The organism is Massilia sp. LXY-6 (assembly GCF_051233485.1).
Lineage (GTDB): Bacteria > Pseudomonadota > Gammaproteobacteria > Burkholderiales > Burkholderiaceae_D > Telluria.
This window is the reverse complement of record NZ_JBKFGF010000029.1, coordinates 1-56,952: the sequence shown is the minus strand read 5'-3', so window position 1 is coordinate 56,952 and position 56,952 is coordinate 1. Positions and strand designations below refer to the sequence as shown.

Here is a 56,952-nt window from a genome sequence, read left to right as displayed (position 1 = left end):
CGAGCTGGCGCGTCACAACTGCCTGGCGATCAGCAGCGAAGGCAGCCAGCGCGGCTGGGCTTTCCAGGAGAACGGACGGGTCGTGACGCTGAAGGTGGGCGGCAATATGGTCTGCAACGACGGTGCCGTCCTGCACGAGTGGGCGCTGGCGGGACGCGGCCTGGCCTGGCGCTCGATGTGGGAAGTGGGACCGGAAATCGCGGCGGGCCGGCTGGTGCCCGTGCTGGAGCAGTATGCGGCGCCCGGCAACGATATCCATGCGGTATTCGCGCAGCGCCGTCACCTGCCACTGCGGATCCGCGCTTTCGTCGATTTCCTGCGGCACACTTACTCCCAGCCAGATTATTGGCGGAACAGCACAGGAAGCTGAAAAAAATTCGCCGGAACTGATGAGTTGCAAATGGATGGGCAAAAAAAATCCCCGGACATGCCGAGGATTTTTTGCTGAAATTCAGCGCCTATCTAGGGCTGGAAGCCCATGAAGATATTACAGCGGCTGAATGTTCGAAGCTTGCTTGCCCTTCGGACCCGAGGTCACGTCGAACGAAACACGCTGATTCTCTTGCAGCGACTTGAAGCCTTGGGATTGGATCGCCGAGAAGTGAGCGAACAGATCTTCGCCGCCCTCATCCGGGGTGATGAAGCCGAAACCCTTGGAGTCATTGAACCATTTTACGATGCCAGTTGCCATTACTATTTCCTATTTCAGTTGAAGTGGACTTTCGTCCGTTTACGATCGTTTGAAGAAGCAAGAAACAAATGACAGACTAACTGCACTGCTACCTCGAATCCAACGATCCCTAATTATACCGAATAAACCAAAAAATACACGGTTTTCGCGAAATAAAAACACAAAACCCGTAATAATTCCAAACATCAACTTTTACGGGCCTTATTCGCGTCGGCAGTACGCAAAATATAGGTCATCGACATCTAGCAAGTTTGTTCTAAATCAAACGACTCCCGGACAGTCTTTTTGTCCGGAATCTACTTGACGGATTCTTCAGTAGGATAGGCAAGCTTCGGATCGTGCAGGGCCCAGGCCACGAAACCATCCAGCTCGGCCAGCCAGGCATCCCATTCCCCGGGAGCGACGGCGTCGAAGGTCATCAGGACCCGCAGGCGCTGTTCGATGTTGCGCGCCTGTTGGCCGAGGATGCGAAAACCGAAGGTGGCGGCCGATCCTGCCAGCGTGTGCAGGACGGCGTGCAATTCGCGGATCAGTTCGGTCTGCGGCTGCTTCGTATCGAAAGCGTTGCGCGCTGCCGACACCCGTCCGAGCGTCTGCGGCAAGGCTACCGCGAACTTGTCGTTGAATTCAGCCAGGCGTTCGAAGAATTCCGCATCGACCGCGCCGTTCATTTTCTGTTCGTTGCCCGCCTGCATACGATTATTTGGTGCCGAAGATGCGGTCGCCGGCATCGCCCAGACCCGGGATGATGTAGGCGTGCTCGTTCAGGTGGCTGTCCAGCGAGGCGACGTACAGCTTGACGTTCGGGTGCGCCTTGTGGAACACCTCCACGCCTTCCGGCGCCGCCACCAGGGCCAGGAAGATGATCTGGTCGTCCGGCACGCCGCGCTTCTTCAGCACGTCGACGGCGTAGACCGCCGAGTTGCCGGTCGCCACCATCGGGTCGCACAGGATGAAGGTGCGCTCGTTGGTGTCCGGCAGGCGCACCAGGTATTCGACCGGCTGGTGGGTTGCCGGATCGCGGAACACGCCGATGTGGCCGACCCGGGCCGACGGCACCAGTTCGAGCAGGCCGTCGCTCATGCCGACGCCGGCGCGCAGGATCGGGACGATGGCCAGCTTCTTGCCGGCGATGACCGGGGCGTCGATCGTCATCAGCGGGGTTTCGATCTCGCGGGTCGTCAGCGGCAGGTCGCGCGTGATTTCGTAACCCATCAGCAAGGTGATCTCCCTGAGCAGCTCGCGGAAGGTCCGCGTCGAGGTGCCGCGGTCGCGCATGTGCGACAGCTTGTGCTGGATCAGGGGATGGTTCAGGATGAACAGGCTGGGGAAACGCGGATCTTGTTTCATTGTCGGAACTCTATATAAATGCGGCCAGCCGTAGCTGAAAGAGCAGCATTATCCCAGCCGCAGGATTATTTGTCCCTACCTTGTTGAAGAAATTTCCAGGGCGCGCGCCAGGATCGCGGCGGCGTCGACCCCGTCCGGCAGCCGGCCGAATGCGCCGCCGACCTCGACGGCAATGCGCGACGCCACGAAGGCGTCGGACACGACACCCGGCGCATGCCGCAGCAGCAATCCGGCCTGGACCCCGACCACCAGCCGCTCGGCCAGGCGCCGCGCGCCGAATTCGGAAGTGGCCGCCGAACCTGCCCCTGCGCCGAGCTCGTCCAGCAGCTGCGCGCACCAGGCGTCGAAGCGGGCATCGATCCCGGCCGCCAGGCCCAGCTCCTGCGCCAGCGCGGCGCGTGCCTCGGGCGCCTTGCCGAAGGCGCGCAGCACGTCCAGGCACATCACGTTGCCGGAACCTTCCCAGATCGAGTTGACAGGAAACTCGCGGTACAGGCGCGCCAGCGGGCTGTCCTCGACATAGCCGTTGCCCCCCATGACTTCCATCGCCTCGCCGCCGAAAGCCGGTCCGCGCTTGCACAGCCAGTACTTGCCGGCCGGGGTCAGGATGCGACCCAGCAGCACCTGCACGGGATCGTCCTGCTCGTCGTAACAGCGCGCAAGCCGCAGCGCGAATGCGGTCGCGGCTTCCGATTCCAATGCCAGGTCGGCCAGCACGTTCTGCATCAGCGGCTGCTCGGCCAGCGGGCGGCCGAAGGCGCTGCGCCCGCGCGCATGGTGCAGCGCGTGGCACAGGGCGGCGCGCATGATGCCGGCGGTCCCGATCACGCAGTCGAGCCGGGTATGGCTGCCCATTTCGAGGATGGTCGGGATGCCGCGCCCCTCCTTCCCGATCAGCCAGCCGACGGCGTCGCAGAACTCGACCTCGGACGAGGCGTTCGAGCGGTTGCCCAGCTTGTTCTTCAGGCGCTGCACGCGGATCGCGTTGCGGCTGCCGTCCGGCAGGAACCTGGGTACGAAGAAGCAGCTGAGGCCTGCACTGCCCTCGGTATCGGTCTGGGCCAGCACCAGGTGGGCGTCGCACTGCGGCGCCGAGAAAAACCATTTGTGCCCCACGATCACGAATGCGCCCTCGCCTTCCTCGCCGAAGCGCGCCTTGGCCTGCGCCGGATCGAGCGGCGCGGCGTGCGTGGTATTGGCGCGCACGTCGGTGCCGCCCTGCTTTTCCGTCATGCCCATGCCGACCAGGGCGCCGCGCTTTTCCGAGACCGGCAGCGAACGCGGGTCGTAATCGCGCGACAGGATCTTCGGCAGCCAGCGCGCGGCGAGCGCGGGGTTCTGGCGCAGCGCCGGCACCGAGGCATAGGTCATCGTGACCGGGCATTGGGAGCCGTTCTCGACCTGGCCGAACATCAGGTAGGCGGCGGCGCGCGCAACCTGGGCGCCGGGCCGCCGCCGGCCCTCGCCCCCCTCCCACGGCAGCGAGTGCGCGCCGTTTTCGATCAAGAGGGTCATCAGGCGATGCCAGGCTGGATGGAACTCGACCTCGTCGATGCGGCGGCCCGCGCGGTCGAAGTTGACCAGGCGCGGCGTGAACTCGTTGGCCAGGCGCGCCAGGTCCAGCACTTCGCTGGTCCCGAGCTGCGCGCCGAGCGCATCCAGCATCCCGGCGGCCCAGCCGGCGCCTTCGCGCTCCAGCCCCGCGCGCAGCGCGGGATCGCAGCGGAACAGGTTGACGTCGCCGAACGGCGCCGCCTGGTTGAATACCTCGTGCGTATCGAATCGGTTCATGCCCGCGTCTCCTGGTTGGCGGTCGAGTGTTGCACTTAAGCGTCGCCCAATGGAAGGAAATGTTTCCTATTTGCACTATATCGGCGACAATGCCTCGGCTCGGCGGCCGCATTGGGTTATCGACAAGGCAACAAGGCTAGCTTAAAGCCTTATGCCGGGCAAGCACGGCCTGTTTTAAAGGAGAGCTGCGGGGCGTCAAGGGGCGACTAAACACGGGGCTGGCTTGTGTTTTTTAATGCTTCAAAGAATCTTTCGGTGATACATTGCCCGATGATTTGGTACACTCGTACGGTTCCATCGGAATCCCTGGTTCCGGCCAAGATAAGAAAGCAACTATTTTAATAATGCGCCCCGGTTCACCAGCAGCAGCGAACGAGGATCCGCGCCATGCGACGCCGGGCCACGCACTGGATGCGCTCATGGAAGCGGTCGGCGACATCGCGTTCCGGATCGACCCGTCCGGCCTGATCCGCCACGTCAGCCAGCGCACCCTGCGCCTGCTGCCCAGCCCGGGCGAACTGCGCGGCACCCCCCTGCCGGCCCTTGCCCTCGACATCGACCAGCCCGCGCTGCGCAACGCCATCGTCGACGCCACCGCGCGCGCCGAGCCGGTGCTGATCGAAGCCAGGTTCCGCGCCGCCGACAAGGATACCTGGTTCGAGCTGCGCGTCAGCCTCCTCGACGGTGGCCCGGAGCTGCTGGCGATCGGGCGCGACATGTCGGCCCAGCGCGCCACCGAGCAGCGCCTGCGCCACATGGCGACCCACGACGCCCTCACCGAGCTGCCGAACCGCCTGCTGCTGTCCGACCGCATCCGCATGGTGATCGCCAACGCGCGCCGTTCCGGCCAGGGCTTTTCGGTGGCGACCATCGGCCTGGACGGCTTCAAGAAGGTCAACGACGGCCTCGGCCACCCGGTCGGCGACGCCGTACTGCGCATGGCCGCGGGCCGGCTGCGCAAGACCCTGCGCGACAGCGACACCCTGGCCCGCGTCGGCGGCGACGAATTCGTCGCGGTCCTGCCGGGCACCTTCAACGAAGACCAGGTCAAGCTTGTCACCGGACGCCTGCTGGCCGCCCTGCAGTCACCGTTCGAGATCGACACCCACACCGTCTACCTGGGCGCCTCGATCGGGGTCGCGGTCTATCCCGAGCATGCCGAGGACGAGGTGCGCCTGGTGGCGCTGGCCGACAGCGCGATGGGCCGCGCCAAGGAAACCGGCGGCGCCCGCGCAATGGTCTACAGCACCCGCAAGCCGGGTGCCGCCGCCGGCCCGGCGCAGCACGATATCTCGCTCGAGGCGGCGATGTTCCAGGCGGTGCGCGAAGGCGAGTTCATGCTGTACTACCAGCCGATCGTGAGCAGCCGCACGCGCCGCATCGAAGGCTTCGAGACCCTGATGCGCTGGAAGCACCCTACCCTCGGCATGGTGCCGCCGGTGCGCTTCATCCCGATCGCCGAGACGAACGGCCTGATCAACATGCTGGGCGCCTGGGCGCTGAAGTCGGCGCTGGTGCAGCTGCGCCAGTTCGAGGACGTGGCCCGGCGCGACCTCTACATCTCGGTCAACATCAGCCCGCGCCAGTTCCGCAACGACCGTTTCCTGTCGGTGCTGGACGATGCCCTGGCCTTCTCCGGCACCCCCGGCGACAAGCTGGTGCTCGAGATCACCGAGGGCACCCTGATGGTCGATCCGGCGCACGCCGAAAGCATCCTCGGCAAGATGGCCGAGCGCCGCGCCCGCATCGCCATCGACGATTTCGGCACCGGCTATTCCTCGCTGGCCTACCTGAAGCGTTTCCCGATTTCCGTACTGAAGATCGACCGCGCCTTCATCAAGGACCTGCCCGGCTCCGCCAAGGATGCGGCGATCTGCAACGCCGTGCTCGACCTGGCCAAGCACCTCGACCTGTCGGTGGTGGCGGAAGGCGTCGAGACCGAAGAACAACTCACCTACGTGGAATCGCGCGGCTGCGACTACGTGCAGGGCTACCTGACCGGCAAGCCGATGTCGGCGCACGTGGCGCTGGCCGCGCTGAAGGAAGACTTGTACACCGAGCTGCTGCCGGACGACCTGCGGGCGGGCAAATCATGAACCAGACACTTCACACCGAGCGCTCGCCGAAAGCCGACGCCACCCTTGCCCTGTTGTGGGAACGGATCCGCAGGCGCGGCGACATGCCCGGCTTCACACGCGCCATCAACGCCATCCTGGCCTCGATGCGCGGCGAGGACGAGCGCGACTTCTCGATGACCCAGACCGTGCTGTCCGACCCCGTGCTGACCCAGAAGGTCCTGCGGCTGGCGAACAGCGGCATGTACTCGGCCTTCGGCCAGCGCATCAACACCGTGTCGAAGGCCGTGCTGGTGCTGGGCACCGAGGCGATCGGGCACCTGGCCTTGGGCCTGAAGCTGATCGAGGAACTGAGCAAGTCCACGCCGGACTCGCTGCAGGCCCACATCGAGATGGAAAAGGCGGTGCTGGCAGGGATGGTGGCCCAGCAGGTCGCGTCCAAGGCCGACATCCGCGATCCCGAGGAAGCGGTGGTCTGCTCGATCCTGCATTCGCTGGGCCGGATGATGGTGACCTTCTACCTGCCGGAGCGCTGGGCGCTGCTGCAACCGGCCGCCGCCGAACACTGCGAGGACGCCGCCGCGCTCGACCAGCTCGGCCTGACCCTCGAGCAGGTGGGGCGCGCCACCGCCGAGCACTGGGGCCTGCCGCGCAACCTGATCGCCGGCATGCGCCGGGTCGAACCGGGCGAACGCGGCGAGGCCTTCGGCCACGACGACTGGCTGGCGGCGCTGGGCACCATGTCCTCGCAGTGCGCCGAATCGCTGTGGCATGGCGACGAGAATGCGGCCGAGCAGGTCGCGCAGCTGGCCTCCAGCTTCGCGCCGCTGCTGGGCATCGAGGCGGACCACATCGTCGGCGCCATCGAGCAGGCCAGGGTCGAAGCGGCCGCCGACCTGTCGATCGCGCCGCTGGCGAATCCACCCGAGAAGCGGGCGCGCGCCGCCGCCGCGACCCGCATGCGCGACGCCGGCAACAAGATCCTGATCGGCGGCGTGGCCGAGATGCGCGACGCCGTCGCCGGCGCCACTCCGGGCCAGATGATGTCGATGGCGATCGAGACCGCCTACCACGGGCTGTCGTTCACGCGCGCTTTCGGCTTCCTGCGCAGCCGCCGCGACGGCAAGTACAGCGCCAAGATCGGCCTGGGTGACGGCGCCAAGAACCTGCAGCCGAACCTGGTGTTCGACGACGCCTACGAACCGAACGTGTTCTTCGCCGCCCTCGGCAGCGACCGCGTGATCTTCATCGAGAACGCGCGCGACCCGAAATTCGCCAGCAAGCTGCCGGGCTGGTGGAAAGGCACGCTCGGCTCGGCGCGCTGCTTCGTGATCATCCCGCTGTGCACGCACGGCGAGCCGGTCGGCTTCATCTACGGCGACTGGGACGACCGCTTCCCGTCGGTGTACCTGAGCCAGACCGAGTTCTCGCTGCTGAACGACATGCGCGCGCTGGTGGTGCGCTCGGTCGAGCGCAGGCAGCAGCTGGAAGCGGTGGCGGCGCGCGCATGACCGTCGCCCCCGCGCAGGCGGGGGACCAAGCCTCTTAGATCCGCGGCGTCCTCACCCGCACATCCCCGCACTGTGCCCGATGCATCAGTGCATGGTCGATCAGCACCAGCGCCAGCATGGCTTCGGCGATCGGCGTGGCGCGGATGCCGACGCAGGGGTCGTGGCGGCCGAAGGTTTCGACGGTGGCGGGATTGCCGTCCTTGTCGATCGAACGGCGCGGGATGCGGATCGACGAGGTCGGCTTGATCGCGATCGACACCGTGATGTCCTGGCCGGTCGAGATCCCGCCCAGCACGCCGCCGGCGTTGTTGCCGACGAAGCCTTGCGGGGTCAGCTCGTCGCCATGCTCGGAGCCCTTCTGGGCGACGGAATCGAAGCCGGCGCCGATCTCCACGCCCTTCACCGCATTAATCCCCATCATGGCGTAGGCAATGTCGGCGTCGAGCTTGTCGTAGATCGGCTGGCCCAGGCCTACCGGCACGTTCTTCGCCACCACGTCGATGCGCGCGCCGATCGAGTCGCCGGCGCGGCGCAGCTCGTCCATCGCGGTTTCCATGCGGGCGATCAGGTCGGCGTCGGAAGTCGCGGCGAAGAAGGGATTCGCATGCACGTGCTCCCACGACTGGAAGGGCACCGGAATGTCGCCGAGCTGGGACATGCAACCCATGAATTCGGTGCCGTAATGCGCGCGCAGCCATTTCTTGGCGATCGCGCCGGCGCCGACCACCGGGGCGGTCAGGCGTGCCGAGGAACGGCCGCCGCCGCGCGGGTCGCGCACGCCGTACTTGTGCCAGTAGGTGTAGTCGGCGTGGCCGGGACGGAAGGTATCGGCGATGTTGCCGTAATCCTTGCTGCGCTGGTCTTCGTTCGGGATCAGCAGCGCGATCGGGGTGCCGGTGGTGACGCCTTCGTAAACACCGGACAGGATCTGCACACGGTCGGCTTCCTGGCGCTGGGTCACGTGGCGCGAGGTGCCGGGCTTGCGGCGGTCCAGCTCAGGCTGGATATCAGCCTCGGACAAGGCCAGCCCTGGCGGGCAGCCATCGATGACGCAGCCGATGGCCGGGCCATGGGATTCGCCGAAAGTGGTGACGGAAAACAGCTTGCCAAATGTATTGCCGGACATGGATGCGTGCAAGTCGAGTAAACGGAATAGACGATTCTACCAGCAGGCGCGCGCCTTCGGTGGGCAGCGGCCCCGGAACAACGCATTCAATGTTGCCATAAAGAATTTTTTTCCTGTCCAATCGGCAACTCAGATATACTGGGTTTTATTCATCCGAGCAAACTGGAGACACAGCAATGCCCGCACCGACGACGCCCACGGGCCCCGCGCAGGACGACGAACTGGTCTTCGTCGACGAGGCGCCGGCAGCCCCCGGCGGCGCGGATGAAGGTGCCGGCCAGCGCGGCGGCGCATGGCGGGTATTGATCGTCGACGACGACGCCGACGTCCATTCGACGACCACGTTTGCGCTCGGCAGCCTCGAAGTGCACGGCCGCAGTCTCGAGTTCCTGCACGCCCACTCGGCCGCCCAGGCCAGGGCCCTGCTGGACCGCGAAGGCGACATCGCGGTGGTCCTGCTCGACGTCGTGATGGAGGAAGCGGACGCCGGCCTGCACCTGGTGCGGCACATCCGCGAGACCCTGCGGCTGCACGACCTGCGCATCATCCTGCGCACCGGCCAGCCCGGCTACGCGCCCGAGGTGGATGCCATCCGCGGCTACGACATCAACGACTACCGCACCAAGTCCGAACTCACGCGCACCAAGCTGTACACCACGGTGGCCTCGGCGATCCGCGCCTACGAACAGATCCGCGCGCTGGAAGCCAGCCGCCGGGGCCTGGCCGAGGTGGTGCGTGCCAACACCGAGCTGATGGCACTGCGCTCGATATCCGGGATGGCCGACGGCATCCTGCGCGAAGCGGCCCGCCTGATCGGCCAGCCGGCGTCCGGCCTGATGTGCTCCTGCCTGGGCGGCATGCAGGCCGTGGCCTGGCAGGTGCTGGCCGCCGGCGGCGCCTGCGCGGCGCTGGCGCCGACCGGCATGCTGGCCTCGACCGGCGACGGCGCCGCCGCCGCGATCCGGCAGACGCTATCGGAAAGGCGCCACCTGTTCGGCGAGCGCCACCTGACCCTGTACTTCGGCGGCAAGGCCCATTGCGACTTCGCCGCCTGGATCGAACTCGAGCGGCCACTCGACCCGCTGCGCCGCGGCCTGCTCGAACTGTTCGCCTCGAACATCGCGGTCGGCCTCGACAACGTCGCCCTGCTGACCGACCTGCAGCGCGCCGCCTTCTACGACCCGCTGACCGGCCTGCCGAACCGCACCCGCCTGGTCGAGCTGATCGACGCCGGCCTGGCCCAGGGCGACGCCCGCCTCGACGAGGTGCTGTGCCTGGTCGACCTCGACCACTTCGCCGAAATCAACGATGCCCTCGGCCACCAGTTCGGCGACACCCTGCTGGTCGCGGTCGCGCAGCGCCTGCGCGCCCTGCTCCATCCGCGCCTGCAGCTGGCGCGCATCGGCAGCGACATCTTCTGCGTGCTGGGCGAGACCGCCGAGGTCGATCCGGAAGCGATCCGCGCGCTGTTCGCGGCGCCGTTCTCGATCGAGGGCCAGGACCTGCAGGTCTCCAGCACCCTCGGCCTGGTGCGCCTGCTCGAACACGACGGCAGCGGCGCCGACGCCCTGAAGGACGCCGACATCGCCCTCAAGCGCGCCAAGAGCCGGCAGCGCGGCGGCCACTTCTATTTTTCGCGCGGGATGGGCGTCGAGATCCGCGAACGGGTGCGCCTGATGCACGCGCTGCGCAGCGGCTTCGCGCGCGGCGAACTGTTCCTGGCCTACCAGCCGCAGGTCGAACTGGGCGCGCATCGCCCGTTCGGCGCCGAAGCGCTGCTGCGCTGGCGCACCGAGGACGGGCGCCTGGTCCCCCCGGACCGCTTTATCCCGATCGCGGAATATTCGGGCCTGATCATCGAGATCGGCGAATGGGTGCTGCGCCAGGCCTGCGCGGAACTGATGCGCCTGCGCGCCGCCGGCTACCTGGAGTTCACGATGTCGGTCAACGTCTCGCAGGTGCAGTTCCGCCATCCGGGCTTCCTCGACATGCTGCGCCGCGCCCTGGCGGACACCGGCGCACCGCCGGAGCGGGTCGAACTGGAGATCACGGAATCGATGGCGATGGAAGAGCCGGACCTGCTGATCGAGCGCCTGGCGGCGATCAAGCGCACCGGCGTCTCGATCGCGATCGACGACTTCGGCACCGGCTTCTCGTCGCTGTCCTACCTGCAGCGCCTGCAGGTCGACCGCCTGAAGATCGACCGCGCCTTCGTCACCGAGATCACGGGCTCGGCGCGCGGCAGCAGCATTGCCGAGATGGTGATCGAGCTGGGACGCAGCCTGGGCCTGTCGATCGTCGCCGAAGGCGTGGAAGACGAGCGCCAGGCGCAGATCCTGCAGGCGCTCGGCTGCCCGCTGGCGCAGGGCTTCCTGTTCTCGCGGCCGCTGGCGCCGGAAGCTTTGCTGGCGTGGCTGGGGGCGGACGCTCTCACCCGCGCCGCCTGAACCGCCGTTGCCGCGCAGTTACACAGGGTGGGCGCGGCCGGCGTAGGCACCAGGCGCCCACGCGGAAGCCTCAGTCCTCGGCGGCTTGCTCAGCCGGCCAGTCCCGGATATACGCCTTCAGCATGCGGTTCTCGAAACTCTGCGCTTCCAGCACCGCCTTGGCCACGTCGTAGAACGAGATCACGCCCAGCAGGGTGCGGGCGTTCATCACCGGCAGGTAGCGCGCATGCTTTTCCAGCATGATGCGGCGCACCTCGTTGACTTCGGTGTCCGGGGTGACCGTGATCGGGCTGTCGTCCATGTGCTTGCGCACGTTGCCGGCGGCGGCCACGCTGCCGTAGGTATTCACGGCCTGGATCACTTCGCGGAAGGTCAGCATGCCGACCAAGTCGCCGTATTCCATCACCACCAGCGAACCGATATCGCGCTCCGCCATCGTCGCGGCCGCGTCGCCCAGCGGCGTGTCCGGAGACACCGTGTAGAGGATATCGCCCTTCACCTGCAGGATTTCAGATACTTTCATAGTGGTCACCATGTCGTGGGTACGTGGTACGGGAGCGCTGGGAACGAGAGAACTGGACACTGGATTTGGAGGTTCTGAGACCTTGTTTAACACATAATGCCGACTCTAGCCTATGCCTCTCAAAAAAGCCAGACTTGCGCGCCAACAAACTGCTGTCGTTACGCCCTTGCCTGATGGTAGGATCCCACTTGTCTACACAACCACGATGGATGAAGCGATCATGAACGGACCCAGGTATCCCGGCTTCGACACCCTCTCCCTGCACGCCGGCGCCAGCCCCGACCCGGCCACCGGCGCGCGCGCCACGCCGGTGTATTTCACGTCCTCGTTCGCGTTCCGCGATACCGACCACGCGGCCTCGCTGTTCAACATGGAGCGCGCCGGCCACGTCGATTCGCGCATCTCGAACCCCACCAATGCCGTGCTCGAGGAGCGCATCGCCGCGCTCGAAGGCGGCGTGGGCGGCATCGCCACCGCCAGCGGCCAGGCCGCGCTGCACCTGGGCCTGGCGACCATCGCCGGCGCCGGCAGCCACATCGTCGCCTCGCGCGCCCTGTACGGCGGCTCGCACACGCTGCTGGCCCATACCCTGAAGCGCTTCGGGATCGAGACCAGCTTCGTCGATCCGCGCGACCCCGACGCCTGGCGCGCCGCGATCCGGCCCGAAACCAAAGTCCTGTTTGCCGAGACCGTCGGCAATCCGGGCCTGGACCTGCTCGACATCCCGCGCGTGGCCGAACTCGCCCACGAGCACGACCTGCCGCTAATGGTCGACTCCACGCTCACCACGCCGTGGCTGGTGAAGCCCTTCGATCATGGGGCCGACCTGGTGTTCCACTCGGCCACCAAATTCCTGTGCGGGCACGGTACCGCAATCGGCGGACTGCTGGTCGACGGCGGCGGCTTCGACTGGGAGCGCGCCCACGCCCGTAGCGGCCGCTTCGCCGAGCTGTGCGAACCCGACGACGGCTTCCACGGCATGGTGTTCGCCGAAGAATCCACCGTCGGCGCCTTCGCCCTGCGCGCGCGCCACGAGGGCCTGCGCGACTTCGGCGCGGCGATGAGCCCGCACAACGCCTTCGCCATCCTGCAGGGCATCGAAACCCTGGGCCTGCGCATGGAACGCCACGTGGCGAACGCGCGCAAGCTGGTCGAGTTCCTGGGGCGCCACCCCGCGGTGGAGTCGGTGCTGTGGCCGGAACTGGAATCCCACCCCGACTACGCACTGGCGAAGACCCTGCTGCCGCGCGGCTGCGGCGGCGTGTTCTCCTTCCACCTGCGCGGCGGACGCGCGGCCGGCAAGCGTTTCGTCGACGCTTTGCGCCTGTTCTCGCACCTGGCCGAGGTCGGCGACGCCAAATCGCTCGCCATCCATCCCGCCTCGACCACGCACTTGCGGGTCCCGGCCGAGCAGCTGGCGGCGGCCGGCGTCGGCGAAGGCATGATCCGCCTGTCCGTCGGCCTGGAGGATCCCGACGACCTGATCGAAGACCTGGCGCGCGGCCTGAAGCTGGCCCAGAAGGGAGCCTGAGATGATCCTCGACGTGAACGGCGCCCCGGCCTACTGCTATACGGGGAACCAGCCCGGCGGCAAAGACTTCGATGCGGCCCGGCCCACCATCGTGTTCCTGCACGGCGCCCAGAACGACCACTCGGTGTGGGCCTTGCAGAGCCGCTATTTCGCCCATCATGGGTACAATGTGCTGGCGCCCGACCTGCCCGGCCATGGCCGTAGCGGCGGCACGGCGCTCACTACGGTCGAGGCGATGGCCGACTGGCTGCTGGCCCTGCTGGACGCGGCGGGCAGCCGCCGGGCCCTGCTGGCCGGCCACAGCATGGGCTCGCTCATCGCGCTGGAAGCCGCGCACCGCGCGCCGGAGCGGGTGGCGGGCCTGGCCCTGCTCGGCACGACCTGGCCGATGAAGGTATCCGACACCCTGCTCGCGGCCTCGAAGGACGCGCTACAGGAAGCGATCGACATGGTCGACATCTGGTCGCACTCGCTACCGATGCCGAGGCCGGCGAGCCCGGCGCCGGGCTTCTGGGCGGCGGGGATGGTGCGCCGCCTGATGCAGCGCATGGCCGAACGCAATCCGGCCCAGCTGTTCCACACCGATTTCTCCGCCTGCAACGCCTACGCCAACGGCGGCGAAGCGGCCGCCGGCGTCGCCTGCCCGGTGCTGTTCGTGCTGGGCGCGCGCGACGTGATGACGCCGCCGCGTTCCGCGCAGGCGCTGACGGCGGCGCTCAAGCATGGCAGAATCGTCACCATGGATGCCGGCCACGCGATGATGGCCGAGCAGCCCGACGCGGTGCTCGACGCGCTGGTCGCGTTCGCCGGCACCTGCGCCCGACACTAGGACAAGGCGCGGACAACCAGGAGACCAGGATGGCGGCAGTGCGCTACAACAGCTTTTCCGAGTTCTATCCGTACTACCTGACCCAGCACGACAACCGGCTGTGCCGGCGCGCGCATTTCATCGGGACGTCCTCGGCCATCGCCGCGATCGCCCAGTACATCGACAGCCTGAACCCGTGGTGGCTGCTGTTGGCCGTGGTCAGCGGCTATGGCGGGGCCTGGATCGGGCACTTCGTGTACGAGAAGAACCGGCCGGCGACCTTCGGCAACCCGTGGTGGTCGTTCCGGGCGGACTGGGTGATGTACTGGCAGATGCTGACCGGCAAGTTAAGCTGGTGATGAGCAGCCGGTAACGGTCTTCACATTCACCAGCCCCACCAGGCCATCGTCGGAGGCCTGTTTCAGGTCCGCATCGGCGGCCGCGATCGCTTCCCTGGTCAGCACGCCCGCGTCGCGCACGCCGAAGGCCTGGTTGCGCCCCGCCGTCTTGGCCAGGTAGAGGCACAGGTCGGCCAGGTGGACCAACTGCTCCCAGTCGGGGGCGCCGTGTCCGTCCGCCGGCTTCGGGCAGAAGCCGAGCGATACCGTGACGGTGAGCTCGCGCCCGTCGGCGACGATCGGCGTGCCCGACACCGCCCCCAGCAGGCGCGCGCATACCTGGCGCGCTTCCTCGGTGGCGACGCCGGGCAGGTAGGCCAGGAATTCCTCCCCGCCCCAGCGGATCAGCACGTCCTGCCCGCGCAGGCTGGCCGCCAGCCGGGCCGCCACGTTCTTCAGGACCACGTCGCCGGCGCTATGGCCGAAACGGTCGTTGATCGACTTGAAGTGGTCGACGTCGAGCAGCAGGAACACGCCGGCGTTGCCGTCGGCGTCGCCGGGGTCTTCGTCGAAGCGCGGCACCACCTGTTCGTAGAAATAATGGCGGTTGAACAGCCCGGTCAGGGAATCGCGCGTGCTCTGGCGGAACAGCTGTTCGTTCTTGGTCTGCAGCGTGGCGTTCGCCCTGGCCACGCGTCGGTACAGCAGTGCGATCAGCATCACCGCCACCAGGGTCGTCACGCTGAGCAGCACCCACAGGCTGCGCAGGCGCTTCACGGTATCCAGCTCGGCCGCCTTCATCGCGCTGTCGTGGTGCAGCCGGGCGAGTTCGGCCTGCTTCTTCTGGTCCGCGTAGACGCGCTGCAGCGCCTGGTAGGACAGCTGCTTTTCCTTGCGCCAGGCAGCCAGCGACACCGAGCCCGCCTTTTCGTAGACGGTCAGGGCCACGTCGCCCTCGCCGACCTGGTTCAGCGCGTGGCCATACTCCAGCAGCATGCGCACGTAGCGCTCGTCGTCCTGCAGGCCGGCCAGCGCCGCATCCACGGTCGCCTTGCCGTTGCGGATGTCGCGGAAGTAGATGCTGGCGATGCCGAGCTGGAAGGAAGCCAGTTGACGCCCGGTCTCGTCGCCGAACTCGCGCGCGATGCGCAGCGCCGTTTCGCTGGTCCGGGCGGCTTCGCCGAAGCGCCGCGCCTGGATGTAGAGTTCGGCCAGGTTCGCCAGCGGCGTCGCCAGCCGCTCCCTGGCCTTCATCTTTTCGAGGATGTCGATGGCGGCCTGCAATGCCGTTTCCGCGCGTTTGGCACGGCCGGCGCGCGCGGCGACCGCATACTCGGCCAGGCGCGCATGGGCCAGCAGCGCCGGGATGCCCCGGGCTTGTGCGACCCCGACCAGTTCGTCGATGAGAAGCAAGGCCTCGTCGTGGCCGCCGACGCCGGCCAGCAGCCTGGCCTGTTCGCGCAGCGCCATCGCCAGCGCATCGCGGTCGGTGCCGGTCCTGGCCAGCGCCAGGGCGCGCTCGACGAAGCCGATCGCATCGGCTCCGCTGCCGTCCTGCTCGGCCAGCAGTCCCTGCGCCACCAGGGCCCGGGTCTGCAGGTAGACGTCGCCGGAAGCGGCCGCGAGCGGGGCCGCCTGCCCGACCAGCCGGTGCGCCGCTTCCTGGTCATGCACCAGCCTGGACAGCGCTGCGCCATGGCTCAGCAAGGCCCCGGCGAGCAGGCTGTCGTCATGCAGGGTGCGTGCCAGCCGCTCGGCCTGGAGCGCGGCCTCCACCGCCTTGTTCTTGTCGCCCAGCCAATACCAGGCGCGGCTCGTCTCGATGAAGACCTGGGCCTGTTCGGCGCCGCCGCGCCCTTTCCGCAGGCGATCGAGCGTGGTCAGCGCCTGGGCCGGCGCCACATAGGCTTCCTCGCGGGCCACCGCCAGCTCATGGGCAAATTGCGGAACGGACGCGTCCCCTGCCGGGCCGGCATGGGCCAGCGCGGCCCAGCACAGGAACAGCAGGCCAAAAAGGAACCGGTGCACAAGCATGTGGTCTCCAAACGTATCTCGACAATAGTAACATCGAGAAACGTATGATTCCACATTTCAACATCAATTGTATCCGCACGGAAACAGAACAGCGTGCCGGGCGTACACGGTGTTGAGCTGGCGCTAACGCGAGAAGTGTTCCGACAAGGTCTGGTCCAGGCCACGCTCCACCGCCGCCTCGACCTTGCGCGCCAGCGCGGCCGTATCCAGCGCCAGCGGCGAGGCCGGCGCCGCCTCGCTCTCGGCGGCCCCCGTGCCGGCCGGGGCCACCCCGGGCCCCGGCCCAGGCTCGATGCCGGCGCCGCCGAACACGAACAGCCGGTAGACGTCGGATAGGCGGACCAGCCCCGGGTCGGCCAGCAGCACCCAGCCCTCGCCGCCCTCGCGCGCGCCGCGGCCCCAGATCGCCCGGACCGAATCCTCGGCGTGCACACGGCCGACCCAGCCCGCCGCCACCATCTGCTCCAGCAGCTGGGTCATCTCGTCGTAGCCGATGCGGGTGTGGGCGCGGATCTGGGCGCCGGTCACCAGCGCCGTTCCGCTCAACGCGGCGCCGCCGTGCAGCACCTTGAGGATCGCCATCGCATCGACGAAGGCGCCGCCCGGCACCGGCTCGTACCACCAGCGTTCGTACTTCACCACCGGCAGCGCGGCGGTCAGCAGCGCGCCCACCAGGGTGATCAGCCAGGACAGATACATCCACAACAGGAACAGCGGCAGCGCCGCCAGGGCGCCGTAGATGATCGCGTAGGTCGGGAACTGGCGGATGAAGATCGCGAACACGCGCTTGGCGATCTCGAACGCGAGCGCGGCCACCAGCCCGCCCCACAGCGCATCGCGCCAGTCGACCCAGCGGTTCGGCACCGTCATGTACAGCAGCGCGTAGGCGCCGGTGGTCAGCGCCACCGACACCACCGAATAGAACAGCGCGCCGAAAAAGGGCACGCCGCTCATCAGGCCGTTGGTGGCGCTGAACAGCTGGGAAGTCAGGGTCAGCGAGATCCCGAACAGCAGCGGCCCGAGGGTCACCAGGGCCCAGTAGATCAGCACCCGCTGCACCAGCGGGCGCGCACGCCTGACGCGCCAGATCTGGTTGAAGGCGCGCTCGATCATGCCGATCATCGCCGCCGTGGTGAGCACCAGCGCCACCGCGCCCACCGCCGACAGCTTGGTCGCCTTGCTGGCGAACTGGGTCAGGTTCGAGGTGATCGTGTTGGCGATCGCCTTCGGCATCACCATCTGCACGAAATAATGGTCGAGGTTCGATCGCAGCTGCCCGAAGATCGGGAAGGTGGTGAAGATGGCCAGCACGATGGTCAGCAGGGGTACCAGCGCCAGCGTGGTGGTGAAGGTCAGGCTGCCGGCCACTTGCGGGAGCTTTTCCTCGGTCAGGCGGCGCCGTGCGAAGCGCACCAGGTCGCGCACCTCGGCCCAGGTCAGCCCGCGCACCATGTCGACGCCGACGTTGATCATCTCGCTGGTGGACCGGGAAATGGAGGAGACTGTTTTCGAGAGCATCGTCGGTTCGGGGTGGAGCACGGGGTGGAGCGTAATGCGCTTCGTGTCATATTATAAAGCGCCCTATAATACCAACGATGAACCCAACCAATCTGATCATCCTCGTCCTCTACTACTCACGCCATGGCAAGACACGCAAGCTGGCCGAACTCATCGCCCAAGGGGTCGAGAGCGTCCCCGGCCTTGAAGCGCGCCTGCGTACCGTGCCGGCCGTGTCGACCGTGGCCGAGGCGACCGAGCCGGACATCCCGCGCAGCGGCGCCCCCTACGTCGAGCTGGAGGACCTGGCGGAATGCGCCGGGTTGGCGCTGGGTTCGCCCACCCGGTTCGGCAACATGGCGGCAGCGATGAAGTACTTCCTCGACGGCACCTCGGCACAGTGGCTGTCCGGCACCCTGTCGGGCAAGCCGGCCGCCCTGTTCACCTCCACCGGCAGCCTGCACGGCGGCCAGGAATCGACCCTGCTCTCGATGATGATTCCGCTGCTGCACCACGGTATGATGGTCATGGGCCTGCCCTACACCATGCCGGAACTGATGACCACCGAAAGCGGCGGCAGCCCCTACGGCGCGACCCACTGGTCCGGCGTGGACGGCAACCGCCCCATCACGGACGACGAGAAGCGGCTGGCGATCGCGCTGGGCCGGCGCCTGGCGCTGGCGAGCCGCAACCTGCAGGGGATGGAATAGGCGATGCAAGTCCATAGGGTATTTCATACGGGGGCGGTGACCAGCCTGGTCATCCTGTGCGTCTGGCTGCTGGCCTGGGAGATCGCGGTCGCCCCGTTGCATCCGGGCGGCTCGCTGCTGGCGCTGAAGGCGCTGCCGCTGCTGCTGCCGCTGCGCGGCGTGATCAAGCGCGACCTGTACACGCTGCAATGGTCGTCGATGGTCATCCTGATCTATTTCGTCGAGGGCGCGGTGCGGGCCTGGAGCGACAGGAGCGAACTGTCGCGCATCATGGCGCTGGGCGAGGTGATGCTGGTGTGCTCCTACTTCGTGTTCGCCCTGCTCTACCTGCACCCCTACAAGAAGCAGGCGAAGAAGCTGGCCAAGGAGCTGCTCGACAAGGTCAAAGTGCCGCATGACTGATTTGTTTTTAGCCCACTGCCGCGAGCTGATCGGCCATGAACACGTGCTGGTCGACGAACAGGATGTCGCCCCCTACCTGAGCGACTGGCGTGGCCGCTTCACCGGCCGCGCGCGCGCGGTGCTGCGTCCCGCCGACACGTCCCAGGTGGCCGGCCTGGTGCGCCTGTGCGCCGCGCACCGGGTGCCGGTGGTGCCGCAGGGCGGGCGCACCGGCCTGGTGATCGGCAGCGTGCCGGACGAATCCGGACACGCGGTGGTCATGTCGCTGCGCCGCCTGAACCGCATCCGCGCGGTCGACCCGGTCAACCGCACCATGACGGTGGACGCCGGCTGCATCCTGCACGACGTCCAGCAGGCGGCGGCGCGCGCCGGCATGCTGTTCCCGCTGTCGCTGGCGGCCGAAGGCAGCTGCACCATCGGCGGCAACCTGGCGACGAACGCCGGCGGCACCGGGGTCCTGCGCTACGGGAATACCCGCGAGCTCTGCCTCGGGCTCGAAGTCGTCACCGCCCGGGGCGAGCTGTGGGACGGCCTGCGCGGCCTGCGCAAGGACAATACCGGCTACGACCTGCGCGACCTCTACATCGGCGCCGAAGGCACGCTGGGCGTGATCACCGGCGCCGTGCTGAAGCTGTACCCGCAGCCCAAGGCCGGCATCACCGCGCTGGTGGCACTGTCCAGCTGCCGCGACGCCCTGACCCTGCTGCAACTGGCCCAGGACACGGCCGGCCCGACCCTGACCGGCTACGAGCTGATGAGCGACGTCTGCCTGCGCCTGGTCGGCAAGCATTTCCCCGGCCTGCCGCATCCCTTCCCGGACGCCCATCCGCAATACGCGCTGCTCGAACTGTCCAGCCACGAGTCGGAACAGCACGCGATACGCCTGCTCGAAGAAACCATCGAGCGCGCGCTGGAGGCCGGCCTGGCCCAGGACGCCGTGGTCGCAACTTCGATCGCGCAGTCGCGCGCGCTGTGGGCGATCCGCGAGCACATCCCGCTGGCCCAGGCCGCGGACGGCAAGAACATCAAGCACGACATCTCGGTGCCGATCTCGCGCATCGCCGATTTCGTCGAAGCCACCGACGCGCTCCTTGCGCGCGCCTGGCCGGGCGTGCAGGTGGTCTGCTTCGGCCACCTGGGCGACGGCAACCTGCACTACAACATTGCGCCGCCCGACGGCACGCCACACGACGCCTTCCTGGCCTACCAGGGCGACGTCAACCGCATCGTGCACGACAGCGTGGCCGCCTTCGCCGGTTCGATTTCCGCCGAACATGGCATCGGCGCCCTCAAGCGCGACGAATTGCCGCGCTACAAGGCGCAAGTCGAACTCGACCTGATGCGTGCCATCAAGGCCGCGCTGGACCCGCTGGGCATCATGAACCCTGGCAAAATTCTTTGACCGGGAGATCTTCATGAAGCGCTTTCTTTTCCTCCTTGGCGCCGGCGTGTTCTCGGCCGGCCTGCAGGCCCAGGGCGTGGTCAAATGCAGCGACGGCGGCCAGACCAGCTACGGCGACCGGCCCTGCGCCCACGGCCGGTCGACGCTCCTGCCGCCGCCGGCGGGCATCTCGATATCGGACCAGATGGGCCCGCAGGGCGGCGACGCGCGCACCCTGCTGGAACTGGAAAAGGCCCGCATCGCACGTGAGAAGGCGGCGGAAAAGCAGGGGCGCGTCGAGGTCCGGCAGGCCCGCGCGGCCCAGGCCCAGCGCAAGAAATGCGACAAGCTGCGCCTGCGCCGCAAGTGGGCCGAGGAAGACCTGGTCCGGAGCGCGCATGGCCCCAGGCAGGAGGCGGCGCGCATCAGGCTGCGGCGCCAGCTCGAGACCCTGGCGGTGGAATGTCCGGCCTAGGCCTGCTGTCGCGCTGGCTGCTGTTCGGCGAGTGGCGCGCGCATCCGATGCGCGCCCTGCTGGCCGTGGTGGCGATCGCGGTCGGCGTCGCCATGGGCTTCGCCATCCACCTGATCAACGCTGCCGCTTTCAACGAATTCTCCGCCGCGATCCAGAGCCTGGCCGGCCAGGCCGACCTGCAGGTGGCCGGGCGCGAAGCCCAGTTCGACGAAGGCATCTACCCGCGCCTCGCCGCGCATGAGGGCGTGGCGGTGGCCTCGCCGGTGCTGGAAGTCGACGCCGCCCTGGCCGGCAAACCCGGCTCCCTGAAGATCGTCGGCCTGGACGCGCTGCGCGCCGGCTACGTGTCGCCCGACCTGGCCGGGGTGCCGGAAAAAGGTCATGGCGCCGATGTGCTGGCCGACGACACCGTGTTCCTGTCGCCGGCGGCGCTGTCCTGGCTTGGCGTGCGCCGCGGCGACACGCTCCATTTGCGCGCCGGCACCGCCGACGTCCCGCTGCGCGTCGCCGGGGCTATCCTGCGCGCGCGCAGCGGCCAACGCCTGGCGGTGATGGACATCGGCGCCCTGCAATGGCGCTTCGGGCGGCTGGGCAAGCTGTCGCGGGTCGACCTCAAGCTGCGCGACGGTGTCGACCGCGCCTCCTTCGAACGCGGGCTGGCGGCGGAACTGGAACAGGAGTTTCCCGGCCGTTTCACGGTGGCGCAGCCGAACGACGCCAGGCAGGAAAGCCGCAACAACAACCTGAGCCGTGCCTACCGCGTGAACCTGACGGTGCTGGCCCTGGTGGCGCTGTTCACCGGCGCCTTCCTGGTGTTCTCGACCCAGGCCTTGTCGGTGTTGCGCCGGCGCAGCCAGTTCGCGCTGCTGCGCGTGCTCGGCCTGCCGCGCCGGCTTCTCCTGCGCCAAGTGCTGGTCGAGGGCGCCAGCCTGGGCGTGCTCGGCGCGCTGCTGGGCATCGTGGCCGGCTACGGACTGGCGGCCGCCGCCCTGGCCTTCTTCGGCGGCGACCTCGGCGCCGGCTACTTCCCGGGCGTGAAGCCGACCGTGCGCTTTACGCCGGTGGCCGCCGGCGTGTTCTTCCTGCTCGGCCTGGGCGTGGCCTTGCTCGGCTGTGCGGCACCGGCCTGGGAAGCGGCGCGCGCCCGCCCCGCGGTCGCCCTCAAGTCGGGCAACGACGAAGTCGCGCTGGAGCGCCTGGCGCGCGTCTGGCCTTCGCTGCTATGCCTCGGCGCGGCTGCGGCCTGCGCCTTCGCCCCGCCCGTGTTCGAGCTGCCGCTGTTCGGCTACTTCGCCGTCGCCCTGCTGCTGATCGGCGGCATTACCCTGATGCCGCGCCTGGCCGCTGCCAGTTTCCGCGCCCTGAACCGCCTGCACATGCGCACCAGCGCTTCGCCCGCGCCGTCGCCGGTTCTTAGCCTGGCGCTGGCGCGCCTAGCGAATGCGCCGGGCCAGGCCTCGATCGCGCTGGGCGGAGTGCTGGCCAGCTTTTCCCTGATGGTGGCGATGGGGATCATGGTGGCCAGCTTCCGCGTGTCGGTGGACGACTGGATGCTGCACATCCTGCCCGCCGACCTGTACGTGCGCACCGCCAGCGGCGGCAACACCGGCGGCCTGGGACCCGGCGAACAGGCGGCGATCGCCGGCCTGCCGGGCGTCGCGCGGACCGCCTTCCTGCGCACCCGGCCGCTGACCCTCGATCCGGCACGCCCCACCGTCACCCTGATCGCGCGCGACATCGACGCCGCGGATCCCGGCCGGCTGCTGGCCCTGGTCGGAGCGGGAGTGATGGCGCCCGCGGGCGAGCCGCCGGTATGGGTCTCGGAAGCCATGACCGACCTGTACGGCATGCACGTCGGGCAGCGGATCGCGCTGCCGCTGGGCGGGCGCCAGCAGCGCTTTTTCGTGGCCGGGGTCTGGCGCGACTATGCCAACCAGTCCGGCTCGGTGGTGATCCGCCTGGCCGACTACCGGCGCCTGACGGGCGACACCATGGTCACAGACGCCGCGCTGTGGGCGGCGAACGGCGTGCATCCGGACACCGTCGCCGCGCGTTTGCGCGCCCTGCCCTTCGGTTCCATCCTGCAGCTGGCCAGCCCCGGCGAGATCCGCGCCGCCAGCCTGCGCATCTTCGACCGCAGCTTCGCCGTCACCTACCTGCTGGAAGCGATCGCGATCGCCATCGGCCTGTCCGGCGTGGCCGCCACCTTCTCGGCCCAGACGCTGGCGCGCGCCCGCGAGTTCGGCATGCTGCGCCACGTGGGCGTGTCGCGCGGCCAGGTGCTGCGCATCCTGGCGCTCGAAGGCGGCTCGCTGACCATGCTCGGCGTGGCCACCGGTTTCGCGCTGGGCCTGTTGATCAGCCTGATCCTGGTCTACGTGGTCAACCCGCAGTCCTTCCACTGGACCATGCAGCTGCACCTGCCCTGGACGCTGCTCGGCAGCGTGGCCGCGGTGCTGGTGCTGGCCTCGGTGGCGACGGCGCTGGTGTCGGGCCGTTATGCGCTGTCCGGCGGACCCGTACGGGCGGTCAGGGAGGACTGGTGATGCTGCGCAGCCTGCTGATCATGCTGATGCTGCTGGCCGGCGCCGCGCAGGCAGCGCCGCCGACCTTCGCGCCGGTGACGCCCGGCCGCGCGCTCGCCTTTCCACAGGATTTCGGCGCCCATCCGGAGCACCGCACCGAATGGTGGTACGTGACCGGCTGGCTGGAGACCCCGGACCGCAAGCCGCTCGGCTTCCAGGTCACCTTCTTCCGCAGCCGTACCGAACACGACCCGGCGAATCCGAGCGCGTTCGCGCCGAAGCAGCTGATCATCGGCCACGCCGCCCTGTCCGATCCGGCCCTGGGACGCCTGCGGCACGACCAGCGCAGCGCCCGCGAAGGCTTCGGCCTGGCCTGGGCGAAGCCCGGCGACACCGACGTCAAGCTGGACGACTGGCGCATGCGGCGCGAACCGGACGGGCGCTACCGGGTCTCGGTGCGCGGCGGCGAGCTGGCTTTCGAGCTGACGCTGGCGCCGACCCAGGCCATGCTGCTGGAGGGCGAGGCCGGCTTTTCGCGCAAGGGTCCGCAAGCCGGACATGCCAGCTATTATTACAGCGAGCCGCAGCTGCAGGTCGCCGGCACCGTCAGCCGCGCCGGCAAGCCGGTGGCGGTCAAGGGCAGGGCCTGGCTCGACCACGAATGGTCCAGCCAGGTGCTGGAGACGAATGCGGCCGGCTGGGACTGGACCGGGATCAACCTCGACGACGGCGGCGCCCTGATGGCCTTCCAGATCCGCGCCAAGGATGGCGGCAAGCTGTGGGCCCACGCCACGCTGCGCGATGGCGGCGGGCGCCTCACCCAGTACGGCGCGGATCAGGTATCGTTCACGCCGCAGGCGCACTGGAAGTCGCCGCGCACCGGCGCCAGCTACCCGGTGGCGACCACGATCGCGACCGGCGCGCTGCGCTGGCAGCTGACACCCCTGCAGCAGGACCAGGAACTCGACTCGCGACGCTCGACCGGCGCGGTGTACTGGGAAGGCGCGGTCAGCGTCGGGCGCGACGGTCGCCCGCTGGGCCGCGGCTATCTGGAACTGACCGGCTATGCCGATCCGATGAAGCTCTGAACCACCCCCGAACCACCCTGAACCACCCTACAACAAGAAACAAGGACACATGAGTACCAGCTCCACTCCCGACTCTCCAAGCCGCAAGGGCACCTTTGCCGCCCTGGCCGGGCTGCTCCCCTTCCTGCGTCCCTACCGCCGCCAGTTCGTGCTGGCCGGGATCGCGCTGGTGGTCGCCGCCGGCGCCACCCTGGCCATCCCCTACGCCTTCAAGCAGATGATCGACCACGGCTTCGGGGCCGCCGCCGGCGGCAGGAGCATCGCGAACGTCAACGCCACCTTCCTTGCCCTGTTCGGCGTGGCGGCGGTGCTGGGCGTGGCCACCGCCGCGCGCTTCTACATGGTGTCCTGGCTGGGCGAGCGCGTCACCGCCGACATCCGCAGCGCCGTTTACTCCCACGTGGTCCGGCAAAGCCCGGAATTCTTCGAGACCACCCGCAGCGGCGAAGTGCTGTCTCGCCTGACCACCGACACCACCCTGATCCAGTCCGTGGTCGGCACCAGCATCTCGCTGGCGCTGCGCAATACCCTGCTGTTCGTGGGCGGCCTGGCGATGCTGTTCGTGACCAGCGCCAAGCTGACCTCGATCATCCTCGGCCTGCTGGTGCTGGTGGTGGTGCCGATCGTGCTGTTCGGACGCCGCGTGCGCAAGCTCTCGCGCGACTCCCAGGACCGGATCGCCGATGCCTCCGCGCTGGCCGGCGAGATCCTCAACGCCATGCCGACCGTGCAGTCCTTCACCGGCGAACGGCGCGAGGCGCAGCGCTTCGGCGCTTCGGTCGAACACGCGTTCCAGACCGCGATGCGGCGCATCCGCGCACGCTCCATCCTGACCATGCTGGCGATCGTGCTGGTGTTCGGTGCGATCGTGTTCGTGCTGTGGCTGGGCGCGCACGCGGTGCTGGCGGGGAGCATGACCGGCGGCGACCTCGGCCAGTTCATCCTGTACGCCTCGATCGTTTCCGGCGCGGTCGGCGCCCTGTCCGAAGTGATGGGCGAGGCCCAGCGCGCGGCCGGCGCCGCCGAGCGCCTGCTGGAACTGCTGGCGCTGCGCTCCAGCATCGGCAGCCCGCTGCACCCGAAACCGCTGCCGCCGCGCAAGGTGGGCGGCGCCTCGCTCGAGCTGCTCGATATCGGCTTTTCCTATCCCTCGCGCCCGGACCACGCGGCGCTGGCGCACCTGAGCCTGTCGATCCTGCCCGGCGAGACGGTGGCCGTGGTCGGCCCGTCCGGCGCCGGCAAGACCACCCTGTTCCAGCTGCTGCTGCGCTTCTACGACCCGCAGTCCGGCAGCATCCTGCTGGACGGGGTCGACGTCCGCGACCTCGACCTGCAGGTGCTGCGCGGCGCGATCGGCATCGTGCCCCAGGATACGGTGATCTTCTCGGCCGACGCGATGGAAAACATCCGCTACGGCCGCCCGGAGGCGAGCGATGCCGAGGTGATCGCCGCGGCGAAGATGGCGGCCGCCCACGAATTTATCGAGCGCCTGCCGGAGGGCTATGCCTCCTTCCTGGGCGAGCGCGGGGTGCGCCTGTCGGGCGGCCAGCGCCAGCGCATCGCGATCGCGCGCGCGCTCCTGAAAAACCCGCCGCTGCTGCTGCTGGACGAAGCCACCAGCGCGCTGGATGCCGAATCCGAGCGCCTGGTGCAGAGCGCGCTGGAAGCGGCGATGGTCGGCCGCACCACCCTGATCATCGCGCATCGGCTGGCGACCGTGCAGCGCGCCGACCGCATCATCGTGATGGAAGACGGGCGGATCGTCGAGACCGGCACCCATTCCTCGCTGGTGGCGCTGGGGGGCATCTATGCCAACCTGGCGGCGCTGCAGTTCCATAACATCCAGGTCGCGCACTGAGCGGGGCTCGGCCGCGGCCGCCCTTCCTCGGCCAGGGAGTTCGGTGTACAGTGGCGCGGGTTGAATTGTCCCGTGCCACTGGAGTCCACCTTGAGCGATACCGAACTGCTTGCCCGCTGCACCACGATCCTGCCCGGCCACCGCGCGCGCCGGCCGGCCGAGATGTTTTCCGCCATGGCCGCCTGGTGCGAAGCCAATGGCGTCAGCCATGACGTGTACGGCGACGGCGCCGTGGTCCAGGACTTCGAGCGCAAGCTCGCCGAACTGCTCGGCTTCGAGGCGGCCGTCTTCTGCATCTCAGGCACCATGACCCAGGTGACCGCGCTGCGCCTGGCCACGATGGAACGTGGCAACGCTCTGGTCGCGCTGCACCCGACTTCCCACATTTTCGTGCACGAGCGCTCGAATTACCAGTTGCTCGGCCACTTCGACGCCCTCCAGGTCGGCGACCGCCATCGCCCCTGGACCGCCGACGACATCATGGCGGTGCCGGACCGCCTGTCGGCCGTCGGCCTGGAGATCCCGATGCGCGAGATCGGCGGCCAGCTTTCCGACTGGGACGAACTCGCGGCCATCAAGGCGCATTGCAAGGCACGCGGCATTCACCTGCACATGGACGGCGCGCGCCTGTGGGAAGCGGCGGCCGGCTATGGCCGCCCGGCGGCCGAGATCGCGGCGGGCTTCGATTCGGTCTACGTCTCGCTGTACAAGGGGATCGGCGGCCTGGGCGGCGCGATGCTGCTGGGCTCGAAAGAGTTCGTGGCGCGTGCGTCCGAATGGTTCAAGCGCCAGGGCGGCAACGTGATCCACCGCTCGCCCTACGTGGTGGCCGCGGCGATGCAGTTCGACGCGCGCCTGGCCAGCATGCCGGCGCTGTTCCGCCGCACGCAATTCCTGTACGAAGTACTGCGCGACCATCCGCTCATCAAGGTGAACCCGGCGGCGCCTCAGGCCAACATGCTGCACGTTCACCTGCCGGTGAGCCGCGAGCGCGCGCTCGAGATCCGCCGCAAGCTGGCGGCCGAGCATGGCATCTGGATCTTCAACCGCATCAACCACGGCGCGCTGCCAGACAGCAGCTTCTTCGAGCTCTACGTGGGCGACAACCTGCTGGAGACGCCCGACGGGCGCGTGCGCGAGGCGGCGGCCCTGCTGGCTGCGGAGCTGATGCCCGCGCAGGCGCCCATCGGGTAGAATGGCATTTTTTCCACCTGTACTTACCCGATGCGTCAATATTCAGAGCTGATGCGCCATGTCCGCGACCATGGCGCGGTCAAGACGGACCGCACCGGCACCGGCACGCGTTCCGTGTTCGGCTACCAGATGCGCTTCAACCTCCAGGACGGCTTCCCGCTGGTGACGACCAAGAAGGTCCACCTGAAGTCCATCATCCATGAACTGATCTGGTTCCTGGCCGGCTCCACCAATATCGCCTACCTGAAGGAACACGGCGTCTCGATCTGGGACGAGTGGGCCGACGCCAAGGGCGAACTGGGTCCGGTCTACGGCTACCAGTGGCGCAGCTGGCCGCTGCCCGACGGCGGCCACATCGACCAGATCAGCCAGGTGCTCGACCAGATCAGGAATAATCCGGACTCGCGCCGCATGATCGTCTCGGCCTGGAACGTGGCCGACGTGCCGCAGATGAAGCTGCCGCCCTGCCACGCCTTCTTCCAGTTCTACGTGGCCGACGGCAAGCTGTCCTGCCAGCTCTACCAGCGCAGCGCGGACATCTTCCTGGGCGTGCCCTTCAACATCGCGTCCTACGCGCTGCTGACCCACATGATGGCGCAGCAGGCCGGCCTGGAAGTCGGCGACTTCATCTGGACCGGCGGCGACTGCCACCTGTATTCGAACCACCTGGAACAGGTCGAGCTGCAACTGTCGCGCGAGGAGCGTCCGCTTCCGAAGCTGGTCATCAAACGCAAGCCGGACTCGCTGTTCGACTACCGGTTCGAAGACTTCGACGTGGTCGGCTACGATCCGCATCCCGCCATCAAGGCGCCTGTCGCGGTGTAAGAGGACAAAGCGCATGGCAAAACAACTCACCCTGGTGGTCGCGATGGACGCCGAGCGCGGCATCGGCGTCGACAACCAGCTGCCCTGGCATCTACCCGAGGACCTGGCCCACTTCAAGCGGGTCACCCTCGGCCATCCGATCATCATGGGCCGCAAGACCTTCGATTCGATCGGCCGCCCCCTGCCCAAGCGCCGCAACATCGTCGTCACGCGCAATGCGGCGTGGGCGCACGAGGGCGTCGAAGTGGCAAGCTCGCTGGACGACGCGGTCGCGCTCGCGGGCGACGAGCCGGCCAGCATCATCGGCGGCGCCCAGATCTTCGGCGAGTCGATGGCGATCGCGGACCGCATGATCGTCACCCACATCGACGCCGTCTACCGCTGCGACACCTTCTTCCCCGACATCGATCCGGGGACCTGGAGCGAAACCGCGCGCGAAGAACACCGCTCGGCGGAGGGCGTCGCCTTTTCCTTCGTCACCTACGAACGCAAGCAATAACAGGCTAAACAGTATGTCCGAACACGGTTTCCATGTGCATGGACCGCACGATCACGCGGTCGAACACGTCGCCCAGCACGGCAGCGACGGCTTCTCCAACAACATCGCCGTCATGACCGCGGTGCTGGCGACCGTCGGCGCGCTGTTCGGCTACCTCGGCGGCGCGACCCAGAACGACGCCGCCCTCTTCAAGAACAACGCGGCAATCGCCAAAACCACGGCGGCGAATTCCTGGAACTACTACCAGGCCAAGTCGAGCAAGCAGAACCTGGCCGAGCTGGCCTCGAACCTGCCCGGCATGACTGCCCAGGCCCAGGCGAAGTACAAGGCCGACGTGGCGCGCTACGAAGCCGAAAAGGCGGGCATCAAGAAGGAAGCCGAGAGGTTCGAAGCCCAGTCCGACGAGTGGAACCACAAGTCGGAAGCGGCCATGCACACCCACCACCAGTGGGCGCTGGCCACCACGGCCGAGCAGATCGCGATCTCGCTGGCGGCGATCACGCTGCTGACGCGGCGGCGCTGGCTGCTGTCGGTGACCTATGTCGTGGCCGCGGTCGGCTTCGTGCTGGGCGCCTTCGCCGGGCTGCACGTGGATCCGATCGGGGCGCTGCTGGCCGGGGGCGCGGCCGCGCACTGAGCGGCCTTAGCCATAATGCTTCAGCAACATCGCGTGCCGATGCCGGAAAAATCTGGTGATGAACCAGCTGACGATGCCGGCGGCGAAGCGCGGCGTGAACTCCAGGCTGTCGACCACCCGCGTGCCCTCGCCGTCCGGCGTGAGCGTGCGTTCGTGGCGCCAGTTCTTCATCGACAGCAGCGGCGACTGCTCGACGAAGCGGCGCCCCGGCTCCACCTCGACGAAGGTCAGGCGCGACAGGTCGATCGGCAGGAAGCCCAGCAGCAGGAAGGTGCAGTTGCCGAGCGGCCGACCGAGGCCGCTGCCGTCGCGCGGGATGTGCGTCATCCCCTTGGGGAAGGCCAGCTTCAGGATCGGCCGCATCTCGGCATGGACGCCGCGGACGGAGGTGCTCCAGTCCCAGAGTTCGGCGGGCGAGGCCGGGATCGTGCTTTCAATCTGGACGCGTACGGTGCGAATGGTGGGCCTCGGCTGGTAAAAGATGCGGTTCGGCCAGCACTCTACCACCGATTGGACGCTCACTTCAGTCAGGATTGCCTACCGAGCAACAACGGTGCGCCATGATCGGCCCAGTCTGGTTAACCTAGCAAAAAAATTGCGCCGACTTGCGGAAATTCTGCGAAAATCCGCTTCTATTTTTTTACGGTGCCGTGCCCGGCCATCTACCGCTCAGGAAGATGGGGTGCACGGCGCTTCGCTTTGGAGCTGTCCATGAAATTTCGATTCCCTATCGTCATCATTGACGAGGACTTCCGTTCCGAGAACACCTCGGGCCTCGGCATTCGCGCGCTGGCCGCCGCGATGGAAAAAGAAGGCATGGAAGTGCTGGGCCTGACCAGCTATGGCGACCTGTCGCAGTTCGCCCAGCAGCAGTCGCGCGCCTCGGCCTTCGTACTGTCGATCGACGACGAGGAATTCGGCGGCGGGACGCTCGAAGAAACCAACTTCGCGCTGGCCGCGCTGCGCGCCTTCGTGCAGGAGATCCGCCACAAGAACTCGGACATCCCGATCTACATCTACGGCGAGACCCGCACCAGCCGCCATATCCCGAACGACATCCTGAAGGAGCTGCACGGCTTCATCCACATGTTCGAGGACACGCCGGAATTCGTCGCGCGCCACATCATCCGCGAAGCGAAGGCCTACCTGGACAGCCTGGCGCCGCCGTTCTTCCGCGCGCTGGTCAACTACGCCAACGACGGCTCCTATTCCTGGCACTGCCCCGGCCACTCGGGCGGCGTGGCTTTCCTGAAGTCGCCGATCGGACAGATGTTCCACCAGTTCTTCGGCGAGAACATGCTGCGCGCCGACGTCTGCAACGCGGTCGAGGAACTCGGCCAACTGCTCGACCACACCGGCCCGGTCGCCAAGTCCGAGCGCAACGCCGCGCGCATCTACAACGCCGACCACTGCTACTTCGTCACCAACGGCACCTCGACCTCGAACAAGATGGTCTGGCACTCGACCGTGGCGCCGGGCGACATCGTGGTCGTGGACCGTAACTGCCACAAGTCGATCCTGCACTCGATCATCATGTGCGGCGCGATCCCCGTGTTCCTGATGCCGACCCGGAACAACCTCGGCATCATCGGCCCGATCCCGCTGGAAGAGTTCTCGCCGGAGTCGATCCGCAAAAAGATCGAAGCGAACCCGTTCGCCCGCGAAGCCAAGAACAAGAAGCCGCGCATCCTCACCATCACCCAGTCGACCTACGACGGCGTGGTGTACAACGTCGAGACCCTGCGCGAACTCTTGGACGGCAAGATCGACACCCTGCACTTCGACGAAGCCTGGATCCCGCACGCGACCTTCCACGACTTCTACAAGAACATGCACGCGATCGGCCGCGACCGTCCGCGCGCCAAGGAATCGATGATCTTCTCGACCCAGTCGACGCACAAGCTGCTGGCCGGCCTGTCGCAGGCTTCGCAGGTGCTGGTGCGCGAGTCCGAGACCGTCAAGCTCGACCAGGACGCCTTCAACGAGGCCTACCTGATGCACACCTCGACCTCGCCGCAGTACTCGATCATCGCCTCGTGCGACGTCGCCGCCGCGATGATGGAAGCGCCGGGCGGCACCGCCCTGGTCGAAGAGTCGATCTACGAGTCGCTGGACTTCCGCCGCGCGATGCAGAAGGTCGACGAGGAAATCGGCGAGGACTGGTGGTTCAAGGTCTGGGGCCCGCAGGTGACCAGCGAGGAAGGCATCGGCACCCAGGCCGACTGGATGATCCATGCCGAGGACACCTGGCACGGCTTCGGCAAGCTGGCCGAGGGCTTCAACATGCTGGACCCGATCAAGGCCACCGTGGTGACCCCGGGCCTGGCGCTGGACGGCACCTTCGACACATCCGGCATCCCGGCCTCGATCGTGACCAAGTACCTGGCCGAGCACGGCGTGATCATCGAGAAGTGCGGCCTGTACTCCTTCTTCATCCTGTTCACGATCGGCATCACCAAGGGCCGCTGGAACACGCTGGTCACCGCCCTGCAGCAGTTCAAGGACGACTACGACCGCAACCAGCCGATGTGGCGCATCATGCCGGAGTTCACGGCGGCGAACCCGCGCTACGAAGCCTGGGGCCTGCGCGACCTGTGCCAGTCGATCCACGACTTCTATAAATCCCGCGACGTGGCACGCCTGACCACCGAGATGTACCTGTCGGACATGATCCCGGCGATGAAGCCGTCGGACGCCTTCGCCAAGATGGCGCACCGCGAGATCGATCGCGTGGCGATCGAGGACCTCGAAGGCCGCATCACGGCGATCCTGCTGACCCCCTACCCGCCGGGCATCCCGCTGCTGATCCCGGGCGAGCGCTTCAACAAGACCATCGTCGACTACCTGCGCTTCGCACGCGACTTCAACGAGCGCTTCCCGGGCTTCGAGACCGATGTGCACGGGCTGGTCAAGCGTGAAGTCGACGGCAAGCTGGGCTACTTCGTGGATTGCGTAAGGCAGGACTGATCAGGCCCGCGTCCCTCGCGAACGAAGAGGAGCTGCGGCTCCTCTTTTTTTACGCCGACGGGCGGCGATGCGTCCCAGGCCCAGCACCGCGAGGCCGCCGGCGAGCAGGCTGCCGGCCGTCGGCTCGGGCACCGGCGACAATGGTTGCAGCTGCGCAGTGGTGCCGAAGTCGAGGTAGAAGTGGCCGTCGCCCCAGCTGGCGTTGGGGTTGAGGAAGGTAATGCTGAGGGTCTTGGTCTCGCGCGCCTCCGGGCTGGCGGACGCGGCGTTGTCGTAGGCGAGAGCGGAACCGCTATCGAGGCCGAACTGGACGTCTTGCGCCCCGTCGCGGAAGGACCCAAAGCCGCGCAGCTCGGCGCTGCTGGTGGCATACAGATTGTTCGAACCGTCGGGCACGACGCGGGCCGCCACGTCGATGTCGATGTCGAGCGACAGTGTCAGGGAACTGTAGGGCGCCAGCCGGAACCCCGTATCCCATCCGCCCTGGGCGATGCTATAGCGCATTTGCTCGCTGCCGGCAGCCACGCTGACCACGGCGCTGCCGCCCTGCATGCCCACCGCGCCGCCCGGCGCCAGCGTGATCCTGCCGAGAATCGCGTCCTTCCAGGCCACCTCGTCGCTGTCCTGCGGCCAGACCAGGCTTTGTCCCTGCTGGTACAGGACGATGCCATTCGCGTCGGAGACGCTGCCTCCCGCGTAGAGACTGCCGGCGGGGGACGAGAAACTGACGCTTGGGGCCTGGCCATCCGCGGGCCGCAGGTCACCCAGCGTGTAGCGCAAACCGGACGCGCTGGCGGTGGACCGGACCTGGGCGGATACGGGCGCGGCCAGGGTGGCGGCGCTCATGAGCAAGGCGGACAACAGGAGACGGCACATGGCGAACCTCCATCGGTTTGCGACAGCCTAGCACACCCGACAGAAGGCTACCCGTGGCTGTATGCCGTACGCAACGGGAGGCCACCTTGATGTGATGCTCAGGCCTTCGGCAAGGTCACCCCATGCTGCCCCTGGTACTTGCCGCCCCGGTCCTTGTACGAGGTTTCGCACACCTCGTCGCTCTCGAAGAACAGCACCTGCGCGCAGCCCTCGCCCGCGTAGATCTTGGCCGGGAGCGGCGTGGTGTTCGAGAACTCCAGGGTCACATAACCTTCCCATTCCGGCTCGAACGGCGTCACGTTGACGATGATGCCGCAGCGCGCGTAGGTCGACTTGCCCAGGCAGACCGTCAGCACGTTGCGCGGAATGCGGAAGTACTCGATGGTGCGGGCCAGCGCGAAGGAGTTCGGCGGGATGATGCAGACGTCGCTCCTCACGTCGACGAAGGAATTCGAATCGAAGTTCTTCGGGTCGACGATGGTGCTGTTGATGTTCGTGAACACCTTGAATTCGTCGGCGCAGCGGATGTCGTAGCCGTACGACGAGGTACCCCATGAGATGATCCTGCGACCTTCGCTCTCCCGCACCTGCTTGGGCGAGAAGGGCTCGATCATGCCGTGTTCTTCCGCCATGCGGCGGATCCATTTGTCGCTTTTGATAGTCATCTCAGGGCTTCCCGGTGAATAAATATTAGCCGGCGATTTTACGCGAAAAGCTCCCTGCGGTCTTCTTTCGTGGCCTGGGCCAACAGGCGCGCGATCATCTCGCGCGTCAGGTGCGCCGTGAGCTGGGGCGACTCCATCGGATACAAATGGGTCCCTTCGATCGTCACCAAGTTGGCGCCGACCAGCTTGCGGGTCGCTTGCATGCCGGCCTGGCGCAGCTCTTCCGAGCGGGTACCGGCGACGAAGCCGACCGGCACCGGGAAGGGCGCGCGCAGGACGCGGCCCATGTCGTGCGGCAGGCTGCAATAGATGGCCGCTTCGACCTCGCGTTCGAAGCGCAGTTGCACGCCGTCCGGATGCTGCTTCAATCCATGGGTCAGGTAGTCGTCGAGCGCACCCGGCGCCCAGGCCTGGAAGATCGGCTTCGCGATGAAGTGTTGGTACGCCGCCTCGCGCGAGGGCCAGACCTTGCGGCGCCGCTCGGCCACCCCGCCCGGCGACAATTTGCGGCCCAGGCCCAGCATCTTCGCCAGGCGCCAGACATGGGCGCGCCAGCCCGCCACCACCGGCGAATCCAGCATCACCACGCAGCGCGCCAGTTCGGGACGGCGCCAGGCCGCCAGCATGCCGACCGCGCCGCCCAGCGAGTGACCGACCAGGATCGCCGGCGCGTCGTAGCGCTCGAGCTGGGCGATCAGTTCGTCGACCAGCCCATGCCAGTTGTCGTCCACCGGATAGCGCGCATCGTGGCCGAGCATGTCGGTGGTGCGCACATCGAAATCGCGGCGCAGCTCGTCGAGCAGGCGCCCGTAGGCGCCGGACGGATAGCTGTTCCCGTGCGTGAAATGCAGCAGAGGCTTGTTCATGAGGCCCATTGTAAGTGCATTGCCGCGGCCGGGATCCCGCCGCGCTCCCCGTTTAGAGGGAAACGCCTACAGCCGGCGCCTCGGTTGGGCCATGCGGTGGCAAGACCGTCGTGATGGTGATCACTGCAGCGTTTCGCCATCGCTTACTGCCGTTCCCGCGGCGCCTGCGGATGGCGCCTGCGCAGCTGCTCGCGCTGTTCCGGGGTCAGCACCGCCATGGCCTGGGCGTGCACGCGCGCCTCCAGCAGGGCTTCGGCAGCGATCGCCTGGCCGAGGTCGCGCGAGGCCGCGCCGGCCCTCGCTTCGTCAAACTGGGCAGCATCGCGCAAGGCACGCAGCGCTTCGTGGGCATGCCGGACCGCCTTCTGCAGCTGGCGGTGCTGCGGCGCGGCGGCGTGCCGGATCGCGAACAGCTTGTCCTGCTGCGCTTCGCTCAGGCGCAGGCCGGCGCCGAAGTGGCCAACACCCTGGCCGAAGCCGTGTCCGGGGCCGCCGGGGCCGCGGCCATGCTCCGGGCCGCCTTCCGGCCTGAAGCCGCGCATCTCCGGGCCTCGGCTTTCCGGACCGCTACGCGGGACCTGTGCGGCGTTCTGGCCGGCGTCGGACGGCGTCTCGGATTGGCCGGCGGCGTAGGTGGTGGCACAGCAGGCCGCGAGCAGCGCGGCCGCCAGCGTTTGGCGCGTGAGGTTCATGTTCTGCATCCTTGTGTGGTTGGGATGCCGCATTGTCGTGCGCGCCCCTGTTAAGCGCTGTTAACCGGGTGTAAAACGGGGTAAAGAACGGCCAGACACCAGGATGGGACTCAATCAACGAGTAGTGACCGGGTCAATTGTTTCAGATAGTGCAGTTTCTTCGATACCCGAGCGGGCATGCTGGACCTTCTCGACAGGCTTAGGACGGTGAACCTTCAAGTCACCCTCCAAAACCGTTACCCACACGGATCCGGCAGCGCCGCCGCCGAAATCCAATTCTTGAGCCTTCCCGCAAACAGCGCATTTTCGAAAGGCATACTCACCGGTATAGTCCCAACGGTGGCTGATGAAGAGCGAGCTAATCAGTTCTTTGATCCGCTGGAAAGTCATAATTTAGCAGCTAATAATAGTTGGCTTGAGGACATTATCTGAGTCTAAAGGCGATTGCAACTAAGAAATTTTCACCTCCCGGCCCAAGCTCTCATCCAATTACTGAAACACGGTTGCAAGTCCTGGTTTTTCATGAGCTTACACAGCGGTTTTTGCTTGCTCATTAAAGCCATCAGCAACACTGCAAGTCGCTTAATATGTTGTGAAATACTTGAGTCAGATGCGCCTATCCCGGTGTAAAACGAGGTAAAAAGGGGCCGCCGGCCGGCGCCTCATCCATCCCCATTTGTTAAGATGCGAGCATGAATCAAGTACTGCTAATCGACGACGATACCGAACTGGTCGGGATGTTCACCGAGTACCTGGAACAGGAAGGCTTCCGCGTGGCCTGCGCCCATGACGGCGAAACCGGTGCGCGCGAAGCGCTGAGCGGCCAGTACGCGATCGCCATCCTCGACGTGATGATGCCGCGCATGAACGGCATCGAGACGCTGCGCCGTATCCGCGCCGCCAGCCGCATCCCGGTGCTGATGCTGACCGGCCGCGGCGACGACGCCGACCGCATCCTCGGCCTCGAACTGGGCGCCGACGACTACGTGACCAAGCCCTGCACCCCGCGCGAGATGACTGCCCGCGTGCGTGCGATCCTGCGCCGCACCCAGGGCACGGGCACCGAGGGTCCCGGCATCACGCTCACGGTCGGCAAGCTGACCATGCTGCCCGAGCAGCGCCGCGCCACCTGGGACGGCAATCCGCTGGAACTCACCAGCACCGAATTCAACCTGCTCGAAGTCCTGGCGCGCAACGCCGGCCGCCCGGTCAGCAAGAGCGACCTGTCGGAACAGGGACTGGGCCGCCCGCTGGCCCGCTTCGACCGCAACATCGACGTCCACCTGAGCAGCCTGCGCCACAAGCTGGGCACGCTGTCGGACGGACGCTCCTGCCTGCAGACCGTCTACCGTCTCGGCTACCAGCTGATCCGCGAGTAGCGATGGGGCGGTTGTTCTGGAAGTTCTTCCTGTCGATCCTGCTCGCGCAGGTGGCGGCCACGATCGGCATCGGCGGCACCGTCTGGCTGCGCGACCAGGCCCGCCAGCGCAACACCGAGCCGACGCTCGACCTCGGCCCGCCGGCCGTCATCATGCTGGACGCAGCCGCCGCCACCCTCAAGCATGGCGGCATCGACGGCCTGCGCGAACTCGCCGCAAGCACCCGCCGCATGCGCCTGTACGTGCTGGACGACCAGGGCCAGGAGCTGCTCGGACGCGCGGTTCCGGCCAAGCTGCGCGAGGAAGTCGAGCGCAGCCTCCAGACCGGCCTCCAGTCGCACGCCGTGGCGCGCCTGACCTCGGCCGACGGGCGGCGCTATCTCGCGTTTGCCTCGCGCACGCCCGGCCAGCGTCCGGGCATGGGCGGCATGGGCGGCATGTCGCCGGACCCCGGACCCGCGGAGGGCGGCACTGCGGCACGCGCCCCCGCTACCCCGGATGCAGGCGCCGCGCCCGGCCGCGCCACGGCCCCTGCCCCGGACGGTCCGGGTTCCGGCCGCGGTTTCGGCCCAGGCACCGGCCGCGGCTTCGGCCCCGGTCGCGGCGGTCCGGGCGGCTGGTTCGGCCTGCCGCCGGAGTTCGGCCGCCACGTGGGACGCTGGCTGCCGATCGTCGCCGCGACCCTGGCCAGCTTCCTGTTCGCCGCCCTGCTCGCCTGGTACTTCGCGCGCCCGATCCGCGCCCTGCGCAACGCCTTCGAAGCCGCCGCCGCGGGCGATCTCGCGCCCAAATTCGCCGAAGCCCGGATGGCGGTCGCCGGCGACGAGCTGGCCGAACTGGGCCACGATTTCGACCGCATGGGCGCCCAGCTGCGCACGCTGATGGAGGGCCAGCGCCGCCTGCTGCACGACGTCTCGCACGAACTGCGCTCGCCGCTGGCGCGCCTGCAGGCGGCGATCGGCCTGGCGCACCAGCAGCCGGACAAGATCGGCGCCTCGCTGGAGCGGATCGAACGCGAGAGCGTGCGCATGGACCGCCTGGTCGGCGAGCTGCTGACGCTGTCGCGCCTGGACGCGGCCAGCGAGCCGCCGGCGGCGGAGCCGGTCGATCTGGTCGAGATGGTCGATCAGATCGCGGACGACGCCCGCTTCGAAGCCGGCGCCCGCATCGACGTCGACGCCCCGGTCCCGGTAACGGTGAGCGGCGCTCCCGACCTGTTGTGGAGCGCGGTCGAGAACATCGTGCGCAACGCCGTCAAGCACGGCGGCGCCGCCGGCGCGATCGAGGTGGCCCTGCATCCGGAGGACGGTTCGGTGCACATCGAGGTGCTGGACCGCGGACCCGGCATCGCGGAGGAGCACCTGGGCCAGATCTTCGAACCCTTCTTCCGCTCGAATCCGGCGCAGAACAACGTCGACGGCCACGGCCTCGGGCTGGCGATCGCCAAGCGCGTGGTCGAGACCCATGGCGGGCGGATCACCGCGTCGAACCGCGACGGCGGCGGCTTGCGCGTGACGATCACGCTGCCACGTGATCTGAGCTGAGCTGAGCTAAGCGGGACTGTGCCGAGCTAGGGCTGAGGCGCGCTCCAGTAGCGCGCGTGCTCGTTTCGGTAAGCCTGGTAGTCGACGCCGCCACCGAAATCCAGCGTCACGGCGCCCGCTTCGTCGGTGCGCAGGCGCTGGATGCCGAGCTGGCCGTAGCGCTCGTAGACTTCCTTCTTCGGATGCTTGTAGCGGTTGCGGTAGCCGACCTGGAACACGCCGATGCTCGGATGCACGGCCTGCAGGAAGGCTGCCGTCGACGAGGTGCCGCTGCCGTGGTGCGGCGCCAGCAGGACGTCGGCGCGCAGCTGCTGCGCATTCGTGCTCACCAGCTTCGCTTCCTGGGCCGCCTCGATATCGCCGGCCAGCAGGATCGCCGTGCGCCCGTTCGTGATCCGCAGCGTGCAGCTGCGCGCGTTCGCCTTGGGGCCGGGATCGGCGTAGCTTGATGCGGCCGGGTGCAGCATCTCGAAACGCACGCCATCCCACTCCCACTGCTGGCCGGCCGCACAGCGCAGGTGATGCCGCGCCGCGCGCGCGATCGGGTGGCCGGCACCCAGCGAGGACGCCACCCAGCCGACCCGCTGCTCGCCCAGCACCGCCAGCGCGCCGCCGGTGTGGTCGGTGTCGCTGTGGCTGACGACCATGCCGTCGAGTTCTCCGATGCCGCGCATCCGCAGGTAAGGCAGCAGCACGCGGCTGCCGGCGTCGGCGCCGGGCGCGTATCCGGGGCCGGTGTCGTACAGCAGGCGGTGGCCGGCGGTTTCGACCAGCAACGCCATACCCTGGCCGACGTCGAAGGCGGTGACGCGGAACCGTCCGACTGAGGGATGCTCGGGCACCTGCAGCAGTAGCGGCAGCCAGGCGCTGGCACCCGCCCAGCGATGCGGCCAGCCGCGCGGCATCAGCATCCATAGCGTACCGCCCAGCGCCAGCAGGAACACCCAGGCTTGCGGCGCCGGGGCACGCCACACCGCCGCCGGCAGCGCGGACAGGTAGCCGAGCAGGGCCGCCAGACCCGCCACCGCGGCATGCGCCGCCGCCAGCAGCCAGCCGCACAGGGGTTCGGGCAGCAGGCTGCCCAACAGCGCCAGCGGCGTCACGATAAAGCTCACCAGCGGAATCGCGACCGCATTCGCCAGCGGACTGACCAGCGACACCTGCCCGAACAGCAGCATGGTCAAGGGCACCAGGCCCAGCGTCACCGAGCATTGCGTGCGCCCGGCCAGCGCCAGATTCGCCCGCAGTCCCGATTCGCGCGCGCCGATCCGGCCATGGCCGCCGAACAGGATCACCGCCACCGCCCCGAACGACAGCCAGAAGCCGGGCCACAGCACGGCCCAGGGGTCGAGCAGCACGACCACGCCGAGCGCCGCGCACAGCACGTGGGTGACGCTGGAGAGTCTTCCGAGCCACAGCGCCAGCGCGACCACCGCCAGCATGTAGAGCGTGCGCTGGGCCGGCACGCCGAAGCCGGCCAGCAGCACGTACAGCAGCGCCGCCACCGCCCCGACCAGCGCCGCCAGCTTCTGCGCCGGCAGCCGCAGCGGCAGCTGGGCGCCGGTGAAGAAGGAGCGCCGCCACAAGCTCGACGCCGCAAGCGCCGCCAGGCCAGCGATCATCGTGATGTGCAGCCCCGAGATCGAGATCAGATGGCCGATGCCGGTGCGGTTGAACACCTGCCAGTCCGACTGCTCGATGCCGCGCTGGTCGCCGATCACCAGCGCGACGATCACGCCCGCGTACTGGCGCCCTGCCAGCGCATGCAGGATGCGCTCGCGCAGCACGGCGCGGCAGCGCTCGACCAGGGTCGCGAAGCGCGGTACAAAGGCGTCCAGCCTGATGTTGGCATCGCCGGCGCGCACATAGCCGGTGGCGCGCACGCCCTGCTCCAGCAGCCAGGCCTCGTAGTCGAAGCCGCCGGGATTGGCATTGCCGTGCGGGCGCTGCAGGCGCACGCTGAGGCGCCAGCGTTCGCCGGGCATCACGGAGTCGGGCAGGATCGCTTCGCCGCGCCGGTCGGCGTACCAGGACAGGGCGATCCGGGGCGGGACGGTGGCGCCGGGCGTCTCGGTGCGCTCGACCTGCAGGTTGAAGCGCAGGCCCTGCTCGAAGCGGTATGGGAGGCTGTCGATGACGCCGATGACGGTGAGGTCGCGGCCCTCGTCGGCGGCCGGCAGTTGGGAGATCATTGCCTGGTGGGCCAGCAGGGCGGCCCAGGTGTAGCCGAGCAGGAGGCTCGTGAAGATCGTGGCGCAGGCACTGCCTGCACCCGAAACGTACCTGGCGGCCGCCCGCACAAGCACGATGAAGGCCAACGCACCGGCTGCGCAGGCAAGCATCTGGCCGGTAGAAGGAAGCGCGGCGGACATCTGGAGCGCCAGCACGCCAGCTGTGAAGCCCAGGATGGCGCTGCGCATGGTGACCTGAGGCCAGGGCTGGTTCAGGCCAGCTGTGACGACGGAATTCGTCCCCGGCGCCTGGTCGGGCGCAGCCGGATGCTGGAGGCGATGCCGTCCCACAGGGCGAGCAGGCTCGATCCGCTATCGTAGCCGGGCATCGTAACGAAGGCCATCGTCAAATCAGGGTGTTCGGCGAAGCCCAAGTGCATTGGGATGTGCGCAATTTTGCGTGCTGGTAACGGCTCGACAAAAAACGCGTGATCGATACAAACCTCCGGCTCGTCTGGAATCTCGCCCTCGCCGCTCAAACGCAGCCGCGCCAACAACGCTTCGACCGATCTTGCTCTCGCCTCGCCTCCATATTTCGCGGAGAGCCTTAAACTAAGACTGCCGGTATGGGCGTGAACTTCGGCCGACAACAACTCGTCCTCGTTCCGACGAGCCTTTTCCATCCAATAGCCTCCGTTGCGTCCAGAGATCCTGGTGCGACCAATCATCCCGGGAATGCGAAGATCACGAGCTTCGAACATTCCGCCGGAACCATCAGTTGCCGCTCCACGCGCAACGATTTCAGCCTCGCGCGCTGCTACTTGCTCCCGAAATACGGTTTCGCTTTCCGTGAAGGTGCCGACCTCGAATCCATTCACTACGTTTCCGGCGAAACTCATCCGGGTCTGGACCGGGACGTCGACGAGGTAGCGCCCGACGCATACGGTTTTCCTCGTTCCCATCAATTTTCCCACCTCAGACCGGTCGCTCACGCTGCGGACTTGGCTAGCTGCCCAGCTTCCAGCGCAGACAAGGAGTGCCAGCGAAAGGATATGGTAGACGCAATGGCGCATTTTCGTTATATCCCTAGGACCGTGTTACGGCTCACGCGAGGATTCTGCCGGATCAAGCCAGTCCCGGTGACTCATCGACGGGCACGCTATTCGACAGAGGAGAACCCGCCTGCGGCAATGAAGCCGGCTCGGCATGCCGCATCAATTGCCACCCGCTGCGACGGTGGATCAGTTCTGGTCCAACGGACTTTGCGAATACTCCAGCCGGCACCTGGAGTGTAGCGGCGGGCAGCACACTGCCCTGAGCAAACCAGCGCGTCCCGTCGAGTGCAGTGGGCTCATCACAGCGCCACCAGCCGCTGGCAGGACAGATCTCTCCGGTACGAACATAGCTTCCGAGTACGGCTGGCCGGGCGGTGCCGTTGACGATGTCCGCGCTACTCGGCGGCTCCGCAGCGGGCGCCAAGGCTACCGTCGTCGGGGTGCGTGGACGCAAGCGCTTGTCTACCAAAGTCCAGGCTGTTGGCTGTGTACTCTCCGCACTCGGCTGAATGCGCTTGAGCTTTTGCCAGAGTGTCTGGCGCGGCAACAGCAATGCCTGCGGCATGCGCTCGCCCTTGCGGACGTACTGCACCTGACCGCCGTGAACGCGAACCCCATTGCCGCCCTCGGTGCAGCGCCACCAGCCGGACTGGGGGCATACTTCGCGGGCTGTCGCCATTGTGCCCAATGTCGGCCCCTGCGGTTCGGGTAGTGGACCGGGCCGAGGCGGCGGACCGCTTTTACGCAGTCGAATACTCGAGGCGATGGAGTTCCACAGTTCCAGTAAAGCATCTTCGTGCAAACTTGTATCGACGGGCTTGCCCCCGGTGCGCTCGTTAATCCCAGTGCGGAGTTCCAGCGATAAGAGCGGTAGCGTTGGATCATCGGTCGCGCCAAGAGTTTCCCAGTTGAATCCGTAAGTTGTAGTAAAGTTAAACTCACGTGCGCGCAGCAAGACTTCTTCGCCATCTACGCCGTTGATGCTGCGCCTACCCGCACGTAGCTTCGTTATACGAAGCAAGACATCCGCGCTGGTAGTAGCGTCGGTTTGGGCGATTCGGGCAAGTAGACTTGGGCCGGGCCGCGAGCCTGCAATGCTCGCGAGAGTCAAACTTAGATCAGGATGATCAGGCAGCCCAAGATGCATGACTATATGCTCGTTCTTATGAGACGGAAGTGGTTCAACAAATACCGCCCGCGGGACGCAAAATCCTGGGGCCGCCGGAACTTCATCTTTCCCGCGAATGTGTAGACGAGCAAACAGTGCCTCGGCTTCTTTTGCGCTAGTCTCTTCCGTCGACTTGGCGGACAACGAGAAGCTGAGACCGTTAATGTGCGCGTGCACCTCTACCGACACCGACTCAAGGTAGACGCGACGTTCACCGTCCATCAAGTAACCGCGACTACGCCCATAAATCAAAGTCCGCCCAACCATACCGGGAACGCGCAAATCTCGTGCCGTTTCCACCCCGCCCTCAGTATCACTATCGGTGTCGTGCCGGTGCGCTTCAATGTCAGCCTCCCGGGCTATGATCCGCTCATGGAAAGCCGATTCGCTCTCTTCGGTTGTGACGAAATCGAAACCGTCCAGCATGCTGCCCGAAAATCCCACTTTCGCCTCGGCAGGCACATCGACAAGGTAGCGTCCGACGCATACCGTTTTCATGTTTTCCACCATTTTTGCCACCTCGGATCTGTCCCTCATACTGCGGACCTGGCTAGCTGCCCAGCTTCCGGCGCAGGCAAGGGCTGTCAGCAGAACGATCAGTTCTCGCCACCCGTGTTTCCTCATTAGCGTCATAGCAAGTTCTGCAATAGCTTGACGATGAGAGGATGGGGGTGCGGCTTCCCAGCACAGACACAGACGAGGCTTGCCGGCAGCACGACAAGCTGACGCCATCCGCGGCCATGTGCCGATGTCATGGCATCTCCTGTACCAACTTTGCGACGAGGTGCTGGGTCAGCAACAGGACCGCTTCGTCATTGAAGGAATTTTGGTGGTCTATTCCGCGAATTTCGAATATTTGTTTGATTTTCCCTCGTGGCCCCGCACCGGACTGCTGTGGCACCGTGCCATCGCCACCGATGTCCTGGCGCGCCGGTACGAACTCCAACAAAGTCTTTCCCTCAACTTTTACCCGTCGACCCACCGTTGCTCGATAACCTGTCAATGCCGCATTACGCAAGTTGGCTTCAGTGAACACCGCGCCATTAGCCGGATCGCGTGCCACCCAGCGTACTGCACCAAATGACTTATGCGCCGGGTCGGCACCGTAAAAAGCATACGTATTTGGATGATAATAAGTATCGAGTATTTCACGATGAAACCGCTCAGCGCTGTCCAACGCTTTGCGAATTCTCTCCCTAACGCCAAATTCTCCCTTATATTTCCCTGCCGGGTCGGCAAGGTCCGGATCAATCAGCCGGTACCAGGATCCTGTATCACGATAGAGGTCATACGGATTTCCAATTGGCAAATGTACTAGATCGCGGGGCACGTCTTTATTATTGACCCGGCTAAACAGACACACGTGCAGCCACGGACCCGGATATAAGTGATTCGGCAACAGTTGTAATGGACCCGGGGCTGTAGCCATCACTGGCATCGTCAATTCCGGACGCTCCCCAAGGATTTCCGCTACGACTCCCGCTTCGACGTTAGCACTTTTCCCATTGCTTGGACTCCAGCTTTCAGTTCCACAAGCAATCCTTCGATAAGACGCCGGAGCGCCTAGCGCGGGCATTACTCCGTGAATCACACCAAGGATCAGTTCGGGAATCTGCTTGGCGCAGGCGCGAGCGACCAGACCTCCCATCGAATGGGTCACGAGAATGACTTGCTTGCATTCGAGCTTGCGCTTGGTCCAGAATGCGATCGTACTTTCGATCCGCGCGCGCAGGCGCTTGGCCGATTCCTCACAGGACTCCAGCCAGTTATACCCGCACGCGTACACAGGAAAATAATGGCTGGCGTGCTTTTCCAACTCTTTTTCCGTGATCTTTTCCACACTACGCACACCCCACCGCGCCGGGTCGCAGGCCATTACCTGCTTCCAATGACGACATACGATCCGTACGTTGTCCAACGCATCCATCTCGAAAGTATGGTTCAGCCCAATCTCCAGGCTGTGCAGTAACTTGCCATAGGACTCCCAATGCACTTCACCCCAGTGGCGTTCGCGTACCTCCCCTTCGGTCGTCCCGTAATTACGCGCGTCTACCGGGAGGTGGATGTCGCCCCGATCGTCCACTTCAAGAGTTTCGCCATCAAAAATCTTTTGCCTGGTAACCGCATTACGCGCTTTCCATGTGTAGAGGGCCAGGATGCCCTCCGCACTTCCGTTCGGCGGTCGCCAAGCAGCTTCCCCTCGTTTTAATTCTTCATTCGCCGGCTCCTTCGGATCCCTCGCCGCCCGCAAATTAGTCCCCATGATCCCCGGCACCACAATCACCGGCACCACCTTCGACGGCGGCATCGTGAACAGACCACGGGTCTTGAGCGCCGTCGGCGTCAGCATCGTGCGTCCGGTCCAGCTGCCGTCCGGCTGAGGGACGAGGTTCGGCAAGGGGCGGGTCGGGTCGGGCATGCGCGCTCCGTATTCGTGGTGGGTCCCGGCTCAGGCGGCCGGGTCGCTTTCTTCGGGCAGGTAGGCCATGTCGACCCCGCCGATCATTTCCCCGATCAGCAGCGAGGTCCGGCCCTCGGCGTCGGTGCGTCCGGTTACGGTGCGGCCATCCTCGAATGTCGCGCGGTAGCGCTGGTTCGGGATCGGCGCGCCGGTCTGCAGGTGGCGCAGCACCACGTACTCATCCGTGTGCAGGTGCGAGCTCGGCATGCGCACGTCCTTCGGGCTCGCACCGCCGGGCTGGAAGTACATGAAATCGGAACCTCGGTGGATCTGCTGGCTGCTGCTCTGGTGCGTGATCTTGCCGTCGGCCCAGTCGGTGGTGGCGCCGGGCGCGATGATCTTCACCGCCGGCGCTTCCAGCTCGATGCGCTCGGCGGCGATCAGGCTGATGCGGCCGGACGACTTGATCTGGATATTGCCCAGGTGGGTCTGCACGACGATGTCGCCGCGGCCCGCGCCGAGCTTCATGCCCAGCTCGTGGGCGAACATGCTCAGGCCGCGCGCCGCGCGCAGGAAGATGTTGCGGCCGGTCGAGATCTCGGCGTCGCCGGCGCTGACCACGTCGAACTTGCGGGCCGCGCCCAGCGCCAGGTTGTCGCTGCTGGCGACGATGGCGCCGGCCGGGGCGCTGGCGGCGACGATCGCTGCGCCGCCCCCTGCTCCGCCCTCGGCCACGTTGCTGCCCTCGTGCCAGCGCTTGAGCTTTTCGACCAGGGCGGCCAGGCGCTGCTGCGAGGGCTCGTCCTCGTTGTGCACGGCCGCCAGCTGGCCGACTTCGTCGAGGATACCCTGCATGACTTCGGCCAGGCCGATCAGGCCGGCGCGCCCCAGCTGGCCGCCTTCGCCGCCTTCCGCGCTGATCAGGACGCCTTGCGCACCCCGCATCGCCACCGACAGTTCGCTGCGCAGTTCCGCGCCCTCGCCGCGTGGACTGCCGGCGCCATGATCGCGGGGCCCGGTCAGGTAACCCAGGTTGAGTTCCGAGGCGCCGTGGTCGCTGCCCAGCTGGGCGCTGATCTGGCCGCGGGTGTCGTCGAAGCGCAGCTGGTTGCCGCGCCCGCCGCCGATCTCCCGGCTGCGGGTGCCGGACAGGTAGCGGTTACCGGGCAGGCTGCCGGCGTCCTTGAAGGCCGGCGGCACCGAGCGCTGGTTATACAGTTGCGCCAGGATGATGGGCCGGTCCGGGTCGCCGCCCAGGAAGGCCACCAGCACCTCGGTGCCGACGCGCGGCAGGCCGACGGCACCGGACTGGTGCTGGCTGCCGCTGCCGTTGCCGGCCCAGTTCGACGCTACCCTCACCCATGCCGAATCTGCCGGGCTGCCGGAGGCGCCGGCGCCGTGCGCATGGCCGTGGTCGGCGGCGCGCATGCCGGGGAAGCGGATCTTCACCCGGCCCAGGGCGTCGCAATGCACGTCCTCGTTCGCCGGGCCGACCACGATCGCGCTCTGCAGCTGCGGATGCGGAAGGTCGGCGCGCGGATCGAAGGCCGGCACGATGGGGATGCCGCGCCGTACCGCCGTGAAGGCGATCCGCACACGTCCGGCGGCATCGGGAGCGAGCGCCGGATCAGGCGCGCCGAGCGGCTTCGACACCGGCACGGCCAGGTCGCGCGGCAGGTTGTTGTCCGCCACCACGCGCAGCTCGGTGATCACGAAGTCGCGCTCCGGGGCCGGATGGGTATCGATCTCGGGATGGTCTTCGAGCGAAAAATACTGGCCGGCGCAGAAGTCGCGCACGCTGCCTTCGCCGTGGAAGCACTTCGATTCGAATTCGTTGCGGCTCATGCGCACGTGCCCCAGGCGCCAATGGTCCTCGACGTCGTCGCCGGCATGCGGCATCTCGATCAGGTAGTCGTCGAGGGTGGCGGCGAGCTGGTTGCCGCTCGGACCCTGGTCGGCCATGCTGCGCGCGCTGGCGGTCATGAATTGCGCGCCGCCCGGGTTCTTGTAGTCCCAGCTGTGACGGGTGGTGATGCCCGGCTGCAGGCGGCGCGCGGCGGTCCAGGAGGTGACGGTGTCGCGGCCGTCGGCGACGCCGTCGCGGTGGTAGCGCACGCTGCCGGCGGCATTGCGCGGCAGGTTGCCGGCGTCGCTGAACAGCACCAGCGTGTGCGCCGGGGTGCGGTCGTGCACCGGGTCGACGGCCGTGTTGCGGCTGCGCCCGGAGCGGAACACCCAGCCGATGCCGCGCCGCTTCAGCAGTCGCCGTACGAAGGCGGCGTCGGATTCGTTGTGCTGCATGGTCTGTTCGCGCGGCGGGTACTGGCGCATGTCGAACAGTGGGTCGACCTCGACTTCGAAGGCATTCGCCAGCACGGTACTGGACTGGCGCCATTCGTCGCACAGCAGCTGCACGATCTCGAGCTCGTTCTGGTAGCGGAACACGCGGCTGTTGGTGCGCTTTTCCATGACCGCGAAGACGTCGCGCAGCACCAGTTCGTAGGCCGCCAGGGCGCCGTCGGAATCGCCGGCGCGTGCTTCGGTGACGAGGCCGCAGACGCTGCGAACCTGTCCGCGGTCGGTGACGAACTGGATTTCGGCGGGCAGCGCGATGAATTCCTTGAGCGGCAGGTGCGGGCTGCCGGCCAGGCAGGCCACACGGTATTCGATGCCGCCGCAGACCGCCTCGCTGCCCACCACCCGCTGGGGCAGCAGGATGTCCTCGGCGAGCTGCCCGGCGTGCGCCAGGCGCAGGCGCAGGGGGCGATGGGCTGTATTCAGGAACTCGCTCGCGCTCTCCACCATGTCTCCTGTATGCATGCCGCAGTACGGCAGGAGCACTCATTCTTCCACGCCTCGGCTGGCAAACCGTTGCCGTGTGTCATACGGTTTCGGGCGGTTCAGGACTGAACTTCAGCGGGGCGGAATGGTCGTGGCTCCCCTGGATCCGGGGGCGACGCATGCCAAGGTGCGCGCCACGGGCCGGTCGGGTGCGCGCGGCGGCACCAAGCGCGCCGGATAGGTACGCGCGTGCGGGATTAGGCGCAGTTCAAGATGCGAGCAGGTTTTTCAGGCGCGGGATCGCGGCCAGCGCGCTGCGCCGGGTGGCGCCGCGGACTTCGTCTTCCGGCACGCCGCGCAGCGCGGCCAGCATGCGGCCGATTGCCGGCAGCTCCTCGGGGCTGTTGCGGCCCGGGTGGATCCAGCTCGGGGCGATGTCGGGCGCATCGGTTTCCAGCACGACGGCATCCAGCGGCAGCTCCAGCGCCAGGCGCCGGATCTGCAACGCGCGCGTAAAGGTCATGGCGCCGCCGAAGCCGAGCCGGAAGCCCAGGTCGATGAAGTTTTGCGCCTGCTGGAAGCTGCCGTTGAAGGCGTGGGCGATGCCGCCCGCGGGACGAATCTGGCGAACGTGCTTGAGCACCTGGTCTTGCGAGCGGCGCACGTGGGTCAGCACCGGCAGCCCGAAGTCGCGCGCGATGCGCAGCTGCTCGCGGAAAAAACGCTCCTGCTTCTCGCGCATCGCCGGCTCGCACAGCATCGGGATGAAGAAATCGAGGCCAATCTCGCCGATGGCGACAAAGCGCGGGTCCCGCATCGACGCTTCGACCAGGCGGCGCAGCAGTGCCAGGTCGTCTTCCTGCGCCTGCGGCACGAAGATCGGGTGGATGCCGAGCGCATAACTGGCGTTCGGCGCGCCATGCGCCAGCTCCTTCACCACCGCGAAGTTGCCGCGTTCGACGGCCGGGATGACGATCATCGACACCCCGCCCCGCCCGGCGCGCGCCGCGATCTCCAGCGAGTCGGGCAGCGCGCCGAACTCGTGGGCGTCGAGGTGGCAGTGGGTGTCGATCCACATGGCTGTGTCATTCCTGCGGCTGCAGGCCGTGCTCGGTCAGGCGCAGTATACGGTCGCAGCGGCGCGCCAGCTCGGGGTCGTGGGTGACGATCACGAAGGCGGTGCCGAGGGTGCGCGACAGTTCCAGCATCAGGTCGAAGATGGTCTGCGCGGTGGCATGGTCGAGGTTACCGGTCGGTTCGTCGGCCAGCACGCAGGCCGGTTCCGTCACCAGGGCGCGCGCCAGGGCCACGCGCTGGCGTTCGCCGCCCGACAGTTCGCCGGGACGGTGGATGGCGCGCTTGGCCAGCCCGACCCGCGCCAGCATGGCTTCCGCGCGCGCCACCGCGTCCGCGCGCTTCATGCGCCGGATCAGCAGCGGCATGGCGACGTTGTCCAGCGCCGAGAATTCCGGCAGCAGGTGGTGGAACTGGTAGACGAAGCCCAGCGACGCGTTGCGCAGCTCGCCGCGGCGGGCTTCCGACAGCGCCGCGACATCCTCGCCCTGCAGGATCACGGCACCGCCGCTCGGCGTATCGAGGCCGCCGAGGATATGCAGCAGGGTCGACTTGCCGGAGCCGGAAGCGCCGATGATGGCCACGCGTTCGCCGCGACCGATCGAAAAATCGATATTGTCCAGCACCTGCACCGCATAGTCGCCCTCGCGGAAGGTCTTGCCGACGCCGCGGCAGGACAGGACCGGCGCACCGGCCGCGGTATTCATATTGCTCATTACTTCACTCCGCATTTCATTCATAGCGCAATGCTTCCGCAGGTTTCACGCGCGAAGCCGACCAGCTTGGGTACAGCGTCGCCACGAAGGCCAGCAGCACCGACACGCCGCCGATCTTGAAAACGTCCGGCCAGCGCATATCCGAGGGGATTTCGCTGATCAGGTAAATATCCTTCGACAGGAACTGGACCCCGAACAGGTGCTCGATGAAGGGCACGATCACGTCGATGTTCAGGGCCACCAGCACGCCCAGGCAAACCCCGGCCAGGGTGCCGAGGATGCCGACCAGCGCGCCCTGGACCATGAAGATCTTCATAATCGAGCGTGGCGAAGAACCCAGGGTGCGCAGGATCGCGATGTCGGGCTGCTTGTCGGTCACCGTCATCACCAGTGTCGAGACCAGGTTGAACGCGGCCACCGCGATGATCAGGGTCAGGATGATGAACATCATCCGCTTTTCGGTCTGGACGGCGGCGAACCAGTTGGCGTTCAGCTTCGACCAGTCGCGCATGACCAGGTCGCCGGACATCGATTTCTTGAGCTCCGCTGCCACCAGCGGCGCCTGGTTCATGTCGGCGATGCGCAGGCGCAGGCCGTTCGGCGCGCTCAGGCGTTCCATGCGCTCGGCGTCCTGCAGGTGCACGAAGGCCATGGCCGAGTCGAATTCGTAGTGGCCGGCCTCGAAGATGCCGACCACGGTGAAGCTGCGGGTACGCGGCACCATGCCGGCCGGCGTGGTCTGGGCCTGCGCCAGCATCATGGTGACCTTGTCGCCGATGCCGACCCCGAGCGAGCGCGCCAGCACGTAGCCGAGCACGATGTCGAATTCGCCCGGACGCAGGTTCTGCAGGCTGCCCTGGCGGACCTGGCGGCCGACGTCCGACACCTTGTGCTCTTCTTCGGGCAGGATGCCGCGGATGACCGCCGGCTTCATCACGTCGTCGCGCACCAGCAGGCCCTGGGTTTCCACGAAGGGCGCGGCGCCGCGCACCGCCGGGTTGCGGAACGCTTCCTGCTCGGCCTGGCGCCAGTTCGGCATGCCGCCGCTGGCATCGAATACCTCGATATGGGCCAGCACCGACAGCATCCGGTCGGTCACCTCCTTCTGGAAGCCGTTCATTACCGACAACACGACGATCAGCGCGGCCACCCCGAGCGCGATTCCGGACACCGAGATCAGGGAAATGAAGGAAATAAAACTGTTGCGGCTGCTGCGCTTGCCGGCACGCGTGTAGCGCAGGCCAACCAGCCATTCGTACGGCAATTTGTGGATGATGCTCATGGACCCCGTATTCGGTTGTAAATGTTTCTTGGCCCCGCAGTGTGCCATACAACGCTCATCCATGTGAGGGGTTGTCACGATTGAAATGGAGGTTGCCCGCGTGGACGCTGCGGTTCTCGCGGACCGCCCATTTGGCCTACAATACCGGCATGGCCCACATTTCGCTCGTCCTGCCGTTCGCCCTCCCCGTTCCCGAATTCGCCCCAGACCTGGTCCGCGCCCTCCAGGCCCCGGCCCTGGCGGCACTATTGTCGCGGGCGTCGGGCGCGTCGCTGCACCCGCTCGAGCCGACCGCGCGCGTGCTGCCGCACGAGCTGTGGATCGCGCGCAAGCTCGGCCTGGCCAACGGCGTGGCGCCCGGCATCGCCGCCAGCAGCATGCGCGGCTACGGGCTCGACCCCGGCGACGGCACCTGGTTCGTCGTCAATCCGGCGCATATCCAGATCGCCAGCTCGCACCTCATGATGGGCGACTTGCGCCAGCTCGACCTGCGCGAGATCGAGGCCCGCGCCCTGTTCGAGAGCGCGCGCGCCTGCTGCGAGGAGGCCGGCCATGCCCTGCAGTACGGCGCGCCCGACACCTGGTTCCTGCGCGCCGACGAGTGGGAGGGCATCCAGACCGCGAGTCCGGACGCCGCGGTCGGCATGAACCTGACCGACTGGGTCCCGACCGGCACCCAGTCGCGGGCTTTCCGGAAGCTGCAGAACGAGGTGCAGGTCAACTGGTACACCCATCCGGTGAACGCGCAGCGCGAAGGCCGTGGCCAGGCGCCGATCAACGCGATCTGGCCCTGGGGCGCGGCCAGCGTCGCCGCCGAGCATGCGCAACGACTGGTGGCGCGCGCCGCCGGCAAGCTGGCGCAGCCGCCGAAGATCGCCGCCTATGCGACGCCGGGCTGGCTGACGGCCCTGGCCGACCGCCGCCTGGACAGCCTGGCCGGCATCGTCTCCGTGCTGGACGAGGCCGGCAACGACGAGGGCGGCCGCCTGCTCGTGTGCGGCAACGTGGCCGCGCCGGCCATCGCCGCCGACTGGCACGGCTGGCTGCAGCAGATGCAGGCCCTCGAGGAGGCGCTGTTCGCGCCCCTGCTGGCGGCGCTGAAACAAGGCCGCATCAAGACCTTGCGGCTGGTGCTGAGCCACCGCGACGGCCACCTGGAAACCACCACGACACCGATGTCCCAGCGCAAATTCTGGCGCCGTCCGACTTTGGAACGCCTCACTTAAAGCCATCAACGTGAAGACCCGCATTGCCACCCGCCCCTGCCCCGACCGCCAGACCGAGCTGCTGCGCCAGGGCGGAATCCACCCCGTGCTGGCCCGCGTGTATGCGGCGCGCGGCCTGTCCGACCCGCGCGAGCTGGCCAGCGAACTGCAGGCCCTGCTGCCGCCGGGCGCGCTGATGCAGATCGATGCCGCGGCCGTCTACCTGGCCGATGCGATCGCGGGCGGCAAGAAGATGACCATCGTCGCCGACTACGACTGCGACGGCGCCACCGCCTGCGCGACCGCCCTGCGCGGCCTGCGCGCGATGGGCGCGCGGGTCGATTACATCGTCCCGAACCGCTTCGAGTACGGCTACGGCCTGACCCCGGAAATCGTCGCGCTGACCGCGCGCGAGAAGTCGCCCGACATCATCATCACGGTCGACAACGGCATCGCCAGCATCGACGGCGTCGAGGCGGCGCGCCAGCGCGGCATCGAAGTGGTCGTCACCGACCACCACCTGCCGGGCGACGCCTTGCCGGACGCGCGCGTGATCGTGAATCCGAACCAGCCCGAATGCGGCTTCCCCAGCAAGCACCTGGCCGGGGTCGGAGTTGTGTTCTACGTGCTGCTGGCCGTGCGCGCGGAACTGCGCCGGCGCGGCGTGTTCGACGCCGCCTCACAGCCCAAACTGGACTCCCTGCTCGACCTGGTCGCGCTGGGCACGGTGGCGGACGTCGTGAAACTCGACACCAACAACCGCATCCTGGTCGCGCAGGGCCTGAAGCGCATGCGTCAAGGGCGCATGCATGCCGGGATCGCGGCGCTGTTCCGCGTGGCCGGCCGCGAAGCGCGCTGCGCCTCACCGTTCGACCTCGGCTTCGCGCTCGGTCCGCGCCTGAACGCCGCCGGCCGGCTGGAAGACATGTCGCTCGGGATCGAGTGCCTGGTGACCGACGACGAAGACCGCGCCTGGGCGATCGCCCAGCAGCTCAACGAGATCAACCTGAAGCGCCGCGAGATCGAGGCCGAGATGCAGGACACCGCCCTGCTGCACCTGGACGACTTCCAGCCGCAGGACGCCAGCACCATCGCCGTGTTCGACGACGGCTGGCACCAGGGCGTGATCGGCATCGTCGCCTCGCGCCTGAAGGAGAAGTTCTACCGCCCGACCATCACCTTCGCCCCGGCCGGCGACGGCTGGATCAAGGGCTCGGGCCGCTCGATCGCCGGCTTCCACCTGCGCGATGCGCTCGACCTGGTGTCCAAGCGCGTGCCCGGCATGATCGACAAGTTCGGCGGCCATGCGATGGCGGCGGGCCTGTCGATCCGGCTCGAACACTTCGACACCTTCCGCGAGGCCTTCGAAGCGGTCGGCCGGGCCTGGCTGAGCGAAGCCCAGCTCGAGCGCGTGGTCGAGACCGACGGCCCGCTGGAAGACGATTTTTATACCGTGCAGTTCATCGAACTGCTCGACAGCCAGGTCTGGGGCCAGGGCTTCGCGCCGCCCGTGTTCTGCGACGAGTTCCGCGTGGTCAGCCAGCGCATCCTGAAGGACAAGCACCTGAAGCTGCTGCTGGAGAGGAACGGCCGGCGCTACGATGCGATCTGGTTCGGCAATACCGCATCCCTGGGCGAGCGCGCGCGCGTGGCGTTCCGGCTCGACGCCAACGAGTACAACGGCGTCACCAAGGTACAGCTCCTGGTCGAGCACGCCGAGCCGGCCTGATTCATGACGGTCGCGATCGATCCGCAGGAGGTCGAGTTCAGCGCGATCCGCGCGCAGGGGCCGGGCGGCCAGAACGTCAACAAGGTCTCCTGCGCCGTGCACGCGCGCTTCGACGTCGCCGCGTCCTCGCTGCCGGCAGCCGTCAAGGAGCGCCTGCTGGCCATGCGCGACAGCCGCATCACCGAAGATGGCGTAGTCGTGCTGAAGGCCCAGCAGTCGCGCAGCCTGGAAGCCAACAAGGAAGACGCGCTGCGGCGCCTGCAGGAACTGGTCGACAGGGCGGCCGTGGTGCCAGTCGCGCGGCGGCCGACCAAGCCGACCCGCGGCTCCCAGCGGCGCCGGCTGGACGCCAAGACGCGCAGCGGGCAGATCAAGGCTCTACGGGGCAAGGTCAACGAATAGAAGACTTGACCCTCATCAAACCGGGGTCAGACTCCCGATTTTGGCAAAAGCTCAGAAGAAGTTGCCAAAAGTCGGAGTCTGACCCCGGTTTGGTTTAGGTCAAGGTGTATTTACTTTCGGCTTGCAATTGCACGGCTGCTCGCCGCGGTCGAACACGACGCGCCAGCGCCCGGGCGCTTCCAGGCGCCAGATCGAGTTGAAGCGCCCGATGCGCTTGCCGCTGGCGTCGTAGACCGGGCCGCCACTGTAGGCCAGGGTACCGGAATCGACCACCTCGACCTCTTCCGGCTCCCATGAGAATGGCGCCTGCGCACCGTCGTAGTATTTGCGCCAGGCGCCGGCGACCGCTTCGCGCCCGCGCAGCACACCGTTCGGTCCGGAAAAGAACACCGCTTCGTCGGACAGGAAACCCGTAAAGGCCGCGTGGTCGCGCGCCTTCATGGTCGCCGCGAAGGCGCGCTCGACCGCCGCGACCTGCTTCTTCAGCTCGGCATTCGACGGCCGCGCCGCGCTGCCGAAGGCCAGCAGAACCACGCTGATGCACAACACCCCCATCGACAGCAGACGCATGCGTCCTCCACGTTCGAGCTTAACAAGCAAACAATTTTGTCATGGCAATACAATTTGCACAAGAACCTTGCAGCGAGTCCGGAAGCGGAGTATAAATAGTCCGAAATCGGAGGATCCCTATGAGTCGCGCTTACGCTTATCCAAAAAGCCGCTTCGAACCCGCGGTGCTGGTCGACCTGAACGACAAGGCCCAGCGCGAACGTCTGTCGCGCTCTGCGCTGCTGGGCTTCTTCCAGCTCGCCGGCGCCTGGCAGGTACGCGACGACGATGCGCGCGAACTGCTGGGCGGGGTCTCGTCGTCCGCTTTCTACGCGTGGAAGAAGCAGCCCGACCGGCTGCTGGAAGTCGACCGCATCACCCGCATTTCCTACCTGCTCGGCATCTACAAGGCGCTCCACATCCTGTACGGCGACAAGCTGGCCGACGAATGGGTGCACCTGCCGAACAGCAACCCGGTCTTCAATGGCCGTACCCCGCTCGCCTTCATGCTGGGCGGCGGCCTGCTGGCCATGCAGACGGTGCGGCGCCTGCTCGACGCCCGCCGCGGAGGGCTGTGAGTGAAGCCGGTACCGAGGCTGTCCCAGCTGCGCCAGTTCGACACCGTCCGCCTGATCCCGTCCCGCTTCGCCGATGCCGAAGACTCGGTGCTGGCCCCGCTGGCCGAAAACGATGCCGTGCTGCGCGACCTGTTCGACCTGGACAACGCCACCAACGACCGCCTGCGCGGCGAATCCGGCCTCCTGCTCGGGATCGGCATGGACGAGCTGGTATTCGGCGTGCCGAACTTCCGCATGATCAATGCCGCCTACACCTATGCGCGCCCGGAAGGCAGCCGCTTCAACGACGGCGAGCGCGGCGCCTGGTACTGCGCCTTCGAGCTGGAAACCGCGCTGGCCGAGGTGATCTTCCACAAGACCGTCGAATACCAGGAGATCGACCGCTTCGACGACAGCGTCAGCTACCAGGCCCTGCTGGCCGACTTCAGCGCCGGCTTCCACGACCTGCGCGGCGACCTGCATTCCCCGAACCCCTGGGCCGACTGTCTCGACCCGGCCAGCTACATCGCCTCGCAGCGGCTGGCGGCCGAACTGCTGGACGCCGGCTCGATGGGCATCATCTACCCCAGCGTGCGCGGTCCCGGAGGCAGCAACCTGGCCTGCTTCCGCCCGGCCCTGGTCGGGAATGTCCGCAAGGGACAGGCGTATCGGTTAACATGGGCGGGCTCGCCGACGCCCACCGTCGACGCCATCTGAAGATTCGATAGCATGAACATGAAAACCGATCCCCTGAAAGACACCGAACTGCACGACAAGATCAACCGCGAGACCGCCAGGATCAACTGGTCCGAGCTGGAGCGCCATTTCGCGCACGGCGCCGTGATCTGGGTGAGCCATGAACTCGACCTGGTCGAGGTGGCGCTGCGCATCGCCCACGACGACAAGGAAGCCATCGCGCGCTGGATGAGCGAGGGCAAGGTGGCGAAGGTGTCGGGCGCCCAGGCCCTGGAGTGGCAAGCGCTCGATGCGCGCCTGTGGGCCTCGGTGGTCAGCCCCTTCGTGCTGGTGCAGCAGGACAAGGCCGCGCCCAAGGACACCCTGCACTGATCAACGCAGCGTGAGGTAAACCTGGCGCGGCGCGGCAGCTTCGAGCTGGAAGGTATTCACCAGCCCCGCCAGCTGGTCGGCCTGGCCGCGCAGCGATTGCGCGGCTGCCGACGCTTCCTCCACCAGCGCCGCGTTCTGCAGCGTCATCTCGTCGAGCTGGGCGATGGCGCCGTCGACGCGTTCGATGTCATCGCTCTGCGCGCGGGTCGCGTTCGAGATGTCGTCCATGATGTCGTTTACCCTGTGCACACCGTCGACCACGGTGCGCATGGTCTGGCCGGCCTGCGCCACCAGTTCGGTGCCGGCGCCGACCTTGCTCACCGAATCCTCGATCAGCGCCTTGATTTCCTTGGCCGCCGCGGCCGAGCGGTGTGCCAGGTTACGCACCTCGGTCGCAACGACCGCGAAGCCGCGCCCCTGCTCGCCGGCGCGCGCCGCCTCCACCGCCGCGTTCAAGGCCAGGATATTCGTCTGGAACGCGATGCCGTC

51 protein-coding genes (1 of these 51 only partly in view) are annotated in these 56,952 nt (G+C 67.1%); 28 read left to right on the top strand and 23 right to left on the bottom strand.

Annotated elements, in window-relative coordinates:
• Positions 1–370, top strand: the final stretch of a protein-coding gene (locus tag ACI48D_RS14520; RefSeq protein ID WP_435571945.1) for a LysR family transcriptional regulator. It extends 545 nt beyond the left edge of the window; only the last 370 of its 915 coding nucleotides appear in the window; its start codon lies off the left edge, out of view; it ends in the stop codon at positions 368–370.
• A gap of 117 nt (positions 371–487) precedes the next feature.
• Here ACI48D_RS14520 and ACI48D_RS14515 read toward each other — a convergent pair whose 3' ends face one another.
• The 4 genes from ACI48D_RS14515 to ACI48D_RS14500 form a co-directional block, all read right to left on the bottom strand.
• A complete protein-coding gene (locus ACI48D_RS14515) occupies positions 488–691 on the bottom strand; it encodes a cold-shock protein (protein ID WP_036166698.1) in 204 nt (67 codons plus the stop codon).
• 296 nt (positions 692–987) lie between these two features.
• The gene (locus ACI48D_RS14510; protein ID WP_435571944.1) at positions 988–1,362 is read right to left on the bottom strand and encodes an Hpt domain-containing protein; all 375 of its coding nucleotides are present in this window, start codon (positions 1,360–1,362) and stop codon (positions 988–990) included.
• A 28-nt stretch (positions 1,363–1,390) separates the two neighbouring features.
• Complete coding sequence (upp, locus tag ACI48D_RS14505; protein ID WP_435571943.1) at positions 1,391–2,041, bottom strand: uracil phosphoribosyltransferase; 651 nt, start codon at positions 2,039–2,041, stop codon at positions 1,391–1,393.
• A gap of 75 nt (positions 2,042–2,116) precedes the next feature.
• The gene (locus tag ACI48D_RS14500; protein WP_435571942.1) at positions 2,117–3,832 is read right to left on the bottom strand and encodes an isovaleryl-CoA dehydrogenase; all 1,716 of its coding nucleotides are present in this window, start codon (positions 3,830–3,832) and stop codon (positions 2,117–2,119) included.
• Between the two features lie 344 nt (positions 3,833–4,176).
• On the opposite strand from ACI48D_RS14500, the gene ACI48D_RS14495 reads away from it, so the two are divergent.
• Together ACI48D_RS14495 and ACI48D_RS14490 are read left to right on the top strand one after the other, a co-directional pair.
• Positions 4,177–5,928 (top strand): putative bifunctional diguanylate cyclase/phosphodiesterase, encoded by a 1,752-nt coding sequence (locus ACI48D_RS14495; protein WP_435571941.1) that lies wholly within the window; start codon positions 4,177–4,179, stop codon positions 5,926–5,928.
• Complete coding sequence (locus ACI48D_RS14490) at positions 5,925–7,418, top strand: HDOD domain-containing protein (protein WP_435571940.1); 1,494 nt, start codon at positions 5,925–5,927, stop codon at positions 7,416–7,418. Before ACI48D_RS14495 ends, ACI48D_RS14490 begins: the two co-directional genes overlap by 4 nt.
• A 34-nt stretch (positions 7,419–7,452) precedes the next feature.
• On the opposite strand, the gene aroC is transcribed toward ACI48D_RS14490, so the two are convergent.
• Positions 7,453–8,544 (bottom strand): chorismate synthase, encoded by a 1,092-nt coding sequence (gene aroC / locus ACI48D_RS14485; protein WP_435571939.1) that lies wholly within the window; start codon positions 8,542–8,544, stop codon positions 7,453–7,455.
• Between the two features lie 176 nt (positions 8,545–8,720).
• Here aroC and ACI48D_RS14480 point away from each other — a divergent pair, with 176 nt between their 5' ends.
• On the top strand, positions 8,721–10,991 hold the full coding sequence (locus ACI48D_RS14480) for a putative bifunctional diguanylate cyclase/phosphodiesterase (protein WP_435571938.1): 2,271 nt from the start codon (positions 8,721–8,723) through the stop codon (positions 10,989–10,991).
• Positions 10,992–11,061: 70 nt separating this feature from the next.
• Here ACI48D_RS14480 and ACI48D_RS14475 read toward each other — a convergent pair whose 3' ends face one another.
• A complete protein-coding gene (locus ACI48D_RS14475) occupies positions 11,062–11,514 on the bottom strand; it encodes a CBS domain-containing protein (protein WP_435571937.1) in 453 nt (150 codons plus the stop codon).
• A 220-nt stretch (positions 11,515–11,734) separates the two neighbouring features.
• Here ACI48D_RS14475 and ACI48D_RS14470 point away from each other — a divergent pair, with 220 nt between their 5' ends.
• From ACI48D_RS14470 to ACI48D_RS14460, 3 genes are read left to right on the top strand one after another with little or no spacing between them, the layout of a single operon-like run.
• Positions 11,735–13,045, top strand: a complete 1,311-nt coding sequence (locus ACI48D_RS14470) for an O-acetylhomoserine aminocarboxypropyltransferase (RefSeq protein WP_435571936.1) — start codon at positions 11,735–11,737, stop codon at positions 13,043–13,045.
• Between the two features lies 1 nt (position 13,046).
• Positions 13,047–13,874, top strand: coding sequence for an alpha/beta fold hydrolase (locus ACI48D_RS14465; RefSeq protein ID WP_435571935.1), 828 nt, complete (start codon positions 13,047–13,049; stop codon positions 13,872–13,874).
• 29 nt (positions 13,875–13,903) lie between these two features.
• Positions 13,904–14,212: an Mpo1-like protein gene (locus ACI48D_RS14460; protein WP_435571934.1), complete on the top strand. Its 309-nt coding sequence runs from the start codon at positions 13,904–13,906 to the stop codon at positions 14,210–14,212.
• Here ACI48D_RS14460 and ACI48D_RS14455 read toward each other — a convergent pair.
• Positions 14,201–16,225 (bottom strand): diguanylate cyclase, encoded by a 2,025-nt coding sequence (locus ACI48D_RS14455; RefSeq protein WP_435571933.1) that lies wholly within the window; start codon positions 16,223–16,225, stop codon positions 14,201–14,203. The two genes, ACI48D_RS14460 and ACI48D_RS14455, sit on opposite strands and share 12 nt — an antisense overlap.
• Positions 16,226–16,348: 123 nt before the next feature.
• Positions 16,349–17,743 (bottom strand): YihY family inner membrane protein, encoded by a 1,395-nt coding sequence (locus ACI48D_RS14450; RefSeq protein WP_435571932.1) that lies wholly within the window; start codon positions 17,741–17,743, stop codon positions 16,349–16,351.
• A 77-nt stretch (positions 17,744–17,820) separates the two neighbouring features.
• On the opposite strand from ACI48D_RS14450, the gene wrbA reads away from it, so the two are divergent.
• From wrbA to ACI48D_RS14395, 11 genes are all read left to right on the top strand, one after another.
• Positions 17,821–18,432: an NAD(P)H:quinone oxidoreductase gene (gene wrbA / locus ACI48D_RS14445; RefSeq protein ID WP_435571931.1), complete on the top strand. Its 612-nt coding sequence runs from the start codon at positions 17,821–17,823 to the stop codon at positions 18,430–18,432.
• 3 nt (positions 18,433–18,435) lie between these two features.
• Complete coding sequence (locus ACI48D_RS14440) at positions 18,436–18,834, top strand: DUF2069 domain-containing protein (RefSeq protein WP_435571930.1); 399 nt, start codon at positions 18,436–18,438, stop codon at positions 18,832–18,834.
• A complete protein-coding gene (locus ACI48D_RS14435; RefSeq protein ID WP_435571929.1) occupies positions 18,827–20,236 on the top strand; it encodes an FAD-binding oxidoreductase in 1,410 nt (469 codons plus the stop codon). The genes ACI48D_RS14440 and ACI48D_RS14435 overlap by 8 nt, the downstream gene beginning before the upstream one ends.
• A 13-nt stretch (positions 20,237–20,249) precedes the next feature.
• A complete protein-coding gene (locus ACI48D_RS14430; RefSeq protein WP_435571928.1) occupies positions 20,250–20,690 on the top strand; it encodes a DUF4124 domain-containing protein in 441 nt (146 codons plus the stop codon).
• Positions 20,678–23,236, top strand: coding sequence for an FtsX-like permease family protein (locus ACI48D_RS14425; protein ID WP_435571927.1), 2,559 nt, complete (start codon positions 20,678–20,680; stop codon positions 23,234–23,236). Before ACI48D_RS14430 ends, ACI48D_RS14425 begins: the two co-directional genes overlap by 13 nt.
• A complete protein-coding gene (locus ACI48D_RS14420) occupies positions 23,236–24,303 on the top strand; it encodes a lipocalin-like domain-containing protein (RefSeq protein ID WP_435571926.1) in 1,068 nt (355 codons plus the stop codon). The genes ACI48D_RS14425 and ACI48D_RS14420 overlap by 1 nt, the downstream gene beginning before the upstream one ends.
• Positions 24,304–24,352: 49 nt before the next feature.
• A complete protein-coding gene (locus ACI48D_RS14415) occupies positions 24,353–26,161 on the top strand; it encodes an ABC transporter transmembrane domain-containing protein (RefSeq protein WP_435571925.1) in 1,809 nt (602 codons plus the stop codon).
• A 90-nt stretch (positions 26,162–26,251) separates the two neighbouring features.
• Positions 26,252–27,355 (top strand): threonine aldolase family protein, encoded by a 1,104-nt coding sequence (locus ACI48D_RS14410; protein ID WP_435571924.1) that lies wholly within the window; start codon positions 26,252–26,254, stop codon positions 27,353–27,355.
• Positions 27,356–27,385: 30 nt separating this feature from the next.
• Positions 27,386–28,180: a thymidylate synthase gene (locus ACI48D_RS14405; RefSeq protein WP_435571923.1), complete on the top strand. Its 795-nt coding sequence runs from the start codon at positions 27,386–27,388 to the stop codon at positions 28,178–28,180.
• Between the two features lie 13 nt (positions 28,181–28,193).
• On the top strand, positions 28,194–28,679 hold the full coding sequence (locus ACI48D_RS14400; protein ID WP_435571922.1) for a dihydrofolate reductase: 486 nt from the start codon (positions 28,194–28,196) through the stop codon (positions 28,677–28,679).
• A gap of 13 nt (positions 28,680–28,692) precedes the next feature.
• Positions 28,693–29,316, top strand: a complete 624-nt coding sequence (locus ACI48D_RS14395) for a DUF4337 domain-containing protein (RefSeq protein ID WP_435571921.1) — start codon at positions 28,693–28,695, stop codon at positions 29,314–29,316.
• 6 nt (positions 29,317–29,322) lie between these two features.
• Here the strand turns inward: ACI48D_RS14395 and ACI48D_RS14390 are convergent, their stop codons facing one another.
• The gene (locus ACI48D_RS14390; protein ID WP_435571920.1) at positions 29,323–29,838 is read right to left on the bottom strand and encodes an SRPBCC family protein; all 516 of its coding nucleotides are present in this window, start codon (positions 29,836–29,838) and stop codon (positions 29,323–29,325) included.
• 189 nt (positions 29,839–30,027) lie between these two features.
• Here ACI48D_RS14390 and ACI48D_RS14385 point away from each other — a divergent pair, with 189 nt between their 5' ends.
• Positions 30,028–32,283 (top strand): Orn/Lys/Arg decarboxylase N-terminal domain-containing protein, encoded by a 2,256-nt coding sequence (locus tag ACI48D_RS14385; protein ID WP_435571919.1) that lies wholly within the window; start codon positions 30,028–30,030, stop codon positions 32,281–32,283.
• On the opposite strand, the gene ACI48D_RS14380 is transcribed toward ACI48D_RS14385, so the two are convergent.
• From ACI48D_RS14380 to ACI48D_RS14365, 4 genes are all read right to left on the bottom strand, one after another.
• A complete protein-coding gene (locus tag ACI48D_RS14380) occupies positions 32,284–33,159 on the bottom strand; it encodes a hypothetical protein (RefSeq protein WP_435571918.1) in 876 nt (291 codons plus the stop codon).
• Between the two features lie 98 nt (positions 33,160–33,257).
• The gene (gene dcd / locus ACI48D_RS14375) at positions 33,258–33,824 is read right to left on the bottom strand and encodes a dCTP deaminase (protein ID WP_435571917.1); all 567 of its coding nucleotides are present in this window, start codon (positions 33,822–33,824) and stop codon (positions 33,258–33,260) included.
• 38 nt (positions 33,825–33,862) lie between these two features.
• Positions 33,863–34,690 (bottom strand): alpha/beta fold hydrolase, encoded by an 828-nt coding sequence (locus ACI48D_RS14370; protein ID WP_435571916.1) that lies wholly within the window; start codon positions 34,688–34,690, stop codon positions 33,863–33,865.
• A gap of 143 nt (positions 34,691–34,833) precedes the next feature.
• The gene (locus tag ACI48D_RS14365; protein WP_435571915.1) at positions 34,834–35,382 is read right to left on the bottom strand and encodes a Spy/CpxP family protein refolding chaperone; all 549 of its coding nucleotides are present in this window, start codon (positions 35,380–35,382) and stop codon (positions 34,834–34,836) included.
• Positions 35,383–35,559: 177 nt separating this feature from the next.
• Between ACI48D_RS14365 and ACI48D_RS14360 the strand changes: the two genes are divergently transcribed.
• The 3 genes from ACI48D_RS14360 to ACI48D_RS14350 all read left to right on the top strand — a co-directional run bounded on the left by ACI48D_RS14360 (position 35,560) and on the right by ACI48D_RS14350 (position 38,305).
• A complete protein-coding gene (locus tag ACI48D_RS14360; RefSeq protein ID WP_435571914.1) occupies positions 35,560–35,814 on the top strand; it encodes a hypothetical protein in 255 nt (84 codons plus the stop codon).
• Positions 35,815–36,074: 260 nt separating this feature from the next.
• Complete coding sequence (locus ACI48D_RS14355; RefSeq protein WP_435571913.1) at positions 36,075–36,761, top strand: response regulator; 687 nt, start codon at positions 36,075–36,077, stop codon at positions 36,759–36,761.
• Positions 36,762–36,763: 2 nt separating this feature from the next.
• The gene (locus tag ACI48D_RS14350; RefSeq protein ID WP_435571912.1) at positions 36,764–38,305 is read left to right on the top strand and encodes a sensor histidine kinase; all 1,542 of its coding nucleotides are present in this window, start codon (positions 36,764–36,766) and stop codon (positions 38,303–38,305) included.
• 26 nt (positions 38,306–38,331) lie between these two features.
• On the opposite strand, the gene ACI48D_RS14345 is transcribed toward ACI48D_RS14350, so the two are convergent.
• The 8 genes from ACI48D_RS14345 to ACI48D_RS14310 all read right to left on the bottom strand — a co-directional run bounded on the left by ACI48D_RS14345 (position 38,332) and on the right by ACI48D_RS14310 (position 50,953).
• A complete protein-coding gene (locus ACI48D_RS14345) occupies positions 38,332–40,725 on the bottom strand; it encodes a DNA internalization-related competence protein ComEC/Rec2 (protein WP_435571911.1) in 2,394 nt (797 codons plus the stop codon).
• Between the two features lie 23 nt (positions 40,726–40,748).
• Positions 40,749–41,438 carry a hypothetical protein gene (locus ACI48D_RS14340; RefSeq protein WP_435571910.1) on the bottom strand — a complete coding sequence of 230 codons (690 nt, stop codon included), beginning with the start codon at positions 41,436–41,438 and terminating at the stop codon, positions 40,749–40,751.
• 163 nt (positions 41,439–41,601) lie between these two features.
• A complete protein-coding gene (locus tag ACI48D_RS14335) occupies positions 41,602–43,209 on the bottom strand; it encodes a T6SS immunity protein Tli4 family protein (RefSeq protein WP_435572022.1) in 1,608 nt (535 codons plus the stop codon).
• A 241-nt stretch (positions 43,210–43,450) separates the two neighbouring features.
• Positions 43,451–45,118, bottom strand: coding sequence for an esterase/lipase family protein (locus ACI48D_RS14330; protein ID WP_435571909.1), 1,668 nt, complete (start codon positions 45,116–45,118; stop codon positions 43,451–43,453).
• Positions 45,119–45,148: 30 nt separating this feature from the next.
• On the bottom strand, positions 45,149–47,941 hold the full coding sequence (locus tag ACI48D_RS14325) for a type VI secretion system Vgr family protein (RefSeq protein WP_435571908.1): 2,793 nt from the start codon (positions 47,939–47,941) through the stop codon (positions 45,149–45,151).
• A 208-nt stretch (positions 47,942–48,149) separates the two neighbouring features.
• Positions 48,150–48,959: a TatD family hydrolase gene (locus ACI48D_RS14320; protein WP_435571907.1), complete on the bottom strand. Its 810-nt coding sequence runs from the start codon at positions 48,957–48,959 to the stop codon at positions 48,150–48,152.
• A 7-nt stretch (positions 48,960–48,966) separates the two neighbouring features.
• Positions 48,967–49,671 carry a lipoprotein-releasing ABC transporter ATP-binding protein LolD gene (lolD, locus tag ACI48D_RS14315; RefSeq protein WP_435571906.1) on the bottom strand — a complete coding sequence of 235 codons (705 nt, stop codon included), beginning with the start codon at positions 49,669–49,671 and terminating at the stop codon, positions 48,967–48,969.
• A 16-nt stretch (positions 49,672–49,687) separates the two neighbouring features.
• Positions 49,688–50,953, bottom strand: a complete 1,266-nt coding sequence (locus tag ACI48D_RS14310) for a lipoprotein-releasing ABC transporter permease subunit (protein ID WP_435571905.1) — start codon at positions 50,951–50,953, stop codon at positions 49,688–49,690.
• A gap of 149 nt (positions 50,954–51,102) precedes the next feature.
• On the opposite strand from ACI48D_RS14310, the gene ACI48D_RS14305 reads away from it, so the two are divergent.
• Genes ACI48D_RS14305 through arfB form a run of 3 tightly spaced genes read left to right on the top strand, consistent with a single transcriptional unit; the run spans position 51,103 to position 54,289 of the window.
• Positions 51,103–52,179 (top strand): hypothetical protein, encoded by a 1,077-nt coding sequence (locus tag ACI48D_RS14305; RefSeq protein WP_435571904.1) that lies wholly within the window; start codon positions 51,103–51,105, stop codon positions 52,177–52,179.
• A gap of 4 nt (positions 52,180–52,183) precedes the next feature.
• Positions 52,184–53,887, top strand: a complete 1,704-nt coding sequence (recJ, locus tag ACI48D_RS14300; protein WP_435572021.1) for a single-stranded-DNA-specific exonuclease RecJ — start codon at positions 52,184–52,186, stop codon at positions 53,885–53,887.
• A 3-nt stretch (positions 53,888–53,890) separates the two neighbouring features.
• Complete coding sequence (gene arfB, locus ACI48D_RS14295) at positions 53,891–54,289, top strand: alternative ribosome rescue aminoacyl-tRNA hydrolase ArfB (RefSeq protein ID WP_435571903.1); 399 nt, start codon at positions 53,891–53,893, stop codon at positions 54,287–54,289.
• Positions 54,290–54,388: 99 nt separating this feature from the next.
• Here arfB and ACI48D_RS14290 read toward each other — a convergent pair whose 3' ends face one another.
• Positions 54,389–54,859, bottom strand: coding sequence for a YybH family protein (locus ACI48D_RS14290; protein WP_435571902.1), 471 nt, complete (start codon positions 54,857–54,859; stop codon positions 54,389–54,391).
• A 119-nt stretch (positions 54,860–54,978) separates the two neighbouring features.
• Between ACI48D_RS14290 and ACI48D_RS14285 the strand changes: the two genes are divergently transcribed.
• From ACI48D_RS14285 to ACI48D_RS14275, 3 genes are read left to right on the top strand one after another with little or no spacing between them, the layout of a single operon-like run.
• Positions 54,979–55,416: an MbcA/ParS/Xre antitoxin family protein gene (locus ACI48D_RS14285; protein WP_435571901.1), complete on the top strand. Its 438-nt coding sequence runs from the start codon at positions 54,979–54,981 to the stop codon at positions 55,414–55,416.
• Positions 55,417–56,112, top strand: a complete 696-nt coding sequence (locus ACI48D_RS14280; protein ID WP_435571900.1) for an RES family NAD+ phosphorylase — start codon at positions 55,417–55,419, stop codon at positions 56,110–56,112.
• A gap of 18 nt (positions 56,113–56,130) precedes the next feature.
• Entirely contained in the window at positions 56,131–56,463 is a 333-nt protein-coding gene (locus ACI48D_RS14275; RefSeq protein ID WP_435571899.1) for a DUF2288 domain-containing protein, read from the top strand.
• Here ACI48D_RS14275 and ACI48D_RS14270 read toward each other — a convergent pair.
• The coding region (locus tag ACI48D_RS14270; protein ID WP_435571898.1) for a methyl-accepting chemotaxis protein at positions 56,464–56,952 on the bottom strand (489 nt) is incomplete at its 5' end.

Bases quoted from the DNA above. Each gene is read 5' to 3' on its own strand.
- ACI48D_RS14380 (WP_435571918.1), bottom strand. From the start codon at position 33,159: ATGTGCCGTCTCCTGTTGTCCGCCTTGCTCATGAGCGCCGCCACCCTG.
- ACI48D_RS14290 (WP_435571902.1), bottom strand. From the start codon at position 54,859: ATGCGTCTGCTGTCGATGGGGGTGTTGTGCATCAGCGTGGTTCTGCTG.
- ACI48D_RS14420 (WP_435571926.1), top strand. From the start codon at position 23,236: ATGCTGCGCAGCCTGCTGATCATGCTGATGCTGCTGGCCGGCGCCGCG.
- ACI48D_RS14305 (WP_435571904.1), top strand. From the start codon at position 51,103: ATGGCCCACATTTCGCTCGTCCTGCCGTTCGCCCTCCCCGTTCCCGAA.
- ACI48D_RS14470 (WP_435571936.1), top strand. From the start codon at position 11,735: ATGAACGGACCCAGGTATCCCGGCTTCGACACCCTCTCCCTGCACGCC.
- ACI48D_RS14490 (WP_435571940.1), top strand. From the start codon at position 5,925: ATGAACCAGACACTTCACACCGAGCGCTCGCCGAAAGCCGACGCCACC.
- ACI48D_RS14405 (WP_435571923.1), top strand. From the start codon at position 27,386: ATGCGTCAATATTCAGAGCTGATGCGCCATGTCCGCGACCATGGCGCG.
- ACI48D_RS14415 (WP_435571925.1), top strand. From the start codon at position 24,353: ATGAGTACCAGCTCCACTCCCGACTCTCCAAGCCGCAAGGGCACCTTT.
- lolD (WP_435571906.1), bottom strand. From the start codon at position 49,671: ATGAGCAATATGAATACCGCGGCCGGTGCGCCGGTCCTGTCCTGCCGC.
- ACI48D_RS14430 (WP_435571928.1), top strand. From the start codon at position 20,250: ATGAAGCGCTTTCTTTTCCTCCTTGGCGCCGGCGTGTTCTCGGCCGGC.
- ACI48D_RS14285 (WP_435571901.1), top strand. From the start codon at position 54,979: ATGAGTCGCGCTTACGCTTATCCAAAAAGCCGCTTCGAACCCGCGGTG.
- upp (WP_435571943.1), bottom strand. From the start codon at position 2,041: ATGAAACAAGATCCGCGTTTCCCCAGCCTGTTCATCCTGAACCATCCC.
- ACI48D_RS14475 (WP_435571937.1), bottom strand. From the start codon at position 11,514: ATGAAAGTATCTGAAATCCTGCAGGTGAAGGGCGATATCCTCTACACG.
- ACI48D_RS14450 (WP_435571932.1), bottom strand. From the start codon at position 17,743: ATGCTCTCGAAAACAGTCTCCTCCATTTCCCGGTCCACCAGCGAGATG.
- dcd (WP_435571917.1), bottom strand. From the start codon at position 33,824: ATGACTATCAAAAGCGACAAATGGATCCGCCGCATGGCGGAAGAACAC.
- ACI48D_RS14275 (WP_435571899.1), top strand. From the start codon at position 56,131: ATGAAAACCGATCCCCTGAAAGACACCGAACTGCACGACAAGATCAAC.
- ACI48D_RS14460 (WP_435571934.1), top strand. From the start codon at position 13,904: ATGGCGGCAGTGCGCTACAACAGCTTTTCCGAGTTCTATCCGTACTAC.
- ACI48D_RS14365 (WP_435571915.1), bottom strand. From the start codon at position 35,382: ATGAACCTCACGCGCCAAACGCTGGCGGCCGCGCTGCTCGCGGCCTGC.
- aroC (WP_435571939.1), bottom strand. From the start codon at position 8,544: ATGTCCGGCAATACATTTGGCAAGCTGTTTTCCGTCACCACTTTCGGC.
- ACI48D_RS14515 (WP_036166698.1), bottom strand. From the start codon at position 691: ATGGCAACTGGCATCGTAAAATGGTTCAATGACTCCAAGGGTTTCGGC.
- ACI48D_RS14495 (WP_435571941.1), top strand. From the start codon at position 4,177: ATGCGCCCCGGTTCACCAGCAGCAGCGAACGAGGATCCGCGCCATGCG.
- wrbA (WP_435571931.1), top strand. From the start codon at position 17,821: ATGAACCCAACCAATCTGATCATCCTCGTCCTCTACTACTCACGCCAT.
- ACI48D_RS14340 (WP_435571910.1), bottom strand. From the start codon at position 41,438: ATGGGAACGAGGAAAACCGTATGCGTCGGGCGCTACCTCGTCGACGTC.
- ACI48D_RS14425 (WP_435571927.1), top strand. From the start codon at position 20,678: ATGTCCGGCCTAGGCCTGCTGTCGCGCTGGCTGCTGTTCGGCGAGTGG.
- ACI48D_RS14455 (WP_435571933.1), bottom strand. From the start codon at position 16,225: ATGCTTGTGCACCGGTTCCTTTTTGGCCTGCTGTTCCTGTGCTGGGCC.
- ACI48D_RS14360 (WP_435571914.1), top strand. From the start codon at position 35,560: ATGCTGGACCTTCTCGACAGGCTTAGGACGGTGAACCTTCAAGTCACC.
- ACI48D_RS14320 (WP_435571907.1), bottom strand. From the start codon at position 48,959: ATGTGGATCGACACCCACTGCCACCTCGACGCCCACGAGTTCGGCGCG.
- ACI48D_RS14310 (WP_435571905.1), bottom strand. From the start codon at position 50,953: ATGAGCATCATCCACAAATTGCCGTACGAATGGCTGGTTGGCCTGCGC.
- ACI48D_RS14330 (WP_435571909.1), bottom strand. From the start codon at position 45,118: ATGCCCGACCCGACCCGCCCCTTGCCGAACCTCGTCCCTCAGCCGGAC.
- ACI48D_RS14385 (WP_435571919.1), top strand. From the start codon at position 30,028: ATGAAATTTCGATTCCCTATCGTCATCATTGACGAGGACTTCCGTTCC.
- ACI48D_RS14345 (WP_435571911.1), bottom strand. From the start codon at position 40,725: ATGCGCAGCGCCATCCTGGGCTTCACAGCTGGCGTGCTGGCGCTCCAG.
- ACI48D_RS14435 (WP_435571929.1), top strand. From the start codon at position 18,827: ATGACTGATTTGTTTTTAGCCCACTGCCGCGAGCTGATCGGCCATGAA.
- ACI48D_RS14500 (WP_435571942.1), bottom strand. From the start codon at position 3,832: ATGAACCGATTCGATACGCACGAGGTATTCAACCAGGCGGCGCCGTTC.
- ACI48D_RS14465 (WP_435571935.1), top strand. From the start codon at position 13,047: ATGATCCTCGACGTGAACGGCGCCCCGGCCTACTGCTATACGGGGAAC.
- ACI48D_RS14350 (WP_435571912.1), top strand. From the start codon at position 36,764: ATGGGGCGGTTGTTCTGGAAGTTCTTCCTGTCGATCCTGCTCGCGCAG.
- ACI48D_RS14480 (WP_435571938.1), top strand. From the start codon at position 8,721: ATGCCCGCACCGACGACGCCCACGGGCCCCGCGCAGGACGACGAACTG.
- ACI48D_RS14335 (WP_435572022.1), bottom strand. From the start codon at position 43,209: ATGGTGGAAAACATGAAAACGGTATGCGTCGGACGCTACCTTGTCGAT.
- arfB (WP_435571903.1), top strand. From the start codon at position 53,891: ATGACGGTCGCGATCGATCCGCAGGAGGTCGAGTTCAGCGCGATCCGC.
- ACI48D_RS14355 (WP_435571913.1), top strand. From the start codon at position 36,075: ATGAATCAAGTACTGCTAATCGACGACGATACCGAACTGGTCGGGATG.
- ACI48D_RS14510 (WP_435571944.1), bottom strand. From the start codon at position 1,362: ATGAACGGCGCGGTCGATGCGGAATTCTTCGAACGCCTGGCTGAATTC.
- ACI48D_RS14370 (WP_435571916.1), bottom strand. From the start codon at position 34,690: ATGAACAAGCCTCTGCTGCATTTCACGCACGGGAACAGCTATCCGTCC.
- ACI48D_RS14440 (WP_435571930.1), top strand. From the start codon at position 18,436: ATGCAAGTCCATAGGGTATTTCATACGGGGGCGGTGACCAGCCTGGTC.
- ACI48D_RS14395 (WP_435571921.1), top strand. From the start codon at position 28,693: ATGTCCGAACACGGTTTCCATGTGCATGGACCGCACGATCACGCGGTC.
- ACI48D_RS14400 (WP_435571922.1), top strand. From the start codon at position 28,194: ATGGCAAAACAACTCACCCTGGTGGTCGCGATGGACGCCGAGCGCGGC.